48 protein-coding genes and 2 pseudogenes (2 of these 50 cut by a window edge) are annotated in these 57,671 nt (G+C 37.8%); 20 read left to right on the top strand and 30 right to left on the bottom strand.

The genetic code is table 11. The annotated features are described in order from the left end of the window. The 4 genes and pseudogenes from bafA (ACFIML_RS03105) to bafA (ACFIML_RS03120) all read right to left on the bottom strand — a co-directional run. A protein-coding gene (gene bafA, locus ACFIML_RS03105) for a BafA family autotransporter (RefSeq protein ID WP_375606273.1) crosses the window boundary here: on the bottom strand, positions 1 to 2,327 show its 5' portion. Its footprint begins 250 nt before the window's first position; the window shows 2,327 of its 2,577 coding nt (coding positions 1-2,327); the start codon lies at positions 2,325 to 2,327; the stop codon falls past the left edge of the window. 283 nt (positions 2,328 to 2,610) lie between these two features. Then, positions 2,611 to 2,841, bottom strand: a pseudogene (locus ACFIML_RS03110) (integrase); the annotation flags it as partial. A 311-nt stretch (positions 2,842 to 3,152) separates the two neighbouring features. Further along, positions 3,153 to 5,717: a BafA family autotransporter gene (gene bafA / locus ACFIML_RS03115; RefSeq protein ID WP_375687343.1), complete on the bottom strand. Its 2,565-nt coding sequence runs from the start codon at positions 5,715 to 5,717 to the stop codon at positions 3,153 to 3,155. Between the two features lie 360 nt (positions 5,718 to 6,077). Then, positions 6,078 to 11,642, bottom strand: a complete 5,565-nt coding sequence (gene bafA, locus ACFIML_RS03120; protein WP_375687345.1) for a BafA family autotransporter — start codon at positions 11,640 to 11,642, stop codon at positions 6,078 to 6,080. Positions 11,643 to 12,199: 557 nt separating this feature from the next. Here bafA (ACFIML_RS03120) and ACFIML_RS03125 point away from each other — a divergent pair. After that, complete coding sequence (locus tag ACFIML_RS03125; protein WP_375687347.1) at positions 12,200 to 13,489, top strand: MFS transporter; 1,290 nt, start codon at positions 12,200 to 12,202, stop codon at positions 13,487 to 13,489. Here the strand turns inward: ACFIML_RS03125 and ACFIML_RS03130 are convergent. From ACFIML_RS03130 to ACFIML_RS03140, 3 genes are read right to left on the bottom strand one after another with little or no spacing between them, the layout of a single operon-like run. Next, on the bottom strand, positions 13,486 to 13,749 hold the full coding sequence (locus ACFIML_RS03130) for a hypothetical protein (RefSeq protein WP_375629333.1): 264 nt from the start codon (positions 13,747 to 13,749) through the stop codon (positions 13,486 to 13,488). The two genes, ACFIML_RS03125 and ACFIML_RS03130, sit on opposite strands and share 4 nt — an antisense overlap. Further along, on the bottom strand, positions 13,739 to 13,918 hold the full coding sequence (locus tag ACFIML_RS03135) for a hypothetical protein (RefSeq protein WP_375687349.1): 180 nt from the start codon (positions 13,916 to 13,918) through the stop codon (positions 13,739 to 13,741). Before ACFIML_RS03135 ends, ACFIML_RS03130 begins: the two co-directional genes overlap by 11 nt. Beyond that, positions 13,918 to 14,364, bottom strand: a complete 447-nt coding sequence (locus tag ACFIML_RS03140) for a DNA polymerase III subunit chi (RefSeq protein WP_375687351.1) — start codon at positions 14,362 to 14,364, stop codon at positions 13,918 to 13,920. Before ACFIML_RS03140 ends, ACFIML_RS03135 begins: the two co-directional genes overlap by 1 nt. A 397-nt stretch (positions 14,365 to 14,761) precedes the next feature. Here ACFIML_RS03140 and lptF point away from each other — a divergent pair, with 397 nt between their 5' ends. The 6 genes from lptF to rsmA all read left to right on the top strand — a co-directional run bounded on the left by lptF (position 14,762) and on the right by rsmA (position 22,302). Beyond that, a complete protein-coding gene (lptF, locus tag ACFIML_RS03145) occupies positions 14,762 to 15,952 on the top strand; it encodes an LPS export ABC transporter permease LptF (RefSeq protein WP_375610169.1) in 1,191 nt (396 codons plus the stop codon). Beyond that, positions 15,949 to 17,040, top strand: a complete 1,092-nt coding sequence (gene lptG / locus ACFIML_RS03150; protein ID WP_375610168.1) for an LPS export ABC transporter permease LptG — start codon at positions 15,949 to 15,951, stop codon at positions 17,038 to 17,040. Before lptF ends, lptG begins: the two co-directional genes overlap by 4 nt. Next, a complete protein-coding gene (locus ACFIML_RS03155; RefSeq protein WP_375687353.1) occupies positions 17,041 to 19,401 on the top strand; it encodes an LPS-assembly protein LptD in 2,361 nt (786 codons plus the stop codon). 110 nt (positions 19,402 to 19,511) lie between these two features. Next, complete coding sequence (locus ACFIML_RS03160) at positions 19,512 to 20,468, top strand: SurA N-terminal domain-containing protein (RefSeq protein WP_375606282.1); 957 nt, start codon at positions 19,512 to 19,514, stop codon at positions 20,466 to 20,468. Then, positions 20,468 to 21,481 (top strand): 4-hydroxythreonine-4-phosphate dehydrogenase PdxA, encoded by a 1,014-nt coding sequence (gene pdxA / locus ACFIML_RS03165; protein WP_375614963.1) that lies wholly within the window; start codon positions 20,468 to 20,470, stop codon positions 21,479 to 21,481. Before ACFIML_RS03160 ends, pdxA begins: the two co-directional genes overlap by 1 nt. Further along, positions 21,472 to 22,302: a 16S rRNA (adenine(1518)-N(6)/adenine(1519)-N(6))-dimethyltransferase RsmA gene (rsmA, locus tag ACFIML_RS03170; protein WP_375606284.1), complete on the top strand. Its 831-nt coding sequence runs from the start codon at positions 21,472 to 21,474 to the stop codon at positions 22,300 to 22,302. Before pdxA ends, rsmA begins: the two co-directional genes overlap by 10 nt. 29 nt (positions 22,303 to 22,331) lie before the next feature. On the opposite strand, the gene gmk is transcribed toward rsmA, so the two are convergent. The 7 genes from gmk to ACFIML_RS03205 all read right to left on the bottom strand — a co-directional run bounded on the left by gmk (position 22,332) and on the right by ACFIML_RS03205 (position 28,734). Beyond that, entirely contained in the window at positions 22,332 to 23,009 is a 678-nt protein-coding gene (gene gmk, locus ACFIML_RS03175) for a guanylate kinase (RefSeq protein WP_375606285.1), read from the bottom strand. A gap of 293 nt (positions 23,010 to 23,302) precedes the next feature. Beyond that, a complete protein-coding gene (mltG, locus tag ACFIML_RS03180) occupies positions 23,303 to 24,412 on the bottom strand; it encodes an endolytic transglycosylase MltG (RefSeq protein ID WP_375606286.1) in 1,110 nt (369 codons plus the stop codon). A 95-nt stretch (positions 24,413 to 24,507) separates the two neighbouring features. Beyond that, positions 24,508 to 25,770 carry a beta-ketoacyl-ACP synthase II gene (gene fabF / locus ACFIML_RS03185; RefSeq protein WP_375610164.1) on the bottom strand — a complete coding sequence of 421 codons (1,263 nt, stop codon included), beginning with the start codon at positions 25,768 to 25,770 and terminating at the stop codon, positions 24,508 to 24,510. 101 nt (positions 25,771 to 25,871) lie between these two features. Beyond that, positions 25,872 to 26,108 (bottom strand): acyl carrier protein, encoded by a 237-nt coding sequence (locus ACFIML_RS03190; protein ID WP_004860281.1) that lies wholly within the window; start codon positions 26,106 to 26,108, stop codon positions 25,872 to 25,874. 260 nt (positions 26,109 to 26,368) lie between these two features. Next, a complete protein-coding gene (gene fabG, locus ACFIML_RS03195) occupies positions 26,369 to 27,106 on the bottom strand; it encodes a 3-oxoacyl-[acyl-carrier-protein] reductase (RefSeq protein WP_375614390.1) in 738 nt (245 codons plus the stop codon). 18 nt (positions 27,107 to 27,124) lie between these two features. Then, positions 27,125 to 28,069 (bottom strand): ACP S-malonyltransferase, encoded by a 945-nt coding sequence (gene fabD / locus ACFIML_RS03200; protein WP_375614391.1) that lies wholly within the window; start codon positions 28,067 to 28,069, stop codon positions 27,125 to 27,127. Between the two features lie 77 nt (positions 28,070 to 28,146). Beyond that, the gene (locus ACFIML_RS03205) at positions 28,147 to 28,734 is read right to left on the bottom strand and encodes an undecaprenyl-diphosphatase (RefSeq protein WP_375606289.1); all 588 of its coding nucleotides are present in this window, start codon (positions 28,732 to 28,734) and stop codon (positions 28,147 to 28,149) included. A gap of 346 nt (positions 28,735 to 29,080) precedes the next feature. Between ACFIML_RS03205 and rpsF the strand changes: the two genes are divergently transcribed. The 10 genes and pseudogenes from rpsF (at position 29,081) to ACFIML_RS03255 (ending at position 39,456) form a co-directional block, all read left to right on the top strand. Next, positions 29,081 to 29,488 (top strand): 30S ribosomal protein S6, encoded by a 408-nt coding sequence (gene rpsF, locus ACFIML_RS03210; RefSeq protein WP_375606290.1) that lies wholly within the window; start codon positions 29,081 to 29,083, stop codon positions 29,486 to 29,488. Further along, positions 29,488 to 29,736 (top strand): 30S ribosomal protein S18, encoded by a 249-nt coding sequence (gene rpsR / locus ACFIML_RS03215; RefSeq protein WP_375606469.1) that lies wholly within the window; start codon positions 29,488 to 29,490, stop codon positions 29,734 to 29,736. Before rpsF ends, rpsR begins: the two co-directional genes overlap by 1 nt. 149 nt (positions 29,737 to 29,885) lie before the next feature. Next, positions 29,886 to 30,866 (top strand): hypothetical protein, encoded by a 981-nt coding sequence (locus ACFIML_RS03220; protein WP_375686401.1) that lies wholly within the window; start codon positions 29,886 to 29,888, stop codon positions 30,864 to 30,866. A 25-nt stretch (positions 30,867 to 30,891) separates the two neighbouring features. Then, a complete protein-coding gene (gene rplI / locus ACFIML_RS03225; protein ID WP_273791080.1) occupies positions 30,892 to 31,488 on the top strand; it encodes a 50S ribosomal protein L9 in 597 nt (198 codons plus the stop codon). 497 nt (positions 31,489 to 31,985) lie between these two features. Beyond that, complete coding sequence (locus ACFIML_RS03230) at positions 31,986 to 33,476, top strand: replicative DNA helicase (RefSeq protein ID WP_375606292.1); 1,491 nt, start codon at positions 31,986 to 31,988, stop codon at positions 33,474 to 33,476. A gap of 561 nt (positions 33,477 to 34,037) precedes the next feature. Further along, positions 34,038 to 35,027, top strand: a pseudogene (locus ACFIML_RS03235) (DnaB-like helicase C-terminal domain-containing protein); the annotation flags it as partial. Between the two features lie 6 nt (positions 35,028 to 35,033). Further along, entirely contained in the window at positions 35,034 to 36,410 is a 1,377-nt protein-coding gene (gene radA, locus ACFIML_RS03240; protein ID WP_375606293.1) for a DNA repair protein RadA, read from the top strand. Positions 36,411 to 36,552: 142 nt separating this feature from the next. After that, the gene (locus ACFIML_RS03245; protein WP_375606294.1) at positions 36,553 to 37,128 is read left to right on the top strand and encodes a CvpA family protein; all 576 of its coding nucleotides are present in this window, start codon (positions 36,553 to 36,555) and stop codon (positions 37,126 to 37,128) included. Positions 37,129 to 37,210: 82 nt separating this feature from the next. Next, positions 37,211 to 38,704 carry an amidophosphoribosyltransferase gene (gene purF / locus ACFIML_RS03250; RefSeq protein WP_375606295.1) on the top strand — a complete coding sequence of 498 codons (1,494 nt, stop codon included), beginning with the start codon at positions 37,211 to 37,213 and terminating at the stop codon, positions 38,702 to 38,704. A 2-nt stretch (positions 38,705 to 38,706) separates the two neighbouring features. After that, positions 38,707 to 39,456, top strand: coding sequence for an SDR family NAD(P)-dependent oxidoreductase (locus ACFIML_RS03255; RefSeq protein ID WP_375606470.1), 750 nt, complete (start codon positions 38,707 to 38,709; stop codon positions 39,454 to 39,456). Between the two features lie 70 nt (positions 39,457 to 39,526). Here ACFIML_RS03255 and pssA read toward each other — a convergent pair whose 3' ends face one another. From pssA to cysS, 5 genes are all read right to left on the bottom strand, one after another. Then, positions 39,527 to 40,366: a CDP-diacylglycerol--serine O-phosphatidyltransferase gene (gene pssA / locus ACFIML_RS03260; protein WP_375687356.1), complete on the bottom strand. Its 840-nt coding sequence runs from the start codon at positions 40,364 to 40,366 to the stop codon at positions 39,527 to 39,529. 8 nt (positions 40,367 to 40,374) lie between these two features. Continuing rightward, positions 40,375 to 41,073, bottom strand: a complete 699-nt coding sequence (locus ACFIML_RS03265) for a phosphatidylserine decarboxylase (RefSeq protein ID WP_375610157.1) — start codon at positions 41,071 to 41,073, stop codon at positions 40,375 to 40,377. 117 nt (positions 41,074 to 41,190) lie between these two features. Next, positions 41,191 to 43,074, bottom strand: coding sequence for an ABCB family ABC transporter ATP-binding protein/permease (locus ACFIML_RS03270; RefSeq protein ID WP_375687358.1), 1,884 nt, complete (start codon positions 43,072 to 43,074; stop codon positions 41,191 to 41,193). A gap of 116 nt (positions 43,075 to 43,190) precedes the next feature. Continuing rightward, positions 43,191 to 43,862 carry a DUF421 domain-containing protein gene (locus tag ACFIML_RS03275; protein ID WP_375606471.1) on the bottom strand — a complete coding sequence of 224 codons (672 nt, stop codon included), beginning with the start codon at positions 43,860 to 43,862 and terminating at the stop codon, positions 43,191 to 43,193. A gap of 40 nt (positions 43,863 to 43,902) precedes the next feature. Then, complete coding sequence (cysS, locus tag ACFIML_RS03280) at positions 43,903 to 45,411, bottom strand: cysteine--tRNA ligase (RefSeq protein ID WP_375606472.1); 1,509 nt, start codon at positions 45,409 to 45,411, stop codon at positions 43,903 to 43,905. Positions 45,412 to 45,900: 489 nt separating this feature from the next. Between cysS and ACFIML_RS03285 the strand changes: the two genes are divergently transcribed. Then, positions 45,901 to 46,269 carry a TIGR02301 family protein gene (locus ACFIML_RS03285; RefSeq protein ID WP_375606299.1) on the top strand — a complete coding sequence of 123 codons (369 nt, stop codon included), beginning with the start codon at positions 45,901 to 45,903 and terminating at the stop codon, positions 46,267 to 46,269. A gap of 419 nt (positions 46,270 to 46,688) precedes the next feature. Here ACFIML_RS03285 and ACFIML_RS03290 read toward each other — a convergent pair whose 3' ends face one another. Beyond that, positions 46,689 to 48,017 (bottom strand): dihydroorotase, encoded by a 1,329-nt coding sequence (locus ACFIML_RS03290; RefSeq protein ID WP_375607715.1) that lies wholly within the window; start codon positions 48,015 to 48,017, stop codon positions 46,689 to 46,691. Positions 48,018 to 48,081: 64 nt separating this feature from the next. Between ACFIML_RS03290 and ACFIML_RS03295 the strand changes: the two genes are divergently transcribed. After that, positions 48,082 to 48,954: a YgfZ/GcvT domain-containing protein gene (locus tag ACFIML_RS03295; RefSeq protein ID WP_375609142.1), complete on the top strand. Its 873-nt coding sequence runs from the start codon at positions 48,082 to 48,084 to the stop codon at positions 48,952 to 48,954. Then, on the top strand, positions 48,947 to 49,564 hold the full coding sequence (locus tag ACFIML_RS03300) for a YfbR-like 5'-deoxynucleotidase (protein WP_375606302.1): 618 nt from the start codon (positions 48,947 to 48,949) through the stop codon (positions 49,562 to 49,564). Before ACFIML_RS03295 ends, ACFIML_RS03300 begins: the two co-directional genes overlap by 8 nt. 591 nt (positions 49,565 to 50,155) lie before the next feature. Here ACFIML_RS03300 and panB read toward each other — a convergent pair. From panB to ACFIML_RS03350, 10 genes are all read right to left on the bottom strand, one after another. Next, entirely contained in the window at positions 50,156 to 50,971 is an 816-nt protein-coding gene (gene panB, locus ACFIML_RS03305) for a 3-methyl-2-oxobutanoate hydroxymethyltransferase (RefSeq protein ID WP_375606303.1), read from the bottom strand. After that, positions 50,968 to 51,828 carry a pantoate--beta-alanine ligase gene (gene panC, locus ACFIML_RS03310; RefSeq protein WP_375606304.1) on the bottom strand — a complete coding sequence of 287 codons (861 nt, stop codon included), beginning with the start codon at positions 51,826 to 51,828 and terminating at the stop codon, positions 50,968 to 50,970. Before panC ends, panB begins: the two co-directional genes overlap by 4 nt. 23 nt (positions 51,829 to 51,851) lie before the next feature. Next, complete coding sequence (gene recO / locus ACFIML_RS03315) at positions 51,852 to 52,598, bottom strand: DNA repair protein RecO (protein WP_375610149.1); 747 nt, start codon at positions 52,596 to 52,598, stop codon at positions 51,852 to 51,854. 25 nt (positions 52,599 to 52,623) lie between these two features. Next, positions 52,624 to 53,529 carry a GTPase Era gene (gene era, locus ACFIML_RS03320; RefSeq protein ID WP_012754937.1) on the bottom strand — a complete coding sequence of 302 codons (906 nt, stop codon included), beginning with the start codon at positions 53,527 to 53,529 and terminating at the stop codon, positions 52,624 to 52,626. Further along, the gene (rnc, locus tag ACFIML_RS03325; RefSeq protein ID WP_375606306.1) at positions 53,522 to 54,229 is read right to left on the bottom strand and encodes a ribonuclease III; all 708 of its coding nucleotides are present in this window, start codon (positions 54,227 to 54,229) and stop codon (positions 53,522 to 53,524) included. Before rnc ends, era begins: the two co-directional genes overlap by 8 nt. Beyond that, positions 54,210 to 55,022 (bottom strand): signal peptidase I, encoded by an 813-nt coding sequence (lepB, locus tag ACFIML_RS03330; protein ID WP_375606307.1) that lies wholly within the window; start codon positions 55,020 to 55,022, stop codon positions 54,210 to 54,212. Before lepB ends, rnc begins: the two co-directional genes overlap by 20 nt. A gap of 78 nt (positions 55,023 to 55,100) precedes the next feature. Then, positions 55,101 to 55,502: a holo-ACP synthase gene (gene acpS / locus ACFIML_RS03335; protein WP_375606308.1), complete on the bottom strand. Its 402-nt coding sequence runs from the start codon at positions 55,500 to 55,502 to the stop codon at positions 55,101 to 55,103. Between the two features lie 20 nt (positions 55,503 to 55,522). Then, positions 55,523 to 56,113, bottom strand: a complete 591-nt coding sequence (locus ACFIML_RS03340; protein WP_375606309.1) for a DUF2062 domain-containing protein — start codon at positions 56,111 to 56,113, stop codon at positions 55,523 to 55,525. 91 nt (positions 56,114 to 56,204) lie between these two features. Next, complete coding sequence (gene pyrE / locus ACFIML_RS03345) at positions 56,205 to 56,783, bottom strand: orotate phosphoribosyltransferase (RefSeq protein ID WP_375606473.1); 579 nt, start codon at positions 56,781 to 56,783, stop codon at positions 56,205 to 56,207. A 16-nt stretch (positions 56,784 to 56,799) separates the two neighbouring features. Continuing rightward, positions 56,800 to 57,671: the end of a RelA/SpoT family protein gene (locus ACFIML_RS03350; RefSeq protein ID WP_375606310.1), read on the bottom strand. Its footprint extends 1,351 nt past the window's final position; 872 of the gene's 2,223 nt are visible here — the last part of the coding sequence; the start codon falls outside the window, past its right edge; the stop codon is at positions 56,800 to 56,802.

Below are 57,671 nucleotides of genomic sequence, written 5' to 3' on the forward strand. Positions count from 1 at the left end.
TGAGAACCAAATTCATATCCTAAAGATAAGCCAACCTCACTGCGTAATGAAGTAAATGGACGCATGTCACCTGTCATGCCATTCGATAACTTGATTTCTTTACCCTCAACACGCAACCATGTAAATTGTCCATAAGGCTGCAACCAACTGTTCTTTGACGTCTTAAGTCGATAACCAGCTTCAAAGGAAGTTCCCAATGCCCTTTGAGTATATGTTCCTTCAATCTCTAAACCATTCGTTGAAACGGCTTTTAGAGTATTTTGATAATGATTGTATTTTAAAATACCATCGAGATACCATCCACTATGATCAAAATAAGTGACATAAGCGCCAATACCATAAGTATTGATTCCACTGTTACCCCCCCGTGCATGCGCAACACGGGCACGATCATAACTGCCAAAACCACCTATATAAAACTCTCCATTTTCCCACTCGCCTAAACCATTGATCCCCAAAACGATACCGGTCTGATCCAGTTTAAAATCTATATGCTCTGTCGCAATGCTCTCTTTAGATTTAATCGCATAAGTCCATAAAGCTGCATTCTTTTTACTTTTATCTAGAACTCCTCTTCCCGCACGTACGGTTTGCATTTCATTGTGAAAAACCATCACTGGAGCCACAGACATAGACAATACCGCATCTGTAGAGGGAGTGGTCAAAAAGTGAGAAACTGAAAACGTCTCGCTTAATTGTGAAGAAGGTTGTTCTTTATGAACTGGACGCACAATCATTTGATCGGCTAAAGAGTGAGAAGATTCTGAAACAGCAGTTTGTTGTTTTTCATCAGAAAGAGGATGAAGACCTGATGGAGGTAACGTTACAAGACTCTGATTTTCTTGAGAGGAAGATACCGAAACACTGGAAACATTCTGTGCCCCTCTTAAATGACGTGGAGGACGTTGTTTAGCTGGCTGTTTTTTAGTAAGTGGACGAGGACTGGTATTTTTTCCTTCAGAAGAGGGAGATTGATCAGACTGTATACCCGTATCAGCAGGAATCTTCGCTTTCTTATTCACACACTCTACTTCAGAACTAGAACCTTCCGTATCTCCAGAAGCTCTACTTAAATACCAAATTGTAGCACTACCACTAGAATCAGCACATCTTCCTCTCTTCACTAAGCGATACTGATAGGTTCCACCATCAACAGCTGTAATGTCCCTGCCCAAAAGATCTGCCAGAGTAAAATTAGCTCCGCTATTGTGGCTTCTATCGGTAATTAACGGAAGCTCAGTAACCAAACTATTCCTTTGTGAGAGAGGACCTGTAATTTCACGTCCAGAATCTGCAATATTTATTTTGTGATTCCCTGAGCCCTCACCAATCAACAAATAATCACTCGCATCCCACGTCGCGCTAATATTGAATCGAAAATGTAAATCCCCTGAAAGTCTCTCAACATAAAGTGAAATATGACGTGGATCATACGGTATAGAAGAAAAAATAACAATCCCACCCTGCCCCCCTAAATCTTTAATTTTAATCTGTGGTTTTTCTCCTATCTTCCGTTCACCAACTTCAAATATTGGTTCAGCAGGTTCTCCTTCTAGAGGAATGTTTTTCTTGGTAATATGATTTGTCCTACCGCCAGCAAACAGATAAAGTTCTCCGTGATCATTAACCCTTACTTCCCCAACAACTTCTTTTACACCAACATGTAGCCAGGATTTGGCAAAATCCGTAATTGTTAAACCATTCACAAAACCTTCAGGATATACAACTTGAATAGCTTGATTTTTCAAAGTAGTTTTCACAGATTCGCCTAGTGCTAAGACGTGTTGCCTGCCATTGCCAGAAACTTCTGTATACATTGCTCGCCCCCCTTCCTTTCTTTGCCCCGCATAAATATTTTGTTCTCCATCATTTCCTACTTTCGCATACCAAGCACCTCCCCCATCATACACATTCTGCTGTCCCACTGCTCCACCTCCACCCGTAACTGTGGAATTATATGCACTACTTCGTCTAACCACGCGTGTAAAATCAATATATGGCTCTTCATGAATAAACTGCTGACCTCCCAAAATTTCAGCGTTTATTGTAATTCCTGCACGTGTAACTATTTGCATCCCTCCTTTTTTGATAGTGGACCCCACGGAAGTTTTTCCATTATCAATAAGCTCTACATCCCCATATCCAATCGTCATATTATTTTTGAAAAGACGAGCAATTATTTCTAAATTTTTTCGTTCCTCTTCTTCATTTCTCACATGGGCTACTCTTATTTGCCCTCTATTCCCACTCTCTACTGCACTTGCAGATTGCGCAAAACAACTACTGATCATCAATACTGAAAAACTTAACTTATATTTATACCGCATTATCCACACTCCACTCTCAATTATTTAGAAAAATACCCCACGGCTACATAGGTAGCTCGTTTTAGATTGTATCATAATGTGTTTTATTTATGTCTAAATACAATTTTTTAGTGTATTTTTTTAATTTAAACAACTTTAAGTTGTTTATCTATAAACCACTAAAAAACTCTAACTTAAGGCAGAAAAATTGAATAAAATTCAAAATGTTTACTTAAATTCAAGGAATAATTTGCATATCTGGAATTATAGATGAAAAAAATGCTCGTGCCCTTTAATGGCACCCCCCTTCACGTAAAACAAAACGCCATTCGATTGTACATTCACGCACTTGTTTTAAAGAGACATCTCTCAATGCACTCAAGCCCATTTCGTAACGTCATCCATGAATGATATACCGGTAAAGCCATTGCCCCCTATTTTTACGCTTATGAAGAAGCGGGCCGATATCATCATACACTTTGCCATCCCAATGTTGTGACAGCCCTTGACACTAGAGACGATTCATCAGAGACATTTTTACTTCTTTTTTGTATAGTTTTTATACACACCTTCATCCCGCTTGCGATGTGCCAAGCGAATAATTTTGATTGATTCAACATAAACAGATTTGGAATGAGAGAATCCTATGATTTTCGCGACTCTTATTCAACACGCATAGAAATGAATTATTATAAATTCAGTATGTTGCCTTTAAAAGAGAGAGTATAAAGACATTCCTACTATTTGAGAAAGTCCCTACACTCTCGAGAAGACATAGCCGAACGTTATCTGTTTAAGTTTGCAAAACAATTACATTTGTAAAGTTAATCAGCCATGCACACATATTTAGAAACTATAGCGTAATCCTAAAATACCTTGAAGAGCATTCTTAATCTTATGTCCTTTTAGATAATGTGCTTCCGCATAAAGTGTTAGTTTATCATTGACCGAACCGTTTAAACCTATTCCCAATTTACCCGCACTGCCTGATAAATCTGTAATAAATTTATACTGGTTATTAATTGTCGTATAATTATTATTTATATTCTCACGCAACCAAGCTGCCATAATGTAAGCTGTTAATGACGTTTCTGAATTCACAAAAAATTCATGTCCTGCAGTCAATCCAACTTCACTGCGGAATGAAGTTAATGGGCTTAGATCACCTATCATTCCATTTGAAAGTTTTATTCTTTTACCTTCAACCTGCAAACCTGTTAGTTTGATATAAGGCTGCATCCAAGTATTCTGTGCCGGTTCAAAATAACAACCAATCTCAAATGATCCACCTATTGCCCACTGATTGTAATGACTTTGAATGGCTAAACCATTCGTTGATATGGCTTTCAAATTATCTCGGTAATAATTATATTTCAAAACACCATCCATATACCATCCACGATGATCAAAATAAGTTGCGTAAGTTCCAATACTATAAGAGCTCAAATTGCTGTCACCACCTCGTGCATGAGAAATACGTGCTTGATCATAACTCCCAAAACCACCAACATACAACTCTCCATGCCCTAATTCACTCAACTGATCAGCACCAAAGACTAAACCTGTCTGCCCAAGTTTAAAGTGTGTATGGCCTGTCGCAACACGTTCTCTGCTCTTAATCCCATAAGTCCATAGTTCGATATCTTTCTTATTTCTGTCCCAAATTTTTCTACCATTCCGTATAATTTGCAACTCATTATTAAAAATAAGCCCAGGAACTACGGACAACGTTAACACTGCATCTGTAGAGGGGGTTGTTGATGTTTCTCCAGGAAAAAAAGGATTTGTCGGATCTGGCATAGAAGGTTCTGGTCCACTGAGGCGGTCTGCCGATAAAAACCAAACTTTTCCATTTTCATCCTTTCTTTCTTTCAAATCATACATATAAGTTCCACCATCAATGGCGTTAATTTTTTCACCCTTAAGATCTGTCAGCGTAAAATGCGCTCCACCACTTTGATCCGTAATTAAATCACGCTTATTTGAAAAAGGATCCGTGATTTCAACGCCAGAATCAGCAACACTTATTGTATGTTTCCCAGCGCCTTTCTCAACCAAGAGATAATCACCACGGTTATGGGCAATCGTAGTATTGAACGCGAAATGTAAATTTCCTGAAAGATTATTCACATGAAGCTGAGAATAATATGGATCAGAACCTGTAAACGAAAAAATAATACTCCCTTCACCACTTAATTTTTGTATCAAAGAACTTTTTCCATCAAACTCATCAGTAATAGAGTATAGTTTTGTATCTTTTCCATTTAAAATAATATCTTCTACTGTGGTGCGATGTTGATCATTCCCAGCATAAAGATGGATCTGCCCAGAATGGTTTACCTGTGTCTTGCCTTCTAATGTCGCTCCAGCATGCACCCATGATTTTGTTTGATCATTCATTGTTAGATTTTTTACAGATCCGTCAGTATCTATTTCCTGAATAGCATTCTCATTTAAAGTGACTCCAATGGACTGACCACCTTTTAAGATACGTTGTTTACCACCACCAAAAACTTCTGTGTCAAATGCAAAACCACCATTTTTTGCACTTTGAGACTTTTGTCCAACCTCTTGGACACCCCCTCGCATAACTTTTGTATTCCAAACTTTTCCGCCATCATATACTTTTTGTTGGCCTAGTGTTTCATCTTGACCATAAATGATAGTGTGAGAAGCACTACTGCCTTTAATCTCTCCTCCAATATCCCCCTCGCCGAAAATAAGCTGCTCACCGCCATAAATTTTAGTCCCCTCTACTTTCCCTCCATTTCCAACACTTTGGTGCCCGCCTTCTTTAACAACAGCATTTTTCGAAAAACCTTGTTTTCCTTTTAAAGCCTGAACATTTTCAATTCCACCATGTTCAATTTTACTATTCTCACTGAGTCCTCCTGCATACACATAAAGCTCTGCACCATTCCTTACAGTGTTATTAATGGATCGCCCTGGACTATCAATCTCACCATCATTTGAAATGTATGCTTTACCTTCATTATCAAGGATATAATTTTCTAATATTGCCCCATCTTTAATGGAAATAAGTTCAGGCTTTTTAAGAAACGCAGTATTTTGTTCTTGTGCATTATATCCAGCATTGTCACGATGACTGCTGTCAAGCTCCTGTTGACTCGCAAACACTCTAGCACCCTTATCCATGATAAAATCGCTAGGCTTTTTCAAAAAGTCTAATTCATTGCGCGTTCTTATCATGACACCATGAGAGGCTCCAAGTATGCATCTGCCTGTTTTCATATCCTCATTGTATTGATCGTGAAATACCTTATCATTTTCATAACTTGAAGATTGACAAAAAAGTGCTGCTCTTCCCTCATTTGTAGCAGCAGCTTGCACAAAACAGCTGCTCAACATGAGTATCCAACAATGTCGTTTCCATTTATATTGTAGAGCCATATCCTCCCCCCTTCACGCCTGCATAGACACTGAACGTAATTAGCTCTACAAAACATATTTTCAACCTTAGATTGCAACAATCCTTCTTAAAAATCCTCCTTATTTCATAAAAAACCGTTCTTTACAGTTTTTTTAATACTTTTTTGATCAAGAATATAAGGGCGTTTTTATAGTGCTTCTTTAGCATTTCCTCAGAATTTTCTTATCAAAAAAAAGTAATGCATAATCAAGTATATAAAGGTATACAGTTTATCATGAACAACGAAGCTGCGTGCTCTGAAAAATTGTTCTCTGATGCTGCATTAAAAACTTAAAAAAACTAATCATACATTTAAAGATAACTAAAAAATAACCATATCGTTAGAAACTATAGCGTACACCTAAAATACCCTGAAAGGACTGTTTTGTTTTATGTCCTTTAACATAATGGGCCTCACCATATAACTTTAACTTCTCACTCACAAAACTGCTTAAACCTAATCCTAACTTACCTGCATTGCCCGATAAGTCCGTGGTAAATGGATGACGTTGATTAATTAACGTTTGATTGTCATCTTTATTCTCACGCAACCATGCTGCTGTAATATACGCAAGCGATGAGGAATCCATGTGAGAACCAAATTCATATCCTAAAGATAAGCCAACCTCACTGCGTAATGAAGTAAATGGACGCATGTCACCTGTCATGCCATTCGATAACTTGATTTCTTTACCCTCAACACGCAACCATGTAAATTGTCCATAAGGCTGCAACCAACTGTTCTTTGACGTCTTAAGTCGATAACCAGCTTCAAAGGAAGTTCCCAATGCCCTTTGAGTATATGTTCCTTCAATCTCTAAACCATTCGTTGAAACGGCTTTTAGAGTATTTTGATAATGATTGTATTTTAAAATACCATCGAGATACCATCCACTATGATCAAAATAAGTGACATAAGCGCCAATACCATAAGTATTGATTCCACTGTTACCCCCCCGTGCATGCGCAACACGGGCACGATCATAACTGCCAAAACCACCTATATAAAACTCTCCATTTTCCCACTCGCCTAAACCATTGATCCCCAAAACGATACCGGTCTGATCCAGTTTAAAATCTATATGCTCTGTCGCAATGCTCTCTTTAGATTTAATCGCATAAGTCCATAAAGCTGCATTCTTTTTACTTTTATCTAGAACTCCTCTTCCCGCACGTACGGTTTGCATTTCATTGTGAAAAACCATCACTGGAGCCACAGACATAGACAATACCGCATCTGTAGAGGGAGTGGTCAAAAAGTGAGAAACTGAAAACGTCTCGCTTAATTGTGAAGAAGGTTGTTCTTTATGAACTGGACGCACAATCATTTGATCGGCTAAAGAGTGAGAAGATTCTGAAACAGCAGTTTGTTGTTTTTCATCAGAAAGAGGATGAGAACTTCCTGAACCTAAAACTTCAATAACGTGACTTCCAAAAGAGAAAACAGTTGGAGATACAGAAGCCTGAGATTTTTGCCTTAAGTTTTGGCAGTTCTCTCTTCGACGTGGCAATTTAATAACATGCGCTTGTGGTGCTGTAATCGTTGAAAGAGAAGAAACCGATTGATTTTGATTTAAATGCCGCACAGATCTGCTTCTACTACGTGGTAAACTGTTGAGAAATGAAACATTATCAATAAATACTGCAGATAAATACCAAACTTTTTCGCCCCCATCCTCATCAATTCTCTGTTTTAAACCATACGTATAGGTTCCGCCATCAATAGTTTTAACATTTGCACCAGAAAAGCTTCTCAGGGTAAAATGTGCGCCTCCACTTTGATCAACAATTAAATCAAGTTCTGTTGAAGAAGGATCAACAATTTCAATACCGGAATCTAAAATATTTATTGTGTGAGAACCACGGCCATTTTTGATAAAGAGATAATCACCTTCTCCTTCTGCAAGGCTGACATTAAAATCGAAATGTAGACTCCCAAAAAGATTATCAATATAAAGCTTAGAGTAATGTAAATCGGATTCTGTAGAAGTAAAAATAATATTTCCCACACCGCTCAGCTTCTTAATATAAGTTTCTGTGTTTCCATATCCATTAGAAATAGAGTATAATTTAGCGTTTTCTCCCTCTAAATTAATATCGTCTACTGTTGTGTGATAATTTTTGTATTCAGTATAAAAGCTATTATTTCCAGCATAAAGATGGACTTGTCCCAAATCATGAATCTTTATTTTTCCTTCCAACACCGCACCAGCAAAAATCCATGAATTGGCTCCTTCTTTAATTGTTAGATTTTTTACAATGCTACCAGCATGAACTTCTTGAGCAGCATGGCGGTGTAAAGTCACAATGTTCACCTCTCCCCCTGCTAATACCCGCTGTACACCACCCGCGAAAACCTCAGTATTCACAGCTAAACCACCACTCTTTTGTATAAAATCATCATCATCTGCGAACCACTTAGCAAGAGTTTGTATTCCTCCTCTCATCACTTTTGTTCCCACAGCCATCCCATCATCATATACATTCTGCTGTCCTGGCGTATCACCTTGACCATAAAGTGTCGTGTTATAAGCGCTGCTCCCCACAATTCCACCATTTACATAACCATCTCCGAAAACAAGCTGCTCCCCACCATAAATTTCAGCTCTCAATGCGGTTCCTCCTCCCTCCACTCTTTGTTTTCCACCCTCGTAAATAATCGTAAATTCTGAAATCCCTTGTTCCCCTACAATCTCAACACCACCATTTTCAATGGTTGTATTCTTACTAAAACCACCAGTCTCAACATAGAGTGTTGCAGTTTCCGGAACTGTATTATTAATGGATAATTTAAAATCATCCATTTCTCCATCACCAGCAATATAAACTATGCTATTGGCACCGAGCACGGAGCTTTGCAAAATTTTTTCACGTGTACCAGTAATGAAATCCTCTGCATAAAAACTGAAATCACCTTTATAAGAATTGGCTATAGAATCTTCCAAAGGAGAACCATACTTTTCTTGCTCAAAAGATTCAGCTATAGGCAACTCCGTATGAGATGGAGGAAAGATAGGAGAAGAATTTTTTTCTGGCATAGATGGTGTCGATAAAGACCAAATCTTTCCACCGTTATGATCTCTTTTCTTGAGAGCGTACATGTAGACTCCATTATCAACAGTAGCTATCTCTTCACCCCAAAAATCTATCAGAGTAAAATGCGCATTTCCGCTTTGATCATGAATTAAATCAAGCTCCAAAATTAAGTTCTGATTTTGTAGAAGAGAATTGGTCATTTCAACACCAGAATCGATAACGCTTATGGTGTGATTACCTGATCCTTTTTTGATCAGAAGATAATCACCGCGCTGCTCTGCAAAATTAGTATGCAACCTAAAATGTAAATTCCCTGAAAGATTACCAACCTCAAGTTTAGAGTAATGTGGATTAAACACGGTAGAAGTAAAAACAACGCGTCCATTCCCACTTAGATCCTCAATCAAAGAGCTTTCACCATCTATACTAGAGGCAATCGCGTATAATTTTGTATCTCTGCCATTTAAGACAATTTTTTCTACTTCAGTACGAGATTGCTCTGCACCAGCATAAAGATAAATCCGTCCAGAATCATTAACCGTTGTCTTTCCTTCCAATGTTGCGCCACCATGTAACCACGATTGTGCTTGATCCTTAACGGTTAAATCTTTTACATAACCTCCTAAATCTATTGCCTGAAAAGCAGTCCCTTCTAAAAGAACGCCAATCGCGATTCCCCCCGCTAAAACATGTTGCTTTCCACCAGAAAAGACCTTCGTATCAAATGCAAAACTGCTATACTCGTCTAGATCTTCTTCCACATAAAGATTTTGTACCCCTCCTTCCATGATCTTTGAGCTAAAAACCTCTCCATCATCATACACATTCTGATATCCTCGCACTCCATTCTCACCAGAAACGATAGTGTCATGGGCGCTACTCCTTACCATCTCCCCTTTGATATCAGACTTTCCTGAAACAAACTGCTCACCACCGTAAATTTTAGCCCCTTCAACTTTCCCCCCATCTTCAACCTTTTGTTTTCCCCCTTTCTTAACTGTACTATCCTGTGAAAGACCCTGTGTTCTAACAAGCTCAGTACCGCCTCTTTGAATTGTCGTATACAAGCTAAAACCACCGCTATAAACGGAAAGCTTTCCACCATCTTTAACTGTATTACTAATCGAAGTTTCTCCAGTGCTTTCAACTTTCTCACTGTTACTATCAAAGCTAGGATCAGCAATCGTAACAATCATCCCCTTTTCAATTGTGCGTTCTGTGAGATCCTTCGATAATGAAGCTATAGCAGATGGTTGCAAGATAAAATCAGGAAATAAAGAGGTATTTGTCTCATCAAGAGCATAATTCGCATCTAAATACCAAATTTTACCATTGCTCTCATTTTTTCTATGTTTCAAACTGTACATGTAAGTTCCGGCATCAATAGCTTTGATTTTTTCACCAAAAGTGTTTGTCAGAGTAAAATGAGCATTTCCACTACGATCAGTAATTAATTTAAGCTTTTTATAAGAAGAATTTGTAATTTCACGCCCAGAATCAGCCACACTTATTGTGTGATAACCTGAACCACTTTCTTTAATGACAAGATAATCACTAAGATGCTTGGAAAAGTTGACATTAAAATCGAAATGTAAAGAACCTGATAGATCATCAATATTAAGCTGAGAATAATGCTTATTAGTCCCTAAAAACGTAAAGATAACTCTGCCACTTCCAGTTAAATTCTGGATATTAACGTAAGTTTTTTTGCTGTTATCTTCAGACGCAAGAATGTATAGTTTGGTATTTTCTCCATTTAAATTAAGATTTTCTACTTCCGTAACAGCTTCACCATTCCCAGCATAAAGATAGAGGCTGCCAAAGTCATAAACATTTGTATCCTTATCTAATATTGCCCCCACAAAAGCCCATGACCTTGCTTGATGATTAATGGTTAGATTATCCACGTATCCAGAATCATATATCTTCTGAGTAGCTCTATCGTATAAAGTAACTTCGCTCGCATTCCCCCCTGCTAAGATATTCTGCGCACCATTTTTAAAAAGTTCAGTACTCAGTGCAAATGCCCCCTCATTGATTGTAAAATCTTCATCTTCTGTATCAGCTGTATCAGTATCTTCTGAGATGCCGTTATGAAAACTCTCTTTACCATCAAGATTCTGGATGCCGCCTTTCATAATCTTTGTGTCAACAACCATCCCTCCACTATAGACACTTTGTATTCCTAGCATTCCATCTGCCGCATAAATTTCAGTTCCATAAGCACTACTTTCCTTATCTTTACGCGACAAACCATCCCTAAGGATCCCCTTACCAAAAATAATCTGCTCACCACCATAGATTTTAGCTCCCTCAGCATTTGCACCACTCTCAACAATTTGTTTACCCCCTTTTTTAACAGTGGCATATTCCGAACTGCTCAGATTTTGGACGAATTCAATACCACCACTCTCAATTGTTGTATCCCTGCTAACACTTGCTGCATCAATGTAGAGTTTTCCACCTTCTTGAACCGTATTATTAATGGAATAGGCTGCATCTTTATAGTTAAAGCTATTTATTTCAGAACCTTCAGAGTCACGGTTAGTAATATAGACAGTAGCCCCATCGCTTATTATTGAATTTGTGAGTACTTCAAAGAATAGATTTTTTAATCTATTCCTTTCCTCTTCTGAAGACTTACTTCCTTCTACTGTCTGTTTATTCTCTATCCTTTTTGATCCCCCCTTTTTTTCTTTTAATCCCCTCACTTTTGATAACGATGTTCTTATCTCTTCTAGATGTTCACTGATACTTACTGGTGTTAATAACTTTTCTTTTGGTGTCGCTACTCCATCTGCACTCACAATCTTGACAAAAAAACCACTGGTCATTAATGCACAAAAACTTAATTTCAATTTGCGTTGCATTATTCACACTCCATCATTCCAAATTAAATCTCCCATTTAGAAAAAAATGCACAGACCAAAACAACACAATGTTGCTCACCCTCATGTCTTTTAAGATAACGAAGCATTCGATAAATTAAGCTCTGACAGATCAAATATACACCATGTGTTTTAAAATATATGCACAACTAAAAGATTTAATTATTTTTATATACACCTAAAAAGTGTTATAATTACATTCATGAAAATATTTTTGAGGCAATAAACACTGATCTACAAATAAGGCTGATCCCTCAAGAGATAAAAACAGCATTGAACTTTAAAGGAAACAGCAATGTGAATGAGAACAGCGTTTATGGCTACGTATTTCCATCTTCTACAGCATTTAAAGCAGTGTCTTTTTTTGTTCAATATGGATAATATATAGACCACTTATTCATAATCATCAGTCCATAATCATTGTTCTAATATATAACGAAGTGTCATAATATTGACTCGACACTGATTTGAAATTTCTATAGTTATAGTCAGTTAACTCGTCATTTGATTTGTCATATACTGAAAGGGACATTCTATTCATGTCTATAAACTCAGAAATGAAAGCTACAAGCAACAGAAACTCCCCTCGTCGAATTTTATTTGCAAGCCTTATTGGCCCAACAATTGAATTCTTTGATTTTTATGTCTTTGGCACTGCCGCAGCTCTTATATTTCCTCATGTGTTTTTTCCAACACAAAATGATCAAATTGCTATTTTACAATCTTTCCTAATATTTGGAGCAGCCTTTTTTGCCCGCCCTTTTGGATCAGTTGTTTTTGGACATTTTGGAGATAAGATTGGAAGAAAAGCAACACTTATCGCTTCTCTTCTCACCATGGGACTTTCAACAGTCATTATTGGTTTTCTTCCTACTTATGAAATGGCTGGGTGGTTTGCCCCTTTCCTGTTAACCTTATGCCGTATTGGACAGGGAATGGGATTAGGAGGAGAATGGGGAGGCGCTGTTTTGCTCGCAACAGAAAATGCCCCTCCAGAAAAGCGCGGCTGGTATGCGATGTTCCCCCAATTGGGCGTTTCAATCGGTTTGTTTTTATCTATTGCTGTTTATTTGGGTCTGCTGCATTTCCTTGATCGCGCTGAACTTTTAGCTTGGGGATGGCGCATTCCTTTTATTGCCTCAGTTGTTTTTATGATTATAGGATTATGGGTTCGTCTTTCAATCAATGAAACTGTGCAATTCAAAAAAACTCTTGAAAGTAAAGAACATGTCAAAGTGCCTATCATAGATGTCTTTTTAAAATGTCCACGAATCCTATTTCTTGGAATATTTTCTGGTATGGCAACTTTTGTTTTATTTTACTTGGTCACGACATATTTGTTAAGCTATTCAACAAACCATTTGCAATTGCCATTTCATCAAGCTCTTCAAGTCGAAATTGTCGGTGCTATTTTTTGTGGAATTTTTACTGTCATCACTGGGAAACTCGCTGATCGTATTAGACGTAGAACTTTGATGATTTGGATTACAATCATCACCGGTATGTATTCTTTCGCAATTCCTTATTTCTTAAATTCTGGAGTTATAGGAGTCCTTGCAATGTCTGTTATCGGTTTGTCTCTCATGGGAATGATATACAGTCCTCTTGGTGCTGTTTTGGCTTCACCATACCCAACAGCAATTCGATATACCGGTTCTTCTATTACTTTCAATTTATCTGCTATTATAGGAGCATCTCTCGCGCCTTATATTGCAGAATATCTGGTTCAACATTTCGATACATCTTATATCGGTTATTATTTGCTTCTTGCTTCTTTTATTTCACTGATTTGCTTCGTCGGATTTACAGATGATGAAATATCCAACTAAAATATAATAACGAAGAATAAAATAAGGACTGGCGGCAAAAATGCTGCCAGTTTCGTTTTTAAAGACAGGGGTTGAGGTATTTTCCACCACAATATTCCCGCAAACAAGGCACTCAAAAAGAAAAATAAAAAATCTGCAATATTGCTTATATAAGAAACAGCAAACATTTCTGATAAGATATGCGTCGTCCCCAACCATGAAACGCAAAAGAAGGCCAACATCACAGCCCATAAAACAAGCAAAATTCGATCAATAATCATCATTATGGTGTTTCGTTTTTTTAATTATAGTCCATATATTTAACATGCCTAAAAGAAAAATCACAATAAAAACCCAACGCCCTCCCCCTGAGCCTTCCGTAATAAAAAGTGCAGGATTTACTATTCCCAGTAATCCTATAAAAATCAGAACAATAGATACGAGACGCATTAAACCTGTTTTTCCCAGCGACGATCTTCAGTCTGTTGCCAATACGTTAAATTATGATTTTCCATTTTATATTTTTTCCACTGTGCACGAACGAGATTCAACTGCTCTTCACTTTTACCATCAAATATCACGACAAGTCGTTGATAAGCATCAATATCCGAACAAACAGCTCCCTCTATGAGAAAACGAATCTTTGAATCATTCGGATTTTCTTGTCCTGTTGTAAGAAATACAGGCTGAAAGTTTGGATATTGATCACACTCCGTTCCATGTCCAATAAATGATTCATCAGTATAAACCCATAAATGTATATCTATAGAATCGCGTTGTTCTTTACTCACACACTGTATTGTTACTTTACCAAAACGAGCCAATGCACGCTCCACAAGCGTCGGCAAAATATCCTTCAGCGTTGACTGCGTCAAATGATAGAATAAAATATCCAATCTCTTAAGCCTTCATCATTCTTTATAAAAAAGCTAATATCTTTTTAAAAAAACTTCTATACCCCTAATACAAAGGAAACGGTTCAAGATATAACCCCTCTTTTTTGATTGAGATGCATTATCTCTTTGCACGTATCTTTAAAAGACAATAATTTTTATTTTCAACGTTAATAAAAAAGTTTTTTAAGTTATTTTCCAGATTCTTTGTAGACTATAGTTGAAAATAAAATATAATGTACGGAAAATTTAAAGAGGACCTCATAGGCAATTTTATATTATTTATTTGGTAAAAATATCCAATTCATGAAAGGATATTTTTTCAAACTTTATTACATTTTAACCGAAAGCAGTAAGAATATTTGCTATCGAATTAAAAACTGAGGATTTTCCCCAATTTATGCGTATTATTGAGTTCTACATCCTGAAACGTGTCCTTGTTTTGTTTAGTTCTGTCATGATTGCAGCAGTGGGCGTTAGTTGGACTATACAAATTCTTGCACGGATAAACTTTCTCACAACAAGTAAACAAACACTCCTCACAGTCTTACAATTTTCACTCTCATTGGTTCCTTCTGTTGTTTTTCTGGTCATTCCGTTTGCATTAGTGATCGCAATTACAACCATCCTCTCAGCAATGCATCAAGACTCAGAATTTGCTGTCATCAATGCCTCTGGTTTTCCTAAAAGTACTGTCTGGAAACCTATCCTTCTTCTTGCTATTGTTGCATCCTGTATCTCCTTTTCTATAGCTAATTTTGTTGTTCCTCAAGCGCGTCTTCATATGCGACAAATGCTAGCAAGCGCTCGTTTTGATCTTATCAATCTATTCATTAGTGAAGGGAGCTTTCAAAAACTCGCCAATAACCTTTACATAGAAATTGGCGAACGAAATCCAAATGGAACACTTGAACGCCTTTTCATTGCCGACCAGCGTGATCCTAAGACTGATCTTTTTTATTATGCAACAGACGCATCCATTGTGAGCAATAAAAACGGCAGTTTTCTGGTTCTCAATAACGGTGAAATAGAAAGAGTCAATCATCAAAATAACAGTGTTTCAATCGTGCAATTTAGCTCATATACTTTTAGCCTAGGAGAGTTTATCCCCAGTGATAAAACACCTACTCTTTATCCAAAAGATCGGTCTCTTTCTTATTTACAAAACCCTGACCCAAAAGACCCCTACTATCAACGAAAACCACTCCAATATAAAGCTGAATTTCACCGCAGATTAACACAATGGCTCTACCCTATTGTTTTTTCACTTATTGCATTAGCAGCGGCAGGGGATGTACGCTCCCATCGACAAGCTCGTCATTCCGCAAATCTCTCGGCAATTGCCCTCTCTTTTCTGGTATATTGGATAGGATATTTTTTCGCAGAAAAAGCAAAAAGCGATCTTGCATACGTTCCTTTCCTTTATATTATACCTATAGGAACAAGTGCATTTGTCTTTTTTATGCTTTTAACGAATCATAAAATTGGGCTTCCCACAAAAGTTAATGAGATACTTCAAATCGCTTTTCAAAAAATAATGAACAAATTTGAACATCGAAAATCTCAAGATTCCTCGGATAAAATATCATGATTGGGTGGACACTTGGACGATATTTTTTTATACGTTATCTTAAAATAACTTGTTATTTCTGGGGAAGCATTTTTGTTCTTGCTCTTTTAATCGATTTCACAGAGAATTCCGGTAGGCTATCTTCCCTTGCGCATTATACAGCAAAAGATGCATTTTTCCTCTCTGTTTTACGCATCCCTTTTATCATGCAACAACTTATCCCTTTCATTGCACTCTTTTCTGCAATGGCAACGCTTATCTCGCTCAACAAAAAACTTGAACTTGTGGTGACTCGTTCAATCGGTGTTTCTGCATGGCAATTTCTTATGCCAGCTTGTTTTGGAGCTTTTCTTTTAGGATTATTTTCAATTCTTCTTATTAATCCACTTGCTGCATGGGGATTTTCTCAAGCAGAAAAAAAGATGACTGAATGGCGCAATCACAATGTACTAACACCTCTTCACAATACAAGTATCCACTGGTTAACACAACGTACAAATTTAGGCAGAACAACCATTGGTGCTAAATCTATCTCCGATCAAGGACTTTCTCTTCTCGATGCAACCTTTGTACAATACAATGATAATGCAACCGTTAAAAATTGGATTAATGCCCCAAAAGCAACTTTGACTAATGGATTTTGGCTATTAACAAATGGAACAATCTATAAAATAGGGCATCCTCCTGAAAAATTTACCATGTTGCAAATAAAAACCAATCTAAAACCTGAATTTTTAACGGAACGTTTAGTGAATCCCGCAACTATTCCATTTTACCAATTGCCCCAAAAAATTATGATTGCACGTTCATTTGGCTATTCTGCTCATAATTTTGATATGTATTTCCAATCTTTGATTGCATTACCGGCATTGCTTGTGGCAATGACCCTCATTGCAGCAACTGTATCTTTAAATTTTACACGTTTTGGGCAATCTAGAATGTTGATTCTTGGTGGCGTGATAGCTGGGTTTATGCTTTATGTTATTTCCGTACTTGTCCAAGCTTTTGGTAATGCTGGATATATTCCACCAATTATTGCAGCTTGGACACCCGTTGTTATTGCGTTATTCTTAGGAATCTCTTTTTTGCTTCATAAAGAGGATGGCTAAGTGAAGGCATTAACACTTAAAAAAACTATTTTAACAAAATTAAGTGCTCTCGCTTTTAAAAGTATTGTGGGGGTTATTTTAGGAGGTGCTTTGTCTTATTGTGCGCACGCTCAAAGCCTTCAATCTCCTTCTCAAAGTCGCATTCAAAATCCGGAACCTCCTCTTTTGCTCTCTGCGGATGAACTCATCTACAATCGTGATGAAAACACTGTTTCTGCACACGGTAATGTCCAAATCGAATATGATGGCAATAAAGTTGTCGCTCAAAAAATTATTTACAATCAAAAAACAGGACGGCTTATAGCACAAGGAAACGTTGAAATTACTCAAAAGGATGGTAATAAAATTTATTCCAACCAAATTGATATGACCAAAGATCTTGGCGAGGGTTTTGTAAACGCCTTACGTATTGATACAGCCAACAATGTTCACTTTTCAGCCCAAAATGCTACACGCAAACACAATCACATAACAGTCTTTGAAAATGCAACCTATACAGCCTGTGAACCTTGCTCTTATAAACCAGATCGAGACGTCTTATGGAAAATTAAAGCAAGAAAGATCATATGGAATAATAGCGTCAAAAAAATTCGGTTTGAAAATAGCAGTTTTGAAGTTTTTGGTGTACCGATTATAAAATTTCCAAATTTTGAGATCTATGATCCAACTGTCAGGCGTGCTAGCGGTCTGCTTACTCCTCATTTTTTTTATACCAATGATCTCGGCATGGGGATAAAGAATTCTTATTTCTGGAATCTCGCTCCTCATTACGATTTCACACTTTCTTCTACGGTTTATACCCAACAAGGGCTTTTGACCGAAGGGGAATGGCGTCAACGTTTTAAAACGGGCCGTTATAACATTCGCTTTGCTTATATATATCAAATAAAACCGCATAAATTTGATAATGATACAATTGATGCACAGTATAAAAATCGTTATATGCTGGCAACAAAAGGGGACTTTCGTATTAATTCACACTGGACTTATGGATGGGATATTCTTGCACAGTCAGATCGGCATTTTAGTCGTGCCTATAAACTTGAAAACTATAACAATCCTACACAACTTTCTCAGATCTATCTGAATGGACTTGCAGGAAAAAATTATTTTGATATGCGTTTTTATCATTTTAAAGTTCAAGATTTGATATTGAATGATCCTCATTATGAACGTCACTCTCGGCAAGCGTGGGTTCTACCACGCATCGATTATACTTTCACACCAGATGAGCCCATTTATAATGGAGAGCTCACCTTCCATAGTAATATGCAATCAATTTATCGTCGTCATGCTGATTTCAGTTCACCCGACAAGAACGCAAATTCTCTCAACATAGTAAGACTTTCTGGTATAGCTGGAAATAGTTTGCGGTTAACAAACGAGCTTCAGTGGAAAAAGCGCTTCAACACGCACAATGGACTCATCTTAACCCCCCTCCTCTCTCTACGAGCCGATATCATTACAACCAATGTACGTGAAAATCATGATTCTTCTATAAAAAACACTGTGTTATCCGAAGTTCGTGGTTCAGCAATTCGTGGCATGGCAACAGCAGGGTTAGAACTACGCTATCCCTTTCTCATTACAGCTGATCATTCTACACATATCATAGAACCAACCGCACAAATTTTCATACGCAATAATGAACAATATATCGGACAAACTCCTAATGAAGATGCTCAAAGCTTTGTATTTGATGCAACTACTCTCTTTCAACGGGATAAATTTTCTGGTTATGATCGTGTAGAAGGTGGCACAAGAGCCAATATAGGTCTAAGATACTCTGGAAGCCTTAATGATAATTGGTCTCTTTATGGTCTCATTGGACAATCCTTTCATCTAGCAGGAAAGAATTCTTTTGCAGAAAAGGACTTTATCAATGTCGGTACTCATTCTAGCTTAGAGGCAAAACGTTCAGACTATGTTGCAATGTTTGGTACAACCCATAAAAGTGGTTTTTCCTTAGAAACGCGTGGACGCTTTGACAAAAAAACAGGAAAAATCCGCCGTAGTGAAATCGAAGCATCACAAAAATGGCAAAATTTTTGGGCGGCTCTACAATATGCCTATATCGCAAAGCAACCAGATTATGAATATTCTCAAGAGCGCCAAGAAATTTCTTTTCAAACAGGACTTAAATTGGCAGATTATTGGTCCATTAATAGCAACGCCGGTTATGATTTAGTATCTGGTACATTTATAAAGCGAGGAATTAGCTTGAGTTATATGGATGAATGTTTCGGGTTAACATTCGGTTATCAACAGGTAACGAATCCAGGCAGGAAAGCACCCTTGCAAAACTTTAATTTCTCTCTTTCATTGCGTACGATTGCAGATATCGGAAAAAAGATAGATTAATTTATAAAGGGAATGTATCAGTCATTTAACTTATCATTGTTTTTATGAAAGAAAGCGTGTATTTTAAGTTGTTGATGAAGAATTAATAAACAATGCGAAAGCCTATTTATATGAATAAATTGAAAAAGCGTTTTCTTGCTTTATTTTATATTGCGTCTTTGAGCGTAAGTAGCCTGTTAATAAATGGATTTTTGATTCCGACAGTCTTTGCGCAGACTTCTATTGTTGTTACAGTTAATGGCAACCCCATCACAAATTATGATATACAAAGGCGCCTTGCTTTTCTGAGACTGCAACAAAAGCAAGGCAATTTGGTGGCACAGGCTAAAAAAGAGCTTGTTGACGAAAAGCTAAAAAATATTGAAATAAAACGTCTTAATATTGAAGTAAGCAATGATGAAGTTGATAAAGCTTTTGAGAATTTTGCAACACAAAATAATATGACGATTGATCAGCTCAACCAGATTCTGATCCAAACTGATATCACTGTGCAACACTTTAAAGATTACATCCGTGGACAAATAGGATGGGGACGTCTTGTTAGCGCACGCTATCAATCTGAAACAGGTATGATTAGCGAACAAGAAGCTGTACGCAGAATATTAAAAAATGGTGGTGTAAAACCTTCAACCAACGAATATACATTACAGAGAATTGTTTTTGTCATTCCAGCACATCGTCGTTCAGAAATCTTTGAAAGACGTCAAAGAGAAGCAAGTAATTTTCGCGCACATTTCCGTGGATGTGCAAATGCTCACAATCAAGCAAAAGGTATTTTAGACGTTACTATCCGTCACTTAGGAAAGTTTCTGGAGCCCCAACTCCCCAGTGCATGGGAACAAGCTATTCTTGCAACACCTGCTGGAAAAATGACAAAATTACAAGAAACATCTGATGGAATCGAAGCAATTGCTGTCTGCAAAATAAAGAGAGTTTCTGATGATTATGTCGCTCGGCTGATCTTTTCTCTTCAAGATAGTAAAAAAAGAAGCCCGCAAAAACTTGAAGAATTAAGCGACAAATATTTAGAAGAACTGCGCCGAGTGGCGCGTATTCAAAATTCATAATGGCTATTCTTGTTGTTAGCGGTGGAGATCCTGCCGGAATTGGTCCTGAAATAGTACTAAAAGCGTGGAATTTGCGTGTTACGCATAAAATTCCACCTTTTGTACTTCTTGCTGATCCAGATGTTATTCGTTCGCGCGCTCGTTTTTTACAGATTGATGTTGAGGTGCAATCTGTTTTAATCAATAATCCTACAAAAAATTTTCAAAACGCTCTTCCTATCATACCGTTAAAAAACAAACAAAGTGATCAATTAGGTATACCTTCATCGAATAATGCTGCTGGAATCATTGAAGCGATTAAACGCAGTGTTCAATTGATTCAAAGTGGCCATGCATGTGCACTAATCACTTGTCCTATTGCAAAAAAAAATCTTTATGATGCTGGTTTTCAATTTCCAGGTCATACAGAATTTTTAGCCGATTTGGCATATAAAGCTTTTCATAAATGTTATCATCCCGTTATGATGTTAGCAGGACCTCGATTAAAAACGGTACCAATTACTGTTCATATTCCATTCAAAGATGTTCCTTCACAGCTTACCCGTGATTTAATTATTCAAACGGTACTTATTACTGAATGTGACTTAAAAACACGGTTTAAAATAACATCACCCCGACTAGCTGTTGCTGGTCTTAATCCTCATGCTGGAGAAGGAGGTGCAATGGGAAAAGAAGATATTGAAGTTATCACTCCTGCTATTGAATATCTTAAAAAGAAAGGACTCAATATTGCAGGCCCGCTGCCTGCCGACACAATGTTCCATGAATGCGCAAGAAAGGCATATGACGTTGCCATTTGTATGTATCATGATCAAGCCCTTATCCCTGTTAAAACATTAGACTTTGATACCACCGTTAATGTTACATTAGGTTTACCTTTTATTCGTACGTCTCCAGATCACGGGACTGCTTTTGACATTGCTGATAAAGGGATAGCCTCTCCCGAAAGCTTTATTGCTGCTCTTAAACTTGCAAATCAACTTGCAAAAAATAGTTTGAACCCATGCCAATAGATAATCTTCCTCCTCTGCGTGAGGTTATTGATATATATGGATTACAAGCACATAAATCTTTGGGGCAAAATTTTCTTTTTGATCTTAATTTAACCTCTAAAATTGCTCATCAAGCAGGAAATATAGAAGGAAAACCTGTTATTGAAGTTGGGCCTGGTCCTGGAGGTCTCACACGTGCCTTGCTGGCAAAGGGCGCCATTGTAATAGCAATAGAACGCGATGAGCGTTGTATACCGGCTCTCTTAGAAATAGAAAAACACTATCCTCAAAAATTAAAACTTATTTGTAATGATGCTCTGAAGCAAGATTTCTCAAAACTCTTTGAAACAAGCCTAGAAAAACCACGCATTATTGCAAACCTTCCCTATAATATTGGAACACAACTCTTATTAAATTGGCTTTTGTCTGAACCATGGCCTCCTTTTTATGAGTCAATGACATTGATGTTCCAACGTGAAGTTGCCAAACGGATTACGGCTCAACCTCACTCTGCTCACTATGGACGCCTTAGTGTTTTAGCTGGCTGGCGTACCGTTGCTAAAATTGCTTTTGATGTTCCACCTCAAGCCTTTATACCAGCGCCTAAAGTAACCTCTTCCGTTGTTCATATTATTCCGCGCCCCCGCCCTCTTGCCTGCTCTGCACAAAAACTAAGCCTCATTACAAAAACTGCTTTTGGACAAAGACGAAAAATGCTTCGTCAAAATCTCAAAACACTTGGAGGTGAAGAGCTGTTAGAAAAAGCTGGAATTGATGGAAGACGCCGTGCTGAAACACTCTCGGTTTCTGAATTTGTAACTTTAGCGCATCTAGTGCTCTAAAAAATGCACTTTTTGTTTTGCATTCTTTTTTAATAAAGGCATTTATCGATCTTTTCAGCAATAAGCCCATCAACAAAAGAGGCAAGATAAGAACAGCGCTCGCGTTTTTTGGTTTCAGCTAAATAAATAGACTTAATAAAAGATAAAGATTGATCTAAATCTTCGTTAATCACAACATAATCATAAGAATGCCAATGCTTCAATTCCGTTCGTGCATTTTCCAATCGTAAATTGATGATATCTTGACTATCTTCGGCTCGACGATGTAAACGCGAAACAAGCTCTTTCATTGATGGTGGAAGAATAAAAACAGATACAGTATCTCCTAGCATTTTTTTTTGCAGCTGCTTAGTACCCTGATAATCAATATCAAATAGCATATCACGGCCGGTATTCAATGCTTTTTCAACAGTTTCACGTAAAGTGCCATAATAATTCCCGTGAACTTCTGCCCACTCAATAAATTCATCCCTATCACGCTTATATTCAAACTCTTCCTTTGAAATAAAGTAATAATGCAGCCCATCTACTTCACTAGGACGCCTTTTCCTTGTGGTCATACTTACGGAAAGCTCTAATTGTCCCTCTTTTAGAAGTAATCGAGAAATTGTTGATTTACCAGCGCCTGAAGGTGAAGAGAGAATAAATAAAAAACCGCGGCGTTGATTTGTTTTTATGGCATTGAATTTACTTTCAAAGGCTGTCATCACACCACTCTACTTTGTTTATAAATTTTTCTTCAAAATTTAAATAATACATTACCTCAATATTTCTCCCAACCAATGGTATTTGCTTTAGCAGCTAGATCTCAATGTTATCCTGTTCTTCCATTAAAATAATTTATTAGCAGTATATTTATTTCTTTCTTAAATATTTTTATCCATACGCTAAGCTCTCTTGTAGCATACAAGAAAATGATTTTTATAATTCTTATAAAAAAATTTTACTATACTTTGGATTTTCATTTTACGATGCAAACAGATACGTTATTATTATAAATTTAATGTCTTGCCTTTAATTCTCGCCACTTGCGAACATTCATATTATGTTCTTCTAAAGTTCGAGAAAAGACATGCCCTCCTGAACCATCAGCAACAAAATAAAGTGCATCACTGCTTGGTGGATGTGCTACCGCTTTCAAAGAATCTCGACCTGGATTTGCAATAGCCGTTGGAGGCAAACCATTAATTTTATAAGTATTATATGGTGTTTCCTTCTCAAGATCTGAACGATAAATCGCACGACCGGATGGTTTTCCTTTTCCTCCGAAGAGACCATAAATTACTGTTGGATCCGATTGAAGACGCATATGCTTTGTAAGGCGGTTATAAAATACCGCAGCAACCATTGGTCTTTCTGCTGCAATTCCCGTTTCTTTCTCAACAATTGAGGCTAATATAACAAATTCATCAATTGATTTAATAGGTAAATCAGGTGAACGCGTAGCCCATATAGCATGAATTAATTTTGTCTGTCCTTCACGCAATCTGTTTACAATCTCTTTACGCGTTGTCCCCCGAATAAAACGAACAGTATCCGTCATTAAACAGCCTTCTGGAGGCAAAATTTTTGGAAGGTCTCCAATCAAAATTTCATTCGCAGCTAATCGATCGAAAACTTGCTGAACCGTTAAACCTTCAGGTACTGTAAATGTATACTCTATAGATTTTCCTTTCACAAGAATATCCATAATATCCTGCATCGAAGCATGAGCTGGAATTAAATATTCACCAGCCTTCAGATGCGTTGTTTTTTGGTGATAACCAACCCCATAAACAAAGATATCTGATGATCGAATGAAACCACGTTTTTCTAGCAATGAAGCAATTTCACGAATTCCGGTACCAGGATGGATAAGAACAATTTGTTCTTCCTCAATTTTTCCCTTTTCTTCAAAAATACTTTTTCCAATATAAAGAGGAATACTTATGCCAAAAAGAATAATCACAATCAGCATAAGAAAAAAATTACCGAGAACAACCAATGGATTACGGACGATAGATGATTTCTTTCGTTTTTTATGTATTAACATGTCATAACTATCTGCTAAATGATTCGAAGAGGAATCACTTACGTCCTTTAATGGTTTTCCATTTTTCACATCGGACATAACCCCTCATAGCGATTAAGGATAATATTATAATTTCTCATTCACCTTATAATAAAGTAGAAAACTCAAAAGAAGAAATTAAATAAAAATACTTATTATCCTCTAAAACGTTGTATCACCAACGATGCATTTGTCCCACCAAATCCAAAAGAATTAGAAAGAATCGTATCAATCTTTCGTTCACGCGGTTTGTGTGGTACAAGGTCGATTTTTGTTTCAATCGATGGATTGTCAAGATTCAGTGTCGCTGGGGCTATATTATCCCGTATAGCTAAAATAGAAAAAATAGCCTCAGCAGCACCGGCTGCACCAAGTAAATGCCCGATAGATGATTTCGTTGATGACATAGAAACTTGTGGTGCATAACTCCCTAAAACACGCTCAACAGCCGCTAGCTCTATGGAATCAGCCATCGTAGATGTACCATGAGCATTAATATAATCAAGTTCACTCACATTCACTTGTGCACGCTTAAGAGCAGCTATCATACTACGCTGAGCCCCTTCACCACTTTCTGAAGGTGCTGTAATGTGGTAAGCGTCACCAGATAAACCATAGCCAATAATCTCAGCATAAATACGCGCCCCTCGTTTTTTGGCATGTTCCAGCTCTTCTAAAACAACAACAGCTGCTCCTTCCCCCATCACAAAACCATCACGATCAGTATCATAAGGACGTGACGCCCGTTCAGGATCATCATTGCGACAAGTAGAAAGAGCTCTACAAGCTGCAAAACCTGCAAGAGATATCCGATTTATCGGAGATTCAGTCCCCCCTGCCACCATGACATCTGCATCACCAAACATAATCAAACGTGCCGCATCACCAATCGCATGCGCCCCTGTCGAACAAGCCGTTACAACAGAATGATTAGGCCCCCGTAAACCATATTGAATAGACACATAACCAGAAGCAAGATTAATCAAACGACCTGGAATAAAAAAGGGAGAAACACGACGTGGGCCCTTATCACGAAGCGTATAACCAGCTTCAACAATGCCCTCAACTCCCCCAATTCCCGAACCAATTAACACACCTGTACAAATCTGATCTTCATCACTCTTAGGAAACCATTCGGCATCTGCAAGCGCTTGGTTAGCAGCAGCCATTGCATAAACAATAAATGCATCAACTTTACGTTGCTCCTTAGGTTCCATATACAAATCAGCATTATAGGTCCCCTCTGTTCCATCCCCTAAGGGGATACGCGCAGCAATCTGGCATGGCAAATCTGATACATCAAATTCAGTGATACGTCGGACACCACTTCTTCCTTCAAGAAGTCGTTTCCAACTATATTCAATATTACCAGCTAATGGAGATACCAATCCTAAACCAGTAACAACAACACGTCTCATAACTTCTAACCTTGAACTAAACTTCACCTCTCAAAGCTCTCTTTTCAAAAGAACTCCGAAGAATATAGGCAAAAGCAATTTATGCCTTTGCCCTTTAGTAATCACGCAGAAGCTTTATCAATGAACTTGACTGCATCACCAACGGTGAAAATCGTTTCAGCAGCTTCATCTGGAATTTCTACCCCAAACTCTTCTTCAAAAGCCATAACGAGTTCAACCGTATCAAGGCTATCAGCCCCTAGATCATCGATAAAGCTTGCATTTTCTACAACTTTATCAGCATTAACCCCAAGATGTTCCACGATAATTTTCTTAACGCGCTCTACTGTATCACTCATGTTGAAATCCTCGAATTTATATTTCCTATAATTTGGTTAACTATATCGGTTCATCTAATCAAGCAATAGATGCATTACTTTAAAAGATTTTAGTAATGATTTAAAACATCCTGTGGATATCCCCTACAAAATGAACCAATCTGACATTCCGACATCAATTGATTAACGACCATATTAAAGAAATAGATGCATCTATCCATTTCAATCGTTACTATCTAAAATAATACAATTCATAAATCAATGTGGAATAAAATAAATACTCATATCATTGCCATTCCACCATTGATATGGAGTGTTTGACCTGTCGTATAGGCTGCTTCATCGCTTGCTAAATAAACAGCAGCAGTGGCTATTTCTTGCCCACTTCCCATACGCTTCATTGGAATCGCAGCCATAATGGCTTCTTTTTGCTTTTCATTAAGCTTGTCTGTCATTGCAGATTTAATAAATCCTGGAGCAATACAATTGACAGTGATATTTCGCGAAGCAATTTCTTGTGCCAATGCTTTAGAAAAACCTATCAAGCCTGCTTTTGCAGCACAGTAATTCGTTTGTCCAGGATTTCCCACAACACCAACAACAGATGTAATGTTAATAATTCTTCCATAACGGCGGCGCATCATAGAATGTATTAATTCACGCGTCAAAAGAGAAGCAGCTGTTAGGTTAACTTCTAAAACATCATCCCAGTCTTTATCTTGCATACGCACAAAAAGACCATCTCTAGTGATTCCCGCATTGTTAACCAAAATGTCGACGCCATCCATTTTTCTCTCTGCAACTTCAGCCAATTGTTTAATCGATTGGCGTTCAGAAAGATTAGCGGGAAATACAAAAACATTCTGCCCTAATTCTGCCGCCACTTCTCTGAGCTTTTCTTCACGTGTTCCATGAAGTCCAACAATGGCTCCTTGTGCATGAAAGCAGCGTGCAATTGCCTCACCAATTTCTCCCGAAGCCCCCGTTACAAGAGCTTTACGCCCTGTTAATCTAAACATTTTTTAACTCCTTATAGATTAAACGCCAAGCATGCCTAGCGCTGATTCTATTTCATCAACTGTTCCAATTGTTACCCCCTTTATATCTTTGTTAATACGACGCGTTAAACCTGTTAATACTTTTCCAGAACCAACTTCAAAAAGCGTATCAACCCCATTCGCAGCGATCCATTCTATTGTTTCACGCCATCGCACCCTCCCAGTCACTTGTTGGACAAGAAGAGTAGTAATACGCTCTGGATTGCTCTCAGGTGCAACAGAAACATTGGCAATCAAAGGAACAATAGGGGACATTTTGTTAACAGTCAAAAGTGCTTTCTTCATGGCATCAGCAGCAGGTTGCATTAAAGATGAATGAAAAGGTGCAGAAACAGGAAGAAGAAGTGCACGTTTTGCACCTTTTATTGATGCAATCTCTACCGCTGCCTCAACTGCTTTTGCTTTACCGGAAATAACAATTTGCCCACCACCATTATCATTAGCAATCTGACATAGTCCTTCTCCAGAAACAGTTTCGCAAATTTCTTCCACAATGTGCTCTTCCAAACCAATCAATGCAGCCATAGAACCTTCACCAACCGCAACAGCAGCCTGCATAGCATTGCCACGAATACGCAAAAGTCTTGCCGTATCTGTGAGAGTAAATGTACCAGCAGCACAAAGAGCCGAATATTCGCCTAAAGAATGGCCAGCAACAAATCTTACCTTTTCTTCTATACGAAGCCCTAATTGTTTCATCACACGAATGACAGCCATAGATACAGCCATTAATGCCGGTTGTGCATTTGCTGTTAACGTTAAAACATTTGCTGGTCCTTCAAAAATGATCTTTGATAATTTCTCACCCAAAGCATCATCAACTTCCTCGAAAACCATCCGCGCTGCAACAAATTGCTCTGCAAGCGCTTTCCCCATACCAACAAGTTGACTCCCCTGCCCTGGAAAAACAAAAGCTGCACCCATTTATCAACTCCTAAAACTGTACAATTAAATTATTTTCTTTTGACCTTATTCATCCGCACAAATCAAGATAAAGCCCTTTATTTAAAACGAATACCACACTTAAAATTATATTTTAAGGGTGGAATTTGATATAAAAACTTAGGAAAATATGGTGCTATAAACTGAATAACACTCAAACTTATAAGACTTCCTAAAACTATACCTGCTAAAATATCAAAAGGGTAATGTACACCCACAAAGATGCGCGCCCAACAGATTAAGAATAAAAACACCACAGCAAATCTAAAAGCCACTTTGTATCGGTAAAAATAAAAGTTAGCTGTATAAGATGCAATGGTCAAGGCATGATTACTAGGAAAAGAAGCTGTTGCACGATGTTGAATCAGGGGTGTTGTCAGCCCTACAACGAATGGGCGTGGATGAAAGTAAAAAAGAGAAATGAGATAGCCTATGAAAAGAGAAGTACAAATGCTCATGCAAGTGCTTAGCACGACACATCGTTCCCTTTCTCTACCACAAAACCACAACGCAAAAAGATGAATAGGAATGATGTAAATTAAAAACTTTGCACAAAAAATGCTAAACAAAACTAAAATCGACCAAGATTGATGATTGCCGACAAACATTTCAAAGAGTGAAACATCAATCTGGTTTAAAAAGTCCATTTTTCTCTCCTTATTTTTATAGTGTTACAGAACTATCTCTTTGTAGAAGAGGGAAATATATTGAAAATATATCAAGATTTAATAAATCAATTTTTTTATGTGCGTAAACTTGCTATTTTTAAAGATAACCTGTAGATATGGAGTGTTCGTTGCCGGTACTTTAGCTGGAGGTTGAACGGAGGGCTGTGAAATCAGTAGGAAATACAATGTTTCCGACCTCCCGTGTCTCCGCTCTGAGATGTCTCGAATTGTAAACGCGTCCTTTCTTCTTTGGATTTCCAAAAAAGACAAGTCGCAGAGGCTTTGCGCTAAAACCGGTGGAATTTAATTGAAGAAAGGCAAAACAATGGCTCTTTATGAACATATGTTCCTTGCTCGACAAGACATTGCACCGCAACAAGTTGATGAACTTTTGAGTCTCTACAAAGGTGTCATTGAAGCGCAGGGTGGAAAAGTTGGGCGTGTAGAAAATTGGGGACTTCGTCCTCTTGCTTACCGTATTCGAAAAAACCGTAAGGCTTATTATGTATTGGTCAATATTGATGCACCAGCTACAGCAATTGCTGAAATGGAGCGTCAGATGCGCATCAATGAGGATGTTTTGCGTTACATGACCATTCGTGTAGAAAAACATGAAAAAGAAAAATCTGCTATGCTCTCACATCTTGATCGCAATAGCCACATTGGTCATGATGAGGAGCGTTCTCGTTCCCCGCGTCGTCAACGTGAAAATGCTATAGAAGGGGTAGAATGATGACTGATACTAATCAAAACTCTGCACGTCGCCCCTTTCATCGCCGTCGCAAAACATGTCCTTTTTCAGGAGTTAATGCACCGAAAATTGATTATAAAGATATCAAATTGTTACAACGTTATATCTCTGAACGTGGAAAAATTGTTCCTTCACGGATTACAGCTGTTAGTCAAAAAAGACAGCGTGAATTAGCTAACGCTATCAAACGTGCTCGCTTTTTAGGCCTACTTCCGTACGTTATAAAGTAAGTGATCAATACGCTATGCAACTGGAGAGTTTATCCAGTTGCTTTTCTTATATGGTTAAAAAATAGCTTGTTGTATCCTATGTTAAGCTATTAAATGTCAAAGTTGGGGTATTGACACGCCTCTAACTGCAGAAAGCAGGACAGCAATAAATGAAAAAAAATCGTACTTATGAGATATTAACCGGTATTTTGGCAGGATTATTTGCTGTTGTGATAGGAATGGCAATCATCAGTGTTGCAAATATCGCGCCCTTTTTTTCTCTTCTTCTTGGCTGCTTTCTTTCATTGCCAATTTTTATTGTTGCGTTCGGTCAAGGAACATTAGCCAGTCTCATCGCCCTCATAAGTGCCACTGTTGTTCTTATCATAACCACTAATGCCTATATTGCTCTTGGCTTTATGTTCTTATTTTTCCTTCCTGCTGTCTATGCTTCTTGGCTTCTTGGGCTTGCACGACCAGCGCAAAAAGAAAACGAACTGATGTGGTATCCATTATCATCGGTTATTTTTCATTTAACTAATTTTATCGCTCTTATAGCAACTTTCATTGGGCTCTATGTTCAAACACGTCCTTCCACACCCATCGTTGCAAAAAAAATCACCGAAAACATAGCACAAACTCTGCAACAAACACAGTCAATAAAGGAAGCCGATATACGCGCTTTTAATGAGCTTTTAATGACGCATACAGCAACTTTTACTGCTTTTTCTTTGACTATTTATAGTTTGGTTTTTCTCATTGGTAACCTTTACTTTTCCATGATAGCAGCACAACATATGAAATGGCTGAAAAGACCCCGTGATGATTGGAGCCAAACTCTCCGCCTTCCAATTTCTGGAATTATTATTTTTATTATTGTTTGCATAGCATCGATGGTTGAGTTGAGCGCTTCTCTTAACTTGAGTACACTTGTCTTTAGTACTGCATACACTGTCATCATATTAATTAGCGGTCTAGCATATCTTCACAATATTACAAAAGGGGTAAACGGTCGGATTATTATACTTTCTCTTGTTTATATTGCTATTTTAACAGTCGTTTTTACTCCACCTATTGTTTTCATGATGCTTTTGATGGGAATTTGGGCTGCTATTCAATACAATTTTCAATCACGCAAAAAACTCCACTAAATTTATTTGTTCGAAAGGAAAAACTATGGATATTATTTTACTTGAGCGCATTCCTCGTCTTGGTCAGATGGGTGATATTGTCTCAGTTAAAGATGGTTATGCGCGTAATTTTCTCTTGCCTCAAGGTAAAGCTTTACGCGCAAATGAAGCTAATAAAAAACATTTTGAGGTACAACGTGCACAACTTGAAGCACGTAATCTTGAACGCAAAAGCGAAGCGCAAAAAATTGCTGAAAAACTTGATGGACAATCATTCATTGTTGTTCGTTCTGCTGGTGAAACGGGACAACTTTATGGTTCTGTGTCAACACGTGATATTGCTGAAATCATAACAGATGAAGGCTTTTCTATTGGAAGAAATCAAATCGAACTTAATCATCCAATAAAAATGATCGGTCTTCACACTATCACTCTTAGTTTACATCCAGAAGTTCAAATTTCTGTGATTATTAACGTTGCGCGTTCTACCAGTGAAGCACAACGCCAAGCAGAAGGTGAAACTCTCACTTCGGCTAAAGAAATATATAATATTCAAGAAGAATTATTAGAAGAAAGTCAGGAAGAATTATTGGCAGAAGAAATTAATGACAACGATATAAACAGTTCTCATCAAGAAGCTTAATTGCTATTTTTTCTTTCTGTTTTATATTTTTTATTCCATTTTAAATATCGCTCATAAAATACTCACACTTTAAAAGTGAGTATTTTATGGCTATCGTACATAAAGAACCTAATTTTTATGAAAGAATTAGAAATATACTATTTAAAAATTACATGCCGAGAATGATAATATCACTAAGAGGAAATGTCTTTTGTTTTCCAGCATATAAAACAAAAATAATTCTACTTAAACAGATATTGGAATTTTAAGGTTAAGTAACTTAAAAATACTTAAATTTAGAGTAGAAAAACTTCCACTTTAAAATCACATATTATAAAATAAAATAGATAGACGTTATATAAATAATACACAAATGATAAATGAGGAACGAAAGAGAGTTTTAAAAAATTATATAATTTTAACTTAAAATGAAGATTTGTAGCTCTATTCTTTTAATTATACGGTTTTCAATTTATCGCCTAAAGTAGCTAGACTTAGAATTTTAGTGGAAAAATATTATGGAAGAAACTAACGTTGTTAATGTCAGCTCTTCAAAGAAGGAGGATTCTCCTTCTTTTCGGCAACTTCCGCATAATATTGAAGCTGAACAGGCATTGCTTGGTGCCATCTTTATCAACAATGATTCTCTTGACCGCGTTTCAGATTTTCTAAAACCAGAACATTTTTTTGAACCATTGCATCAAAAAATTTATCATGTTTTATCTCACCTTATTAAAATAGGAAAACGTGTAGATCCAGTTACAATCAAACCCTATATCCAAATGGAAGAGAAAATTGGAGATATTACTGTATACCAATATGTTGTTCGCTTAGCCACAGAGGCAGTCACTATTATTAACGCTGAAGATTATGGACGCGTCATTTACGATCTCTTTATCCGACGATCTTTGATTAACCTTGGAACTCAAGTTGTCAATACAGCCTTTGATGCTCCTGTAGAACTCACGCCTACCCAACAAATTGAAACTGTTGAAAATCAGTTATTTGAGCTAGCAGAAAAAGGGAAATATGGAGGTGGATTTGAAAATTTTAATGAGGCCATTAAAAAAGCTATCGATATGGCAAGTGCTGCGAAAAAGCGCTCTTCACAATTATCAGGGATAGCCACCCATATTAAAACACTTGATGAAAAAATGGGAGGATTACAAGCATCTGACTTAATTATCCTTGCGGGCCGCCCTGGTATGGGTAAAACCTCACTGGCTACCAATATTGCCTTTAATATTGCTAATGCTTATAATCGTAATGCCAATATCCAAGAAAATGAAGGTGGCATTGTGGGATTCTTCTCACTTGAGATGTCATCCGAACAGCTTGCAACCCGTATTATTTCTGAACAGACAGAAGTCTCTTCTTCTGATATTCGGCGTGGTAATATTTCAGATGAACAATTTTCAAAAATTATTCGTGCGGTGAACCAACTACAAAAGGCACCCCTTTATATTGATCAAACTGGTGGAATATCAATTACGCAATTAGCCGCTCGTGCGCGGCGTCTCAAGCGGCAACATGGTTTAGATATCTTGTTTATTGACTATATCCAACTCATGACAAGCAGTTCAAAGCGTTCATCAGAAAATCGTGTTCAAGAGATCACAGAAATTACCACAGGATTAAAAGCATTAGCGAAAGAATTGAATATTCCTATTATCGCTCTCTCTCAACTTTCACGTCAAGTAGAAAATAGAACAGATAAACGCCCACAGCTTTCAGATTTACGTGAATCTGGTTCAATTGAGCAAGATGCCGACATCGTTCTGTTTGTCTATCGCGAAGAATATTATCTCAAAAATGAAGAACCAAAACTAAATACTTTGGAACATCAAAAATGGCTAGAAATAATGGACAAAGCTTTTGGAAAAGCTGATGTTATTATTGCAAAACAGCGCCATGGGCCGACAGGAATCGTTCCCCTTGCCTTTCAATCTGACTTCACACGCTTTAGTGATTTGGCTGATAGCAATTATCTTCCAGAGCAAATTGGCTAAACCACCATGACGCGCGCATTGTATTCAATTTATCTGTCAAAATTGTGAAACCATTCTTCTCATTAAAAAAATGTAGCTCTTATCAAGAATGAAATTTCTTACAAAGAATCATTTTTCAATGATTCTAGCCGCCGTTATTTGCTATTTAATAACATTCTTCTTGCACGAAATGATAACACATCTCTTAATGTTGTAAGTGGGGTACATATATTAAAATCCATAGCTCATCTAAATTTTTCTATATTGTTCCTTCTTTAAAAAAACTCCTTCTCACAAGACACTCATTTTCTTGTTTTTAAATTCAAAAATAATTGCTGCTGTTGCGCAAGGCTGGCTATTATGTAAAATATCAGAAAATTTCCTCTTTATAGGACAATCTCTAAACCTTTTAACAAAAATATTTTCTAATCTATCTGAAAAATTACCCTAATTACCGCAATATAAAAAACAAGCAGTGTTTTAAATACTACAGCACAGAGAAAATTCTATAACATGCAAAATATTCTTGATATAAAATTGTATAAAAACTGATATATAACAAAAGGAAAATGTGTAATTATGCTAGAAAAAAAAGAAGACTGCGATAGTGGATTTGACAGTCTTGATGAAGCTATTAAAAGAGTTATTGATATAGCAGGTGCTGCAAAAAAGCGCTCTTCGCAAATATCAGGGATAGCGACTCATATTCAAACACTTGATGAAAAAATAGGAGGATTACAACCATCCGATTTAATTATCCTTGCAGGGCGCCCTGGTATGGGTAAAACTTCACTTGCTACCAATATTGCCTTTAATATTGCCAATGCTTATAATCATAATGGTAATATCCAAGAAAATGAAGGCAGCGTTGTAGGATTCTTCTCACTTGAAATGTCCTCAGAGCAGCTTGCAACACGTATTATTTCTGAACAAACGGAAGTCTCTTCTTCTGATATTCGACGTGGTCATATTTCAGATGAACAATTTTCAAAAATTATTCGTACGGTAAATCAGCTCCAAAAGGCACCCCTTTATATTGATCAAACTGGAGGAATATCAGTTTCACAACTGGCTGCCCGTGCTCGGCGTCTCAAGCAAAAACATGGTTTGGATGTCTTAATTATTGATTATATCCAACTCATGACAAGTGATTTAAAATACACATCTGAATATCGTATTCAAGAAATCACTGCAGAATTAAAAGCCTTAGCTAAAGAATTAAATATCCCTATTATTGCTCTTTCACAACTTTCACATCAAGTTGAAAACAGAACAGATAAACGCCCAAAACTTTTAGATTTAGGTGGATTTGGTTCTATTGAGCAAGATGCCGACATCGTTTTATTTGTCTATCGTGAAGAATATTACCTCAAAAATGAAGAACCAAAGTTCGGTAGCCTTGAACATATGAAATGGCTAGAAATAATGGACAAAGCTTTTGGAAAAGCTGATGTTATTATTGCAAAACATCGCCATGGGCCGACAGGAATCGTTCCCCTTGCCTTTCAATCTGACTTCACACGCTTTAGTGATTTGGCTGATAGCAATTATCTTCCAGAGCAAATTGGCTAAACCACCATGGCACGCAACCGTATTCAATTTATCTGTCAAAATTGCGGAACCATCCATTCTCGTTGGGCAGGGAAATGTAGCGCCTGTGGAGAATGGAATTCTCTTGTTGAAGAAAATATAAATGGCGGCATAGGAAGTGGTCCTAAGCAGAATACGTGTAAAGGACGCATCGTTGCCCTTACATCTCTTTCTGGAGATATCCAAGATGCTCCACGTATTCATTCTGGTATTGCGGAACTTGATCGTGTTACCGGTGGGGGCTTTGTCCGTGGATCAGCACTTCTTGTTGGTGGTGATCCTGGTATTGGAAAATCAACATTGCTGACACAAACAGCTGCTGCTTTATCCCGCAAAGGACATCATGTCATCTATGTCTCAGGTGAAGAGGCTATTGCGCAAATTTGTCTGCGTGCACAGAGGCTTGGAGCGAACAATACAGAAGTAAAACTTGCCGCTGAAACCAATGTAGAAGATATTCTGGCAACCTTAAGCGAACATAAAAACCTTGATATGGTGATTATCGATTCGATTCAAACTCTATGGTCAGATACAGCAGATTCAGCACCTGGCACTGTCACACAAGTACGTATTGGCGCTCAAGCAATGATCCGCTTTGCCAAGAAAACAGGAGCTGCTGTTGTTCTTGTTGGTCATGTTACAAAAGATGGGCAAATTGCTGGTCCTAGAGTCGTTGAACATATGGTTGATGGCGTTCTCTATTTTGAGGGTGAAGGTGGACATCATTATCGCATTCTTAGAACTGTAAAAAATCGCTTCGGGCCAACAGATGAAATTGGTGTCTTTGAAATGTCTGATAAAGGATTACGCGAAGTGATAAATCCATCCGAATTGTTCTTAGGAGAACGTAATGAAAAAGCACCAGGCGCTGCTGTTTTCGCCGGCATGGAAGGAACACGCCCAATATTAGTAGAAATTCAAGCGCTTGTTGCTCCTTCTTCCCTTGGGACACCAAGACGTGCAGTTGTCGGATGGGATGGAAATCGTCTTTCTATGATTCTTGCCGTTTTAGAAGCCCATTGTGGCATTCGTTTTGGACAGCATGATGTCTATCTGAACGTGGCAGGTGGATATCGCATATCAGAACCCGCTGCTGATTTAGCTGTAGCCGCTGCTTTGGTATCCTCTCTTGCCAATATTCCTTTGCCAACAAATTATGTATATTTTGGTGAAGTCAGTCTTTCAGGAGCTACCCGCGCTGTTGCACATTCAGCACAACGCATCAATGAAGCAAAAAAACTCGGCTTTCAGGGAGCCTTTCACCCCACAACAACAACCGAAATGATGAATTCGCTCAACTTTCAACAAAAAACTTTCTCCGACCTTCCCGAACTCGTTGCTACTCTTACTGTAAGTAAAAAATGATCTGTACCACAGATATGATAATATAGAAAAAACTCTATAAAATACAAAAGATCCTTGCTATAAGAACAAAAAATGGCATAACAAAAAATATATTTGCACACAGACTTAAAAGAACACAACTTTATGTATAAGGAACAAACAAATGATCATAACAATCCTTGATGGAATTGTCGTAGTAATCATCCTGTTGTCCGCTTTTCTTGCTATGCTTCGAGGATTTTCACGTGAAGTGTTATCGTTGATTTCTTGGGCAGTTGCAGCTGTTACAACACTGTTTTTATTCAAACCTGTCTTACCTTTCTTTGAACAATATCTCTCTAATAAAATGATTGCATTGATCACAACATTGGTCACAATTTTTATTATTGTTCTCATTATTACTTCAATTATTACAATGAAGATCTCTGATTTTATTATTGATAGTCGAATTGGTATTCTTGACCGTGCTATTGGTTTTATTTTTGGAGCACTTCGTGGTTTACTTATCATGGTCATCGGTATGTTGCTGATTAATGCACTGATTAAACCCGATCTTCAAGCGAATTGGTTAAAAAATGCAAAAACAAGACCTATTTTAGATTCATTGGGACAAAAAGTTTGGGAAATACTCCCCAAAGATATTGGATCTGTTCTCGAAAAGACGGAAAATTTGTTTAAAGACAGCAATAAACATACGTATGAGCAACACTCTCATGAAAAGATAATTTTCAAAAAATAGAGAATAGTTTTTCATGAGGAAAGAAAACTAAATGATGTAAAATGTGATATTAATGATTCCTCCATATCACAACTGAAAGAATATGATGATAAAAAGCGATGTTTTCTGTCAAGAATTTTCATTAGATGATGATACCCTTCATGAAGAATGTGGAGTTTTTGGTATTCTTGGGCATGAAGATGCCGCAACATTAACAGCTCTTGGACTCCACGCACTTCAGCATCGTGGGCAAGAAGCAGCTGGGATTGTTTCTTACCATAATAAAATATTTCATCAAGAAAAGCATTTAGGTCTTGTTGGCGATCACTATACAAACCCTGCAACACTTGCGCGCTTACCAGGAAATCGTGCTATTGGACATACCCGTTATTCAACAACTGGAGAAGTGGCATTACGCAATGTTCAACCCCTTTTTGCTGAATTGAAAGTTGGAGGTATTGCTATTGCGCATAATGGTAATCTTACCAATGGCCTCACATTACGCCGTGAACTCATCGCTTCTGGTGCTATCTGTCAATCAACGTCAGATTCAGAAGTTTTTCTCCATCTTATCGCCCGCTCACGTTATGAATCGTCCTCTGATCGTTTTGTTGATGCGATTCGGCAAGTAGAAGGTGGGTATGCTATGTTAGCGCTCACACGTACAAAGCTTATTGCGGCACGCGATCCAACAGGAATTAGACCTCTCGTGATGGGGGAACTTGATGGTAAGCCTATCTTTTGTTCTGAAACTTGTGCTCTTGATATTATTGGAGCAAAATATGTCCGTGATGTTAAAAATGGAGAAATCATCATATGTGAAATACAAAAAAATGGGGAAATTACGAAAAAAATTATAAAACCAGAAAATACAAAACCAGAAAAACTTTGCTTGTTTGAATATGTTTATTTTGCCCGTCCAGACTCAATCGTTGGAGGACGTAGTGTTTATACAACACGCAAAAATATGGGAATCCGTTTAGCACAGGAAGCCCCTTGTGAGGGTGATGTTGTGGTTCCTGTTCCTGATGGAGGAACGCCTGCCGCAATTGGCTATGCACAAGAAATTGGAATTCCCTTCGAGCTTGGTATTATTCGTAATCACTATGTTGGCCGCACTTTTATCGAACCAACACAACAAATTCGCGCTTTTGGCGTCAAGTTAAAACATTCGGCAAACCGTCCTGTGATTGAAGGAAAACGTGTTATTCTGGTTGATGACTCTATTGTCCGTGGAACAACATCCCTTAAAATTGTACGAATGCTTCGCGATGCAGGAGCAAAAGAAGTTCATATGCGCATTTCTAGCCCTATGATTTTTTATCCTGACTTTTATGGTATTGATACACCTAAAGCTGAAAACCTTTTAGCAAATCAATATCCAGATTTAAAATCTATGTGTGATTTTATTGGAGCGGATTCATTAGAATTTCTTTCAACGGATGGATTATATCTTGCTGTAGCAGGGGAAAAACGGAATAACGCCGATCCACAATTTACTGACCATTATTTTACTGGATATTATCCTACGCATCTGATTGATCAAGAAAATCTCTCCAAAATTCATCAATCATCTGTTCTAAAAACAAGAGATTAATGATGACAAAACGTGACTTTAGTCTCCATAGGCGTGTTGCACTTGTTACTGGCGCATCAAGAGGGATTGGCTATTATTTGGCACTCGAGCTTGCTGCACGCGGCGCTCATATTATTGCTCTTGCACGAACAGTCAGTGGACTTACTGAATTAGATAATCAAATCCGAAAAAAAGGGGCTCATGCAACCCTTGTTCCCCTTGACTTGCATCATATGGAAAACATCGATACCCTTGCTATCTCAATTGCCAAACGCTGGAAAAAACTTGATATTATCGTCGCAAACGCAGGAATTCTTGGAACACTCTCACCAATAGCACATATTGAAAACACAGTATTTGAAGATGTTTTTCAAATAAATCTTTTCAGCCAATGGCGCTTAATGAAAGCCGTTGAGCCTTTATTACGTGAATCTGACGCTGGACGAGCCATCCTGTTATCCTCAACCGTTGCGCATGCTGCGCGCCCTTTCTGGGGAGCTTATGCAGCCTCTAAAGCGGCTTTAGAGGTGATTGCCCGCTGTTGGGCAGAAGAACTCAAACAAACCCCTATTAAGATTAATTGTGTCAACCCTGGTGCCACACGCACTGCCATGCGCGCTGAAGCTATGCCCGGTGAAGATCCACAAACTCTCCCTTCACCACAAGAGATTGCAAAAAAGATAATCCATTTGTTATCACCTGATTTAAAAGAAACTGGAAAACTCTTTAATGTCCGTAAAAATCGGTTTGTAGATTATCATATACCTGATTGATCATCATATGAGAAGTAAATCTTTTGACTCTCTCTTTTTCCTGTGCTTCTCAATAGAAGAATGAGACACTTTATGATTCTTGGATAGCTTTAGTATCAGTCTTTTTCTCTTCTAAAGTAGCACGTTTATTATAAGCGATAAAACTACAGGGGAGAAAAATCATATAGCTAACCGCTGTAATCAATAAAGTTTTCCATGTGTAAGTCGCAAGAAAACCGACATAAATAACAATGACCAACATGCACGGTATAACGATATCGCGCCTTAAATTTTGGTCAATTGTTTTTGCATTCCATACTGGTAAACGACTAATCAAAAGAAAAGCAATAATTACAGTATAAAGACTAAAAAATAATGCCCACCCCCAATTGGGAACCAAACCAAGAGTGCCTAAATAAGTAGGCAATAAAAGCAATAATGCTCCTGCTGGTGCAGGAACACCAACAAAATAACTTTTCTGCCACTTAGGTATATTGGGATTATCTAACATCACATTAAAACGTGCTAATCGCAAACAACAAGCAACACAATAAACAAGGGCAGCAACCCACCCAATATGATTCGCTTGATTCAAGATAAAAGAATAAACAATGAGTGCAGGGGTAACACCAAAATTTATAACATCAGCAAGAGAATCCATCTGTGCCCCAAAAGATGAACTACCATCTATTAAACGGGCAATGCGACCATCAGCACCATCTAAAACTGCGGCCAGAAGCACCATTAAAATAGCAGCTTCATAGCGATGTTCAAAAGCCAAACGAATGCTGCTCATCCCTGCACAAATTGCTAAAATAGTAATGATATTAGGAATGACATACCGCATTGATGTAGGTGAACGCCGCCGATTTGCAACATCATCATGCTGCCCCTCAGGATTGAATGAAGAAAATGGCGAAAAATTTTTCATTGTGAGTCCTAATCGTATCTGAAGTCCGTTGTGGCACTCTTATCATCAAAAGAACCCAAAACCGTTTCTCCAGCAATTGCTGTCTGTCCAACTGCAACACGTAATTTCATTTCAGTCGGTATATAAGTATCAAGGCGAGAACCAAAACGAATCAATCCAAATCGCTCACCAGTCATAACGGCATCGTTTTCTTTTGACCAGCAAACAATCCGGCGCGCAACCATTCCCGCTATTTGTACGACACCAATTTTACCATGTTTGCTATCAATTACCACCCCATTACGCTCATTAAACTGACTAGCTTTATCAAAGTCAGCATTGGTAAATCGACCTGGATGATAAACGATAGACTCTACTGTACCACTGATAGGAATACGATTAATATGGCATGAAAAAACATCCATAAAAATAGAAATACGGATCATTTCATCTTTCCCTAAACCTAATTCTTCAGGTGGAACACATGATTCCACACATGAAATACGCCCATCAGCAGGCGACATCACCCAATTTGAATTCAAAGGGATCACACGATCTGGATCACGGAAAAAGTATATACACCACACCGTGAGAACGAGACCAAACCAAAAAAACGGACTCCATATCCAACCAAGAATGAGCGAAATAACAAAAAACGCTACAATAAAAGGATAACCTTCTTTATGAACCGGTACAAAGCTATTATGGAAAGATTGCAGAATACTCATATAATTTCCTATTCATCGTAAACTTAAACAAGCAACAAAGCTTTTTGTTCCTCTTGTGTCTTTTTATGTATTTAATCAATCACTCCATATAAAGATATAGATTACATTTTGCTCTATTTATTTTTTACGATTAACAACACTCGTCTCATCTTCTTCACGCATTTTACGTAATTTTTCTTCAGCTTGCGATGCTTCAAGCTGCTTATTCCACATTGAAGCATAGAGACCTTTCTTGCGTAAAAGCTCTGTATGTGTCCCATTTTCAATAATACGACCACTTTTAAGAACCAAAATTTCATCAGCATTGATAACCGTAGAAAGACGGTGAGCAATAATCAATGTTGTACGTCCACGGCTTACAATATCCAATGCTTGTTGAATTTCCTGTTCTGTCGCCGTATCAAGAGCCGCTGTTGCTTCATCTAGAATAAGAAGTGGGGGGGCTTTTAAGAGTGTCCGTGCAATAGCCACACGTTGTTTTTCACCACCTGATAATTTGAGACCACGCTCTCCTACCATAGATTGAAAACCTTCTGGTAATATCTCAATAAATTTTGAGATCTGTGCCATTTCAGCAGCTTTGCGCATCTCTTCATCTGTAGCACTTGGACGCCCATAGCAAATATTATAGGCAATTGTATCATTAAATAACACCGTATCTTGTGGTACCATGCCTATCGCTTCGCGCAAACTTTTTTGTGTTACATCACGAATATCCTGCCCGTCAATTGTAATAGAGCCCGAATCAACATCATAAAACCGAAAAAGCAACCGAGAAATAGTTGATTTCCCTGCACCCGATGGACCAACAATAGCGACTGTTTTTCCTCCAGGGACTTCAAAATCAATATCTCGAAGAATCTGACGCGTCGAATCATAGGAAAACTTTACCTGATGAAAACGAATGGTTCCATCGCTTATCTCTAACGGTTTGGCGTCCGATTTATCAACAATCTCCTGTTGAACATCTAAAAGATCAAACATCGCTTCAATATCCGTTAAACCTTGCCGAACATCACGATAAATTGAACCAATAAAATTCAGTGGAATAGAAAGTTGCATTAAAAGTGCATTAATAAAAACAAAGTCTCCTAAAGTTTGTGTCTTATAATAAACTTCATAAGCTGACATCAGCATTATGATCGTCATTCCAATACCAAAGATAAGAGCCTGACCCAAATTAAGCCAGCTTAATGATGTCCAAATCTTTGTTGCGGCTTTTTCATAACATACCATAGAAGCATTGAAACGATCAGCTTCTAGAGTTTCATTGCTAAAATACTTGACCGTTTCAAAATTCAAGAGAGAATCAACAGCGCGCGTATTCGCCTCAGTATCCGCTGTATTCATTTGTTGCCGAATACGAATGCGCCAATCACTCGCCTTAATGGTAAACAAGGTATATAACCCAACCGTTACAACAACGATGAGAAGATAATACCACCCATAACTTATGTAAAATACAAGTGCTGTTAATATAAATTCTAAAACTGTCGGTATTGTATTGAGAATTGAAAATCTTACGATAGCTTCAATTCCTTTTGTACCACGCTCAATCACGCGAGAAAGCCCACCAGTTCGGCGTTCCAAATGAAATCGCAAAGATAATTCATGAATATGTACAAAGGTTTTATAAGCTAATTGACGAACAGCATATTGACCAACAGTGGCAAAAAGAGAATCGCGTAATTGATTTAATCCAGCCTGCATAATACGTGCAACATTGTACGCCAAAACGAGCATGATGGGAATAATCCAATTGGATGGAAACCATTCAGGTAATTGAAAGCTAGCATCAAGCACATTCGTAGAATATTTAAAGAAATACGGTACAGATATGAGAACGAACTTGGCCAAAACAAGATAAAATATTGCCCATAGCACACGCATTTTTAGATCACGCCGATCTACTGGCCACATATAAGGCCATAAATTGTAAAGTGTGCGCAGAGTTTTCCCCGTATCTGATGATACAGTTTTTGTTATTTCATTACGTTTCATAAAGCCCTTACTTCTCTATCATCCACACGAAAAAGGCAAAACACCCCCCTGTGGTTGTTTATAGGTTCATCTCTTCATTATGCTTCCAATAAGCTATACCTACTCGTTGTTTGAAGTTAGACTGTTTTTGAAAGAGGAACAAGAAATAATCCACTATATAATTTATTATTTGGGTCTGTATTCTCATACCACTCTGCTGCAAATAAATTTTCAACTTTTACATGCTTTTTTTTCAGTTCTGCATGAAGCCACTTTTTTGTTTTACCAATCTCTTTCAGCCCCTTATCAAGAATTTCGCCATTTTGTATTAAAATGATAGACTTCTTTCCTTCTTCCTTTTTAATAACGGAACAATCGCCATTGGTTTCTAAACGAACGAAAGCAGCTTCGTGTAAACTACAGCCTTTAATACGCAACATTGTAATCAGATCATTCACACTGATACCTAAGTTTTTAATCTTATCCACTTGAAATACTCCGTCTAAAACCAATGCAATATGACGTCCTGCAATGAGACGACGAAAAAAAACTGAATAGCGCATCAGAAAATTAAGAGTGGTGACCAAAGTCTGCCAAATAAATAAGACGATCAATAATTGAATACTGCTAACATCCGGACTATAAATAACGCCTCCAATGATACTTCCCATCACAAAATTACTTACCAAATCAACTGGCGTCATTTGACTAAGACTACCACGACCTGTGGTTCTTAAAATCAAGAGGAAAGCGATAAGGCCTACAACTAATTTTAGTGCGACATACCCATAATGATATAAAAATTCCATCATATTCTCCTTTTTCATGAGAGCTGCTGGAATAGAGACATTAGTGTCGCTTTATTTCCCACACGGTTATGCGCTTACCACTCTGCGGATCCTTACTATCTTTTAAAAGAACCCCCTCAGCTGCAAGCTCATCACGAATTATATCCGCAGCTTCCCACTCTTTATTATGGATAAGCTGTAGTCTTTCGGCAATGCGCTGATCAATAAATTTTGAATCAAGAAAAGTTTTTCTTGTAAATAATGGGCAGTCTATTTCTTTAATCCATTCTTTTCGTAACAGTCCTAATAAATTCATCCCATTAACAAGAGCCAAAGCATCTCCTTCTTTATAAAATTTTCGCAAAAGAGTCAGTGCTTTTGGAGTATTAAGATCATCACTAAGTGCATCTATCAAAGTATCATCAACTACTTCATTGTTTTTCATCTCACTCTTTTTGCTGCGAAGCAATTCATACCAACGATACAGTTCGCTGCTCGATTGTATTAAACGCTGTGCTGTCCAATTTAATGGTTCACGATAATGTGTTTGCAACATCGAAAAACGCGCAGACAAACCAGCCCAATTTTGCTTCATTTCATCGGATAAAATACCATTAAACTCCAAAAAATTATTCTCTAAAACAGAACGAATAGTTATGAAATTGCCAAAGCTTTTCGACATCTTTTTACCTTCAACTTGTAAAAAGCCGTTATGCATCCAAAAATTAGCCATTCGCTCCGTCCCAAAAGCTGAACAACTTTGTGCAATCTCATTTTCATGATGAGGAAAAATTAAATCAAGTCCACCACCATGGATATCAAAAATATTGGCGGTCGGATCATCACAAGTTAAACCACCACCATAGGGCGCTAATAACTTTGCCATTGACATTGCAGAACATTCAATATGCCAACCTGGACGACCTAAAACAGAAATTCCGCCCGGTGATTTCCAACCTGGTTCTCCTTCCTCAGAAGGCTTCCATAAAACAAAATCCATCTCTTCCCTTTTATAAGCAGCAACATCAATACGTGCCCCCGCCCTCATTTCATCTAAAGAACGATTTGCAAATGCCCCATAATGGGGAGGATTTTTTATACTACTTACAGAAAATAATATATGATTTTCCGCTTCATAAGCGTGCCCCTTTTCAAGCAACCTTTCAATTAAAGAGCGCATCTCCTCTAAATGCTCGGTTGCGCGCGGCTGACTGGTTGGCAATAGACAACCAAGTGCTATTGTATCTTGTTGAAACTGAGAATATGTACGTTCTGTTAATTGACGAATAGCGTCATTCAGTGACAAGTTTGGATATTCGCAAGCTGCTCGTGCATTAATTTTATCATCAACATCTGTAATATTACGTGCATATAGAACATGCTCATTGCCATAAACATGACGCAATAAACGAAATAAAATATCAAAAACAATGACAGGGCGTGCATTTCCTATATGTGCATAATCATAAACTGTCGGTCCACAAACATAAAGACGTACTCTTGTCGCATCTATTGGTGTAAAATTTTCTTTTTTACGTGTTAGCGTATTATAAAATCGCAACTCTTTCATCATTGGCTCCATGAACGATACCACGCACCGCTCTTTTTAAATGTATCTTACCTCAAATTATCGCATTATGCGGTTTAGGCTAGAACTTTTATCTTATAGTAAATTTTTCTTATCATTTTCCCATTGTATTCACGGCTGTATCCATCATTGATCGTAAAAACAATCTATTTTATTTGATTAGACAAAAGCATTCTGTAGATAGAGATTTTTTCTCTCCTTGAAGAAAACGAGCTTTAAAAAATTCTATAGGCGTTACACTATAAATTTATGTGAAAAATAGATTGCAGGAAGCAAATCTTAAATTTTTCACTACAAAAAACTCCGTCAGTATTTTCAATATTTCATTATGGTTTCCTTACTGTCTCTTACGCCCTATATTTTATAAGTAAGTGAGAATAATGTAACAATTAACCCTATTTTTTGACATCGTTTTCATGACACAATTATTTTATTTGTACAGAGTTTTATTCAAGGAAAACAATAACAATAATGCGTAATAGATTGATGAACATCATTATTTTAATATTCATTGTAAGTTCAATGCCAACCTTTGCGCAACAATCTCCACCTTATGAGAAAAAATTACTCCGACTAGCGGAAATTTTGGGATCTCTGCATTCTCTTCAAAATCTTTGCGAGACTCCAACAAACCAATGGTATGACTACATGAACGCATTGATTGAAGCAGAAAAGCCTATCCCACAAAGACGCGCTTATTTTTATGAAGCGTTTAATGAAGCATACCGTGCTTTCTCAGAAAATTATCATCATTGTACACAAGCAGCAATTGAAGCCAATCAAAGATACGTTGAGGAAGGAAGAACTTTATCCGAAAACCTCCTCATGCATTATAAATAATTAATCTATACAAAAAGTGTCTTCTTCAATTTCAGCAATATCAACCATGTTCTCTCACAAATGAGGGGAGCTGTAAATCTACTCTGAAAATAGAGAAGTTTTTGAAAAATAATTCCTCGACACGTTTTTATTCTTGTGAGCATCTTTCCCCTGAACAAAATCGTTCTTTGGCTTCCTGCCCACCCTCAGAGCTTGTTTATCAATAGGCTGGGTTCTTGTTGAACAGATTCTTCTTGGCTTCTCACCCATGTTATTACTTAAACTAAAAGTACTAAAGGCTTGACAAACAAGTCTAAAAATATTCACCATACACTTAAAAAAATACTTATGTGCCAAGGAAGCTAGCATGCCTTATATCACCGCTCTAAAAGGCGATGTTTTATGGCATAATAAAATAAAACCTATAAAGTTTAATCTATTTACACCAAAGTTTCTATAAATTTAACAGGCTCTCCTTGTGAAGAAGTAACAATTTCACCTTCCCACATCACACGCATACCACGGATAATGGTCCCAACAGGCCAACCTTTAACCTTTTTACCATCATAAGGTGTCCAACCGGCACGCGAACCAATTAAGCCATTCGTAATAATTTCTTCTCGCTTAAGATCAACAATTGTTAAATCAGCATCGTATCCAACAGCAAGGCGTCCTTTACAGCTTATACCAAAAATACGACTAGGGCCATGTGACGTGAGATCAACAAAACGCTCAAGAGATATCTTTCCTGCATTCACATGTGTCAACATAATTGCTGCTGTTGTTTGCACCCCTGTCATTCCTGAAGGTGAAGAAGGATAAGATTGAAGCTTTTCTTCCAAAGTATGAGGCGCATGATCTGAGCCTAAAACATCAATAATCCCCTGTTGAACACCGTACCAAAGAGCTTCACGGTGGCGCGGCTCACGAATAGGCGGATTCATCTGAATTAATGTACCAAATTGCTTATAATCATCAGCCGTGAGCGTCAAATGGTGTTGTGTCACTTCAATTGTTGCAACATCCTTATGTTTTTTTAGAAAATCAATTTCTTCTTCTGTCGAAAGATGTAACACATGAATCCGAGCCTTCGTCTCATGAGCAATTTTTACCAAACGCTGCGTACATTTTAATGCCGCAACTTCATCACGCCAAATCGGATGTGATGATGCATCCCCTTCAATACGCAGTATTTTACGCTCTTTGAGCCTCGCCTCATCTTCAGAATGAAAAGCCGCACGACGGCGTATATTCTTCAAAATAAGGCGTACACTTTCATCATCATCGACCAAAAGATCACCCGTAGAAGACCCCATAAAGACTTTAATTCCAGCTGCACCAGGAAGTCTTTCTAATTCAGACAATTCATGAGCATTTTCACGCGTTCCTCCAACCCAAAATGCAAAATCACAATGCATTCGATGAAATGCGCGTTTAACCTTATCGCTTAATGTAGCTTCTGATGTTGTCAATGGATTGGTATTAGGCATTTCAAAAACTGCTGTCACCCCCCCTAACACAGCAGAATACGAGCCACTTTCCAAATCCTCCTTATATTCATTACCTGGCTCGCGAAAATGTACTTGGCTATCAATAATTCCCGGTAAAATATGAAGCCCCGTACAATTAATCACCTCACCTGCCGATGCACATGTAAGGTCGCCAATTTCAGCAATACGGCCATTTGTAACACCAATATCACGCTTGCTTCTTCCATCATGATTCACAAGTGTTGCACCTTTAAAAATTGTATCAAATGTTTTAAACATAGCCACGCTCCTTACATATTCCTCTCTTATCGATTATGTAACTTTGAGCAGAAAGGCAAGAACCATGATTGAAAAACAAAATGCCATTTGCTTAAAAAATCGCGCAATTATTCAAATTACAGGCGAAGAAGCAACAGATTTTCTGCAATCCCTAATCACAACAGATGTAAAAAAAATCAACCCGCAAGAAATTTTCCCTGGAGCCCTCTTATCCCCTCAAGGAAAGGTTCTTGCTGATTTTCTTATTGGCAAAAAAGAAGATGGTTATTTGATTGATATTATCATGCCTTTAGCTGATATACTCTACAAGCGTCTGTTGCTTTATAAACTGCGTAAAAAAATAGAAATTACACAACCATTCCAAGAAGTTGTTACAGTTTCTTGGAAAAATGAATCAGATACTTTAAATTTTGATTCAAGTTTTGTTGATAAACGATTCCCAGAAAAAGAAAAAATAATACGAATCTATGGCAAAACATCTTTTTTGGCTTCAGAATATCATAACATGTGGAATCAATTGCGTATCCGTTATGCAATTGCAGAAAGTGGTCAAGATTATGAAGTTGGTAAAGTCTTTCCTCATGATATTAATTACGATCAAATAAATGGACTTGCATTCAACAAAGGGTGTTATATTGGACAAGAAGTTGTTTCACGAATGCACCACCGCCAAGCAGCACGTCGCCGTATTTTAATTGTAAAAGGCCAGCATGAATTGTCCCCTCAATCTAGCATTGAAGCAGGAACAAAAGTATTTGGATCCTTGGGAACATGTGTAGACAATGAAGCTCTTGCTTTACTGCGTATTGACCACGTAAAAGATGCTATGGATCATAACATCCCCTTTACTGTAAAAAACATTCCTATCACCATAAATATTGCTGAAAATATGAATTTTACCTTTCCTGAAAATACTGTAGAAAATACGCATGGCTAAAGCTGAATTATTAAAAAATGGAGAAGCACGTGCTTGGCAAAGAATGCTTTCTGGAAGGCGACTTGATCTTCTCAACCCTTCTCCTTTTGATGTTGAAATTGAAGATATTGCCCATGGACTTGCTCGTGTAGCACGTTGGAACGGTCAAACACGAGGAGAACACGCCTATTCTGTTGCACAACACTCACTTTTGGTTGAACAAATATTTCAAAAACTTTTTCCACAATCGGGAAGCAATGAATGTCTTTATGCCCTTCTTCATGATGCTCCAGAATATGTCATCGGCGATATGATTTCCCCTTTTAAAGCTGTCATAGGAAAACAATATGAACGCGTTGAAAAGCGCATCCAAGATGCTATCCACATGCGCTTTTCTCTTCCCGTTGATCTTTCTCAAAAACTTTTAAAAAAAATTAAACAAGCCGACCGTATCGCTGCATATTATGAATCGATTACGCTTGCTGGATTTAATACAGAAGAAGCCCTTCGCTATTTTGGCTCTCCCAATAATATTTTACCCGATGATCTGAATTTATCCTCCTATTCTACCCAACACATTGAAAACGCATTTTTAACGCGCTTTAATGACTTGGATGTCCAAAGATTATAGCCCCTTCGCATTGTTGATTCCTTGTCATTACAGACTCATCACACTGACTTATAATAATAATTCATTGTTTTTTCATTTTGAATGAGAGCTCCTAATATCGTAAGCTTCACTCATTTCAAATCTGTTTATATTGGATCAATCAAAATCATTCTCTTGCACACCACAAGCGGGGCTGGCGTGTGAGTAAAATTTTTTAAAGAAAGAGTTAAAATGCTTCTTATGAACCATCTCAAGTGCTAAGCGCTGTCGCAGCATTGAAAATTGGAAAAGTGTGTGATGATACCGGCTTGCTCTCTTATGAAGCGTAAAGACGGAAGTGCTCTATAAATTTTATACATTTCATAAGGGAGTTACCACTATACTATTCACGAACGCCGTCGCGAAATAGGATTGGGTGCCTTAGAAAGCTTTCTTTAAAAAAGCACCTGAATTAGCGACCCAATGGCGCTCTGTTTTGCATGAGGAGCGTGACTTCATTAAAGAAATGGAAAAAATCACAGTTCAAATTGCATACAAAATACATAAAATAATGACATTCATTATCAAAACAACAAATGTTCTCTTTTCAAACTGCTGATCTTAAACTGAAATTTATTTTAGTTTATAAACCTCATTATCCGCTGGAAAAGCACGGGAGGTAACATCCTCTGCATAATTCTTGATTGCAATTTCCATGGCTTGTTCAAGATTTCCATAACGACGAACAAATTTTGGCACATGGGCACCATAACCTAACATATCTTCCATAACCAATACTTGCCCATCACATTGATTGGACGCCCCTATACCAATCGTAGGGATAGAAAGTTTATCCGTCAGTTTCACCGCTAAAGGTTCAACCATTGCTTCTAAAACAACAGCAAAAGCACCAGCCTCTTCAATCGCTGCTCCATCTGCTTCAATTCTTTGCCAATCATTCTCCTTGCGTCCTTGTGTTTTAAAACCACCAAAACGATTCATTGCTTGGGGTGTAAGACCGATATGCCCCATCACTGGAATGCCACGTTTACACAAAAAATCTATTGTTTCGGCTATATAAACGCCACCTTCAAGCTTAACTGCACCACACCCCGTTTGTGCAAGAATGCGCGATGCATTTAAAAAAGCTTGCTCTGGACTTTCCTCATAAGACCCAAAAGGCATATCAATAACAACAAGAGCTTTTTGAGATCCACGCACCACGGCTTTCCCGTGTGAAATCATCATATCTAAATTAACAGGAAGCGTTGTCTCAAACCCATACACAACCATCCCAACGCTATCACCAACCAAAAGGATATCGCAATATGGATCAGCAATCCGCGCAGTATAAGCTTGATAAGCTGTTAAAGAAACAATTGGCTGTTGTCCCTTTCTTGCACGTATTTCGGAAGATGTCATACGCTTTACGGTTTTATGTACACTCATTTTCCACCCTTCTCTTGCAATATATATTGATCAATAAGTCTTACCTCACCAAAGCGGACAGTAAGGAGTAAAACCGCCGGTTTATTCAATGTTCCTTTGATCACGCATAAAGTTTCCATATCCCGTAAATCTATTGCTTCAATGATTGCACGCGTTTCTTGTTGTAAAATATCACGAACAGTTTTGCATAATTTATCAACCGACCGTTCACCTTCATGGTAAAGCTTTTCAGCAGCTTTTCCACTTTTAGGAATAATTTTGGCAGCTTTACGATCTTCTAATGTTAAAAACTGATTGCGTGAAGAGTGCGCAACTCCATCTGCTTCACGTAAAATAGGAACTCCAACAATCTCAATAGGAAAAGCCAAATCTTCAACCATACGCCGAATAATTAAAATTTGTTGAAAATCCTTTTCCCCAAAAAAAGCCTTATCTGGTTGGACAATGTTAAAAAGCTTAGCAACAACACTCGTTACACCACAAAAATGCCCTGGACGTAATTTTCCTATCAAAATACGTGATAATTTTTCCACCTTCACAATTGTCTCATTTCCCAGTGGCCACATTTCATCGACAGAAGGAGCAAAAACACATTCAACACCTGCTTCTTTTAACAAAGCACAATCGCCCTTCAAATCTCTTGGATATTGAGAAAAATCTTCATGAGGTCCAAATTGCTTTGGATTGACAAAAATAGAAACCACTACGCGATCACACATTGCTCTTGCATACTGTACTAATGCAAGATGACCATCATGCAATGCCCCCATTGTTGGAACAAAACCAATCGAAAAACCTAAACGTCGTTCCTCTGAAGTATATTGGCGAACTTCAGCAATTGTCTTTAAAATTCTCATTTTCCCATTCAATTATCATCAGATCAACAAATTAATGCCTGTACACCAAATTGGCGCTCAAACAATTGTATCAAATTCATGCGCACTGACGGCTGCTTTATATCTCGTGGCTCCCAGACATGACGCATAAGAAAAAAACCCGTCAGTATAAAACCATTGATTATGTCACTAAAATCAGCAGGACGAGTCATTCTTTGTACAAGAAACTGTGGTAGAATGAGAAGCTTTTTTTTCCAAGGTTCTCCTGCTTCTTCACAGACAGCCCGCCCAGATTTTGGTGATACGTAATGAAGCCTTTCCTGACGACCTGTTGCAGCACAACAAGATAAATCAAGACCAAAACCAAGTTCTTCAAGAAGCCGCATTTCAAAACGTACAAGCAATTCTGCATTGATAAATGGTTCATCAAAATTCTGCATAAAAAGGTGTAAAATATCATATAAAATGGGGTGCGGATCACGTTCGGGAAGAAGCCGCAAATGAAAAGCTATCAATTGCAAAGCATAAAGTGCTTCTGGTAGACAGATTAATCGTGCCGCATGTAAATCAAGAGCTTCAAGCCGAAAAAGTCCCAAATGTTCGTCTAAACGAGCCCACCATTCAGCCTCCACAAAATTTCCAGGTTGAAGAAGAGCAGCCATGCGACGCGAGCGCCCCCCTTTTACCACTCCCATATAACGACCATGTTCACGTGTCATAATCTCAAGAATAACACTTGTTTCACCATATTGGCGTGTACCAAGTATAACGGCTTGTTCTTTCCACTTCATTTTACTTTAATTATTTTTAAAAATCTTATTTTAAAAAATCCAATCCCATTTCACGATAACGTTCTGGATCGGTATCCCAATTATCGCGCACTTTCACAAAGAGAAAAAGATGAACCTTTTGATCCATAATTTCCATGAGTTCTTTACGTGCTGCTTGACCAATCGCTTTAATTGTATCGCCTTTTGCTCCTAAGACAATTTTTTTCTGACTCTCACGCTCGACATAAATAACTTGATTAATTTTAACGGAACCATCTGAACGCTCTTCCCAGTTTTCTGTTTCAACCGTTGAGGAATAAGGAAGTTCATCATGAAGACGAAGAAAAAGTTTTTCACGCGTAATTTCAGCAGCAAGATGACGCATGGGCATATCAGAAATTTGATCTTCTGGATAATACCATGGCCCTTCCTGCATCATGTTACTCAGCGCATGAAGTAAATCCTTGCAACCAGAACCGTTTAGAGCAGAAATCATAAATGTTTGCGCAAACTTTACACGTTCATTTATTTTAGTGGTTAACGCTAGAAGAGATGATTTAACAACTGTATCAACCTTATTAAGAACAAGAACTTTTTCTTGTTTCATATTGTTCACAATATCTAACATCATATCAACTTCATCCGAAAGACCACTTTGAGCGTCAATTAAAACAAGCAGAACATCAGCGCTCTTAGCCCCTCCCCAAGCAGCAGAGACCATGGCTCGTTCTAAGCGCTTATGGGGACGAAAAACACCCGGTGTATCGACCAACACAATTTGCACATCATCATGAATGACAATACCGCGGATTAAAGTTCGTGTTGTTTGTACTTTATGTGTTACAATTGAAACCTTTGTTCCAACCAATTGATTAACCAGTGTCGATTTACCGGCATTAGGCATCCCAATAAGCACAACAAATCCAGAACGCGTTTTCATAACGTCACTCATGATCATTTTTTCCCACTGTTTTCCATACACCCTCTCGTCGCAAAATTTTTTCAGCTGCCATTCTTTCAGCATATCTTTTGGAGCTTCCCTGCCCAATCTCTGAAGCAAAACCAGCAATATTTACCTCTACCATAAAAACAGGATCGTGATCTGGACCTGAACGTTTTATAACCTGATAATGTGGTTGTGCATTGCCTTGGATATGCGCCCATTCCTGTAATTCTGTCTTGGCATCACGTCGACCAGCATCCATTTTCTTTGCCCGACTTTGCCAATATTTTTGAATAAAAGGGCGAACGCTTTCCAATCCTCCATCGAGATATATCACAGCAATTAAAGCTTCCACGACATCTGCATGCATATTGATGAGTCGACGTTCTTCGAAATTTTTCATCTCAAAACCAACGTGGATCATGTCAGGAAGCTTCATTTCGCGCGCAATATCAGCACATGTCTGTGCATTGACCAAATGATTCAAACGGACTGATAATTCACCTTCACTTGCCTGAGGAAAAAGTTGATACAGCATTTCTGCAATCAAAAGCCCTAAAACCCGATCCCCTAGAAATTCTAGCCGTTCATAATTTCCTTGTTCCGAATCTTGTACACTCGAGTGTGTTAATGCCTTCTTTAATCTCTCTTCATCTTTAAAACGATGTCCCGTCAGCTTGACAAGCTGATCAATCATTAGACGTTTCATCGTTGTTTCCTTGCTTGATAAGCGGCAAATCATGAACCGTATTTATGAAAGAAAACAAACGCTTCCAACGCACATCAAATGGCCAACGCCAAATCTGCCAAGCACTTGAACCATTACTGATAGAAAAGAAAATCACGCTCGCGCGACCAATAAGATTTTCTTCTGGAACATAGCCTACATCCAAACGACTATCATCTGAATTGTCGCGGTTATCTCCCATCATAAAATAATGTCCTTGAGGAACTTCAAAGACTTCTGTATCGTCAACTTTGGGGATGAAAGCTAAATCAAGTGTATCATAGCTAACACCGTTAGGCATTGTCTCGCGATAAACCTCAACAGGATAGTTCACTTCTGTTATATCAGAATTATCAATCTCCCCCATAAAGTGACGTGAAACAGCCTCATCATTAATATAAAGGACACTTTGACGGACTTGTATACGATCACCTGGTAGCCCAACGACGCGTTTTATATAATCAATCTTCGGATTACTTGGTAAGCGAAAAACGACCACATCTCCACGTTGAGGTTGAGATGCCCAAATCCGTCCAGAAAAAAGAGGAGGAGAAAAGGGGATGGAAAAACGAGAATACCCATATGCATACTTAGAAACAAACAGATAATCTCCCACCAACAAAGTAGGACGCATTGAACCGGAAGGAATACTAAACGGCTGGAAAAAAAGTGTCCGAATAAACGCTGCTAAAAGCAAAGCCTGTATTAAAACAGAAATAAATTCAAGAAGCCCACCTTTTTTTTCTTTTTTATGCACTTTATCTTTTGGGATCATCACCAACTGCCTTCTCATCACAGATATAATTTTTTCATCATAATATTCAAATAACAAAAGCACAATCTCTCACGCCATCTATCCACGTGGAAGTGCTTCGATAATAATAAATGCCTGTGCCCAAGGAAAATCATCTGTTATGCTAAGATGAATAACTGCATCATGATGAGGAGGTAATAACTTTTGAAGTTGCATTTGCGCACGATTTGTTAATTGCATTATTGGTTTACCAGATGGCAAATTAACTACCCCCATGTCTTTCCAATTGATACCACAAGCGATTCCCGTTCCTAAGGCTTTAGCACATGCTTCTTTCGCAGCAAATCTTTTTGCATAGGAAGAGGAGCTTTTTTTGAGATTTTCAGATCTATTTCTTTCAATATCCGTAAAAATCCGTTGGATAAAACGCTCACCATAACGAACCAACATTTTCTCAATACGTCGTATATCAACCAGATCATTTCCAAGACCAATAATCATAAGATATTACCCGATCTTTCTTACGATGAGCGCTTCTTTAAACGCCTTTTTTTTATAATCTTTTGATATCGCTTTTGTTTAAAACGAACCGTTGCTCTGTAAACACCTATATAAGATAAACCACCAAAAACAATACCTAAAAGAGTTCCCCCTAAAATCATAGGACTCATAATTGTGTCCCATGCGCCTTTAAAGAGGAGAGAGAGATTTGACAATGTCAAACCATTAAATAGAGCACGAATTTGCGAAAGAGAAATCTCTTTGACATCGCTAAAAAGTGATAAACAAAAATACCCTACTTTATAATCAGCCATGACAATCAATAAAAATGTGAGTGGATTAGAAAAAATCGTCCCAATGATTGCGGCAGCAAAGTTTGCACGCAAAAGCCAAGAAAAAAATATTGCCAAAATAATATGCAGCCCAAAGAAAGGGGAACACGCTAAAAAAACGCCAACAGCAACCCCTAATGCTACTTCATGCGGTGTTGCTGATATACGCAAAATACGTTTATGTATGTAGCAAAATGAGCGAGAAAATGAACGACGTGGCCATAACCAAAGTCGAATACGCGTTACAAAATCTATTGGTTCTCGACGACGAAAAAGCATATGACTCTCAATATACATCTTTTGATGATGAAATAATCTATATCATCCAAATTAATCTTTTTAAGCTTTTGCACAAAAAATAGAACGACAATTAAATATTTCGACTGCCTGGTTTAATCGCGGGAAGAACAGAAAGATCTGCAGGAAGTGCATCACTAGCATAAGAGGTTATCTCGTATTCAGCAAGCGCAATCAATGGAACTCCAACATTGACCTTACCACCAGAACGATCAAGGATACATGCACTGGCCAATACCTCTGCTCCTGCTGCAACAAGTGCTTCAACAGTCTCTCGAATGGAAAGACCCGTTGTTACAATATCTTCAACAATAACAACCCGTGCACCCTTCTTGATTTCAAAACGACGCAATTCAAAGATGCCATTTACACGCTCTACCCAAAGAGAAGGAACACCAAGGTGACGTGAAGTCTCATAGGAAGGGATAAGACCGCCAATTGCGGGACCAACGACATAATCAATTGATTCCTTGATAGATTCTTTTATTTTTTCAGCCAATCCACGACAGAGCTTTTCCGTCAAATTAGCATGCATGAATACTTTCGCCTTTTGCATATAAGTCGCACTATGGCGCCCCGATGTTAAAATAAAATGCCCTTCTAGAATAGCATCTGCTTGTTTAAAAATATCAATGACATCTTGTGTATTCATTGCAAAATCTTTCTTTTTATCCATGAACCCGCCGTACTGTACTTACTGAACCTGCCTTTTTTAACTGAGAAAAAATACGATTCAAATGTTTTAAATCCCACACTTCCAAATCAATCATAATTTCTGTAAAATCTGGTGCTGTACGGATAAAAGATAAATTTTGGATATTGGCATCGTTAGCAGAAATTATTTGTGTAATTTCAGCCAAAGAACCAGGACTATTTACAACTAAAATATTCATCCGTGCAGGAAAACGTTCATTCATTTGGGCATCAATATCCCAGCGGACATCAATCCATCGTTCTGGCTGATCATCATACGCCATCAAAGCTGAAGACTGTATTGGATAAATAACAATCCCAGCCCCTGGCTGCATAATACCAACAATCCGATCTCCAGGCACAGCTCCTTCTGGTGAAAAGCGTACAGGAATATCTCCACGAGTTCCTCGAATAGGTAATGCTTTAGATTGATGATTTTCAACCATTGTATCCTTTTCATTTTCTGGAACTTTAAAAATCATACCTTGAGCATTTTCAATATTAAACCACCCTTCTTCCCCAGGCTTAAAAGAGGGCTTTTGTACGACACGCTCTTGATAATCAGGATAAACTGCTTTAATCACATCAGCGGAAAACAGCTCTCCACGCCCAACAGCAGCCAATACATCCTCTACATCTTTACGTGCTAAACGTGGCAAAACTTTCTTCAAAAGGTCTTTTGAAAATTGCTTTCCCATATATTCAAATGAACGCTCGAGAATACGATATCCTAAACCCGAATATTGTTTACGTACTGCTGCACGACTTGCTCGTCGAATAGCTGAACGTGCTTTACCTGTGACAACAAGAAATTCCCATGCTGCTGGCGGAATTTGAGCGTGTGAGC

It is taken from the genome of Bartonella sp. AC62GZZY, assembly GCF_042196525.1.
Taxonomy (GTDB): domain Bacteria; phylum Pseudomonadota; class Alphaproteobacteria; order Rhizobiales; family Rhizobiaceae; genus Bartonella.

What these genes read in the sequence shown, in the direction of transcription:
- bafA (WP_375687343.1), bottom strand. Translation starts at nt 5,717, where the DNA reads ATGGCTCTACAATATAAATGGAAACGACATTGTTGGATACTCATGTTG.
- bafA (WP_375687345.1), bottom strand. Translation starts at nt 11,642, where the DNA reads ATGCAACGCAAATTGAAATTAAGTTTTTGTGCATTAATGACCAGTGGT.
- ACFIML_RS03125 (WP_375687347.1), top strand. Translation starts at nt 12,200, where the DNA reads ATGTCTATAAACTCAGAAATGAAAGCTACAAGCAACAGAAACTCCCCT.
- ACFIML_RS03130 (WP_375629333.1), bottom strand. Translation starts at nt 13,749, where the DNA reads ATGATTATTGATCGAATTTTGCTTGTTTTATGGGCTGTGATGTTGGCC.
- ACFIML_RS03135 (WP_375687349.1), bottom strand. Translation starts at nt 13,918, where the DNA reads ATGCGTCTCGTATCTATTGTTCTGATTTTTATAGGATTACTGGGAATA.
- lptF (WP_375610169.1), top strand. Translation starts at nt 14,762, where the DNA reads ATGCGTATTATTGAGTTCTACATCCTGAAACGTGTCCTTGTTTTGTTT.
- lptG (WP_375610168.1), top strand. Translation starts at nt 15,949, where the DNA reads ATGATTGGGTGGACACTTGGACGATATTTTTTTATACGTTATCTTAAA.
- ACFIML_RS03160 (WP_375606282.1), top strand. Translation starts at nt 19,512, where the DNA reads ATGAATAAATTGAAAAAGCGTTTTCTTGCTTTATTTTATATTGCGTCT.
- pdxA (WP_375614963.1), top strand. Translation starts at nt 20,468, where the DNA reads ATGGCTATTCTTGTTGTTAGCGGTGGAGATCCTGCCGGAATTGGTCCT.
- rsmA (WP_375606284.1), top strand. Translation starts at nt 21,472, where the DNA reads ATGCCAATAGATAATCTTCCTCCTCTGCGTGAGGTTATTGATATATAT.
- gmk (WP_375606285.1), bottom strand. Translation starts at nt 23,009, where the DNA reads ATGACAGCCTTTGAAAGTAAATTCAATGCCATAAAAACAAATCAACGC.
- mltG (WP_375606286.1), bottom strand. Translation starts at nt 24,412, where the DNA reads ATGTCCGATGTGAAAAATGGAAAACCATTAAAGGACGTAAGTGATTCC.
- fabF (WP_375610164.1), bottom strand. Translation starts at nt 25,770, where the DNA reads ATGAGACGTGTTGTTGTTACTGGTTTAGGATTGGTATCTCCATTAGCT.
- ACFIML_RS03190 (WP_004860281.1), bottom strand. Translation starts at nt 26,108, where the DNA reads ATGAGTGATACAGTAGAGCGCGTTAAGAAAATTATCGTGGAACATCTT.
- fabG (WP_375614390.1), bottom strand. Translation starts at nt 27,106, where the DNA reads ATGTTTAGATTAACAGGGCGTAAAGCTCTTGTAACGGGGGCTTCGGGA.
- fabD (WP_375614391.1), bottom strand. Translation starts at nt 28,069, where the DNA reads ATGGGTGCAGCTTTTGTTTTTCCAGGGCAGGGGAGTCAACTTGTTGGT.
- ACFIML_RS03205 (WP_375606289.1), bottom strand. Translation starts at nt 28,734, where the DNA reads ATGGACTTTTTAAACCAGATTGATGTTTCACTCTTTGAAATGTTTGTC.
- rpsF (WP_375606290.1), top strand. Translation starts at nt 29,081, where the DNA reads ATGGCTCTTTATGAACATATGTTCCTTGCTCGACAAGACATTGCACCG.
- rpsR (WP_375606469.1), top strand. Translation starts at nt 29,488, where the DNA reads ATGACTGATACTAATCAAAACTCTGCACGTCGCCCCTTTCATCGCCGT.
- ACFIML_RS03220 (WP_375686401.1), top strand. Translation starts at nt 29,886, where the DNA reads ATGAAAAAAAATCGTACTTATGAGATATTAACCGGTATTTTGGCAGGA.
- rplI (WP_273791080.1), top strand. Translation starts at nt 30,892, where the DNA reads ATGGATATTATTTTACTTGAGCGCATTCCTCGTCTTGGTCAGATGGGT.
- ACFIML_RS03230 (WP_375606292.1), top strand. Translation starts at nt 31,986, where the DNA reads ATGGAAGAAACTAACGTTGTTAATGTCAGCTCTTCAAAGAAGGAGGAT.
- radA (WP_375606293.1), top strand. Translation starts at nt 35,034, where the DNA reads ATGGCACGCAACCGTATTCAATTTATCTGTCAAAATTGCGGAACCATC.
- ACFIML_RS03245 (WP_375606294.1), top strand. Translation starts at nt 36,553, where the DNA reads ATGATCATAACAATCCTTGATGGAATTGTCGTAGTAATCATCCTGTTG.
- purF (WP_375606295.1), top strand. Translation starts at nt 37,211, where the DNA reads ATGATGATAAAAAGCGATGTTTTCTGTCAAGAATTTTCATTAGATGAT.
- ACFIML_RS03255 (WP_375606470.1), top strand. Translation starts at nt 38,707, where the DNA reads ATGACAAAACGTGACTTTAGTCTCCATAGGCGTGTTGCACTTGTTACT.
- pssA (WP_375687356.1), bottom strand. Translation starts at nt 40,366, where the DNA reads ATGAAAAATTTTTCGCCATTTTCTTCATTCAATCCTGAGGGGCAGCAT.
- ACFIML_RS03265 (WP_375610157.1), bottom strand. Translation starts at nt 41,073, where the DNA reads ATGAGTATTCTGCAATCTTTCCATAATAGCTTTGTACCGGTTCATAAA.
- ACFIML_RS03270 (WP_375687358.1), bottom strand. Translation starts at nt 43,074, where the DNA reads ATGAAACGTAATGAAATAACAAAAACTGTATCATCAGATACGGGGAAA.
- ACFIML_RS03275 (WP_375606471.1), bottom strand. Translation starts at nt 43,862, where the DNA reads ATGGAATTTTTATATCATTATGGGTATGTCGCACTAAAATTAGTTGTA.
- cysS (WP_375606472.1), bottom strand. Translation starts at nt 45,411, where the DNA reads ATGAAAGAGTTGCGATTTTATAATACGCTAACACGTAAAAAAGAAAAT.
- ACFIML_RS03285 (WP_375606299.1), top strand. Translation starts at nt 45,901, where the DNA reads ATGCGTAATAGATTGATGAACATCATTATTTTAATATTCATTGTAAGT.
- ACFIML_RS03290 (WP_375607715.1), bottom strand. Translation starts at nt 48,017, where the DNA reads ATGTTTAAAACATTTGATACAATTTTTAAAGGTGCAACACTTGTGAAT.
- ACFIML_RS03295 (WP_375609142.1), top strand. Translation starts at nt 48,082, where the DNA reads ATGATTGAAAAACAAAATGCCATTTGCTTAAAAAATCGCGCAATTATT.
- ACFIML_RS03300 (WP_375606302.1), top strand. Translation starts at nt 48,947, where the DNA reads ATGGCTAAAGCTGAATTATTAAAAAATGGAGAAGCACGTGCTTGGCAA.
- panB (WP_375606303.1), bottom strand. Translation starts at nt 50,971, where the DNA reads ATGAGTGTACATAAAACCGTAAAGCGTATGACATCTTCCGAAATACGT.
- panC (WP_375606304.1), bottom strand. Translation starts at nt 51,828, where the DNA reads ATGAGAATTTTAAAGACAATTGCTGAAGTTCGCCAATATACTTCAGAG.
- recO (WP_375610149.1), bottom strand. Translation starts at nt 52,598, where the DNA reads ATGAAGTGGAAAGAACAAGCCGTTATACTTGGTACACGCCAATATGGT.
- era (WP_012754937.1), bottom strand. Translation starts at nt 53,529, where the DNA reads ATGAGTGACGTTATGAAAACGCGTTCTGGATTTGTTGTGCTTATTGGG.
- rnc (WP_375606306.1), bottom strand. Translation starts at nt 54,229, where the DNA reads ATGAAACGTCTAATGATTGATCAGCTTGTCAAGCTGACGGGACATCGT.
- lepB (WP_375606307.1), bottom strand. Translation starts at nt 55,022, where the DNA reads ATGATCCCAAAAGATAAAGTGCATAAAAAAGAAAAAAAAGGTGGGCTT.
- acpS (WP_375606308.1), bottom strand. Translation starts at nt 55,502, where the DNA reads ATGATTATTGGTCTTGGAAATGATCTGGTTGATATACGACGTATTGAG.
- ACFIML_RS03340 (WP_375606309.1), bottom strand. Translation starts at nt 56,113, where the DNA reads ATGCTTTTTCGTCGTCGAGAACCAATAGATTTTGTAACGCGTATTCGA.
- pyrE (WP_375606473.1), bottom strand. Translation starts at nt 56,783, where the DNA reads ATGAATACACAAGATGTCATTGATATTTTTAAACAAGCAGATGCTATT.